This window comes from Oerskovia sp. NPDC057915 (genome assembly GCF_042887685.1).
Lineage (GTDB): Bacteria > Actinomycetota > Actinomycetes > Actinomycetales > Cellulomonadaceae > Oerskovia.
Genome location: NZ_JBHVOS010000007.1, coordinates 56922 through 114592, shown reverse-complemented (window position 1 = coordinate 114592; position 57671 = coordinate 56922). Strand labels below are relative to the sequence as shown.

Here is a 57671-nt window from a genome sequence, read left to right as displayed (position 1 = left end):
CGGCACGAACCCACGGCCCGATCGAGCCGCACCACCCTCAGGCCACGACCTCCGGCCGCTCGGCGAACGCCAGGCGGTAGCGCTGCGGCGTGAGGCTGGTCGCCCTCTTGAAGTGGGTGCGAAAGTTCGCGGGGCTGCCGAGGCCGCTGCGGGCGGCGATCTCGTCGATGCTCAGGTCGCTCGTCTCCAACATCTCGCGCGCGAGCTCGATCCGCTGCGCGTGCAACCAGCGCAACGGCGTCTGGCCAGTCTGGCTGGCGAAGTTGCGCGAGAAGCTGCGCACCGAGCTGCGGGCCGTCGCCGCCATGGCGGTCACGGTGATGGGCTCGGCGAGCGAGCTCAGCATCCACTCGCGCGTGCGGGCGAGGGGGTCGCTGCCGGTGGGCACGACGGGGCGCTCGATGAACTGTGCCTGGCCACCTTCCCGGCGCGGAGCGGCGACGAGGCTCCGCGCCACCCGGTTGGCCACGCTCGCCCCCAGGTCGCGGCGCACGATGTGCAGGCACAGGTCGATTCCTGCGGCCACGCCCGCCGAGGTGAGCACGCTGCCTTCGTCGACGTAGAGCACGTCCGGGTCGACGTCGACCGACGGATGCTGTGTCGCGAGCTGCGCACAGCTCTGCCAGTGCGTCGTCGCCCTGCGCCCGTCGAGCACGCCCGCCTGTGCCAGGGCGAAGGCACCTGAGCAGATCGACACCATGCGTGCCCCGCGCGCGTGCGCCGAGCGCAGTGCGCCGAGCACCTCGCCGGCCAGCGGACTGTCGGCACGAGCGGCGCCGGGCACGATCACCGTGTCTGCGCTATCCAGCGCTTCGAGGCCGGCGCTGGGTGTCACGCTCGTGCCGCCCAGCATCGCGACGGGTCGCCCACCGAGCGATGCCGTGCACACCGAGTAGTGCGGCAGCTCCTCGCGCCCGAACACCTGCAGGGGGATGCCCAGGTCGAGCGGCAGCACCTCGTCGAGCAGCAGGACCACGACGCGGTGAGTACTCATGGCCGAATCCTATCGAAGAGAGGCATTTCAGCCACTGGTCTGTGCGCATGCGGCCCACGAGAGTGAGAAGCACCCGCTCACCACAAGGAGAACCGTGACCGCAACCCCGCTCGCCACCCCCACCGAGAACCGCTCGACAGACCGGCACCACTGGGCCGACCTCGTCCGGCTCGTGAGCATGCAAGCCCTCTTCTACGGCGTGCTCAGCGTGGATCTCACGCTCACCGCACTGGCCGGGCTCTCCCTGGCGCCGACGCCGCTGCTCGCCACCCTCCCCCTCACTCTCATGGTCGCAGCGGGCCTCCTCGCGGCCGTCCTCACCGGGCTTCTCGTGGCCCGCTGGGGCTACCGCCGCGTCATGGCGGCGGGGGCCGGGTTCGCCGTGATCGGCGGGCTGCTCTCGGCGCTGGCCGTCCTGCAGGGCTCGTTCCTGCTGCTGTGCGTGGGAACCGCACTCGTCGGCGCGTACACGGCGACCGGCGGATACGTGCGCTTCCTCGCCGCGGACCTGTCTCCGGACGGCCAGCAGGAGCGCGCCCTCTCGACCGTGATGTACGGCGGGCTCCTCGCCGCCTTCGCCGGGCCCTTCACGGCCCTCGCGGCCTCGCACGCCTTCGAGACCCAGTTCGTGGGCTCGTATCTCCTGGTCGCGGCCATCGGTGCCACCGCGATCCCCCTGGCGCTCAGCGTCTCGCGCGAGCCGACGGCGGCAGCGGCTGGGGCTGCGGCGCCCGACGATCAGCCTGCCTCGCCGGTCCGACCCATCGCCGTCGCGCAAGCCCTCAAGAACCCGGACTTCGTGGCGGCGCTCGTCATCCTGCCCGTCGCGGCCGCACTGATGACGCTCGTCATGGCAATCGGCCCGCTGGCGAGCACCCACGCCGGGCACTCCGAGACGACGTCGGCCGCGATGATCCAGTGGCACCTCGTGGGAATGTTCGCGCCGGCCGTCTTCAGCGGTGAGCTCCTGCGCCGCTGGGGGCCGTCGACCGCCACCCAGGTCGGCGCGACCGTGATGCTCGCGGGCGCCGTCCTCGGTGCGACCAGCGACGCGGCGCTGCCGATGATCCTCACTCTCGCGCTCGTGGGGATCGGCTGGAACCTGCTCTTCCTCGCAGGCTCCGCCTTCCTGCTGCGCTGCTACGAGCGAGGTGCCGGCAGCAGGCTTCAGGCCCTCGCCGAAGGAGTCACCGGCTCGGCATCCGTCCTCGCGTCGCTCGGCGCAGCCGTCGTCTTCCAGACACTGGGCTGGCAGGCGTCCAACCTGCCCGGGATCGTGCTGAGCGCCGCGCTGCTCGTCTGGGCGGCGCTGCGGGCGGCGACGACGGGCAGGCGCCACGGCACCTCGCCGAGCGTGGCAGAGAGGGTGTCGTCGGTGGCGAGCCGCTCCTCGGTGCCGACTCGGAGCGAGCACGAGCCCTCGTACAGCGGCCGTGCGAGGCGCTCGCGGGCGACGTGACCTCCCGGGGGCGCGGCGCCGTCGGGCCGCGCCCTGCCTCCGAGCGCCGTCCGGAGCCGAGGGTCCCCGAGCGCGGCCCGGAACCGGGGCGACCGGGCGAGGGGCTACCTCCTGGGAAGGCCGGTCGGCCCAGCGCGACCCTGGCCCGCGCCGGGAGGCGGCGTCCGCGCCGGGCGGCTCAGAACGCGTGTCCTCCTGCGCCGGCCACCCGCGCGCGGGAGAGTAGGGGCCATGCAGATCCTCTCCTCGATCGGGACGGCGCTGTTCACCGCTGCCGCCACGCTCGTCATGGTCCTCCTGCTCGCGGCGACCGCCCGCAGGGTCCTCGGGGTCCCGGTCGGGTGGATCCGGTCGATCCTCATGACGATCCTCGTGGTGACGCTCGGGTCGTGGGGGCTCACCGAGGGGTTCCAGCAGCTCGGGGTGCAGGAGTCCGACGGGTCGCTCACGGTCCACCCCGGGGTCGTCCTCGTGATCATCGTCCTCGCGTGGGCGTGGTCGTTCGTGATCGGCCTGGGGCTGCTGCTCGTCCTCGAGCTCCTGGTGCCCACGGGCAGCATCCCGACCCCGTGGCGCGCCGTCGTCGAGCTGCGCAGCGGGTCCAAGGACCTGTGGCGATACACCCAGATCATGGGGATCATGATCCGCCACGGCCTGGGCGGGTTCTTCGGTCGCGGCGCACGGCGTCGCAGCCACCAGCGGACCACGGACTCCGAGGAGAGGGCCGTGGCACGCGAGCTGCGGGCCGCGCTGAGCGACGCGGGCGTGACGTTCGTGAAGCTCGGCCAGATGCTCTCGACCCGCGCGGACCTGCTGCCCGCCGTGTACGTCGAGGAGCTGTCACGGCTCCAGAGCCAGGTCCCGCCCGCGCCGTGGGCGCAGATCGAGGTCATGGTCACGCGGTCGATCGGCGCGCCCGTGGACACCGTGTTCGCGCACCTCGACCCCGACCCCATCGCGTCCGCCTCGGTGGGGCAGGTGCACTGCGCGACGCTGCTCGACGGCCGCGAGGTCGTCGTCAAGGTCCAACGGCCCGGGGCGCGCCAGCAGGTCCTGGGCGACCTGCGGATCGTGCTGCGGATCGCGCGCAGGCTCCAGCGCGACACGTCGTGGGGGCCGTCGCTCGGCATCATGGACCTCGCCGAGGGGTTCGCGGCCTCGCTGCGCGAGGAGCTCGACTACACGACCGAGCTCGAGAACACGCTCGACGTGCAGGGCGCGCTCGCGACGATCCGGCGCTCGAAGCGGCACCCGCTGCCCGGGACGCACCAGGTCGACGACCCCGACGCGAACGTGCCCCTCGTCGAGATCCCGCACGCCCACCCCGAGCTGTCGAGCTCGACGCTCCTGGTCATGGACCGCCTCGACGGCACTCCCGTCGGGGACGCGGCCGAGCTCCTCGCGACGTTCGACGACGACGCGCGCCACGACATCGCTGCCCGGCTGCTGCGCGTCACGCTCGACCAGATCGTCGTGACCGGGGTGTTCCACGCAGACCTGCACCCGGGCAACGTCCTGCTGCGCGACGACGGCTCGCTCGGGCTGCTCGACTTCGGCTCGGTGGGCCGGCTCGACGAGGCCGAGCGGGTCGCGCTCGCGGCCGTGCTGCTCGCGGTCGAGGCCGACGACTCGATCGCGGCGACCGACGCGCTCATCGAGCTCCTCGACCAGCCGGACAGCTTCGACGAGCGCCGGTTCGAGCGCTCGGTCGGTCAGCTCATCCTGAGGTTCCGCGGGGGAGGGGCCGCGAGCAGCGGCTCGCTGTTCGCGGCGATGGTCCGCCTCGTGAACGACGCGGGCATGGGGGTGCCGTCGCAGGTCGCCGCGGCGTTCCGCACGATCGCGGCGCTCGACGGGACGCTGCACCTGCTCTCGCCCTCCTTCGAGCTCGTCTCGTCGGCGCGCGACGAGGGCGAGGAGCTGCTGCGCAACATGGTCAGCCTGCGCAAGATCCGGGCCAAGGCCGGGGCCCAGCTCCTGGCGTTCGCCCCGTCGATCGAGCGACTGCCGCGGCGGCTCAACAAGATCACGTCGGACCTCGAGGCGGGGAGGTTCACGGTCAACGTCCGGGCGTTCTCCGATCCCGGTGACCGGAGGTTCGTCACGAGCCTCGTGCAGCAGGTCATCTCGACGATCATCGCGGCCGCGAGCGTCGTCGGCGGGGTGTTCCTGCTCGTCGCGGAGAACGGGCCGCAGCTCACGAACGACCTGAGCTGGTACTCGGTCTTCGGGGCCGTGATGCTGTTCGTCGGCGCGGTGCTCAGCATCCGGGTGCTGATCTACGCGTTCCGCGGGGCACCGGGCGACCGGGGCTGACCGCACGGGCCGACGCGCAGCGCGGGCTGCTCCGCATCGCCGTGCCCGTGCGCCGCGCGGGGGCTAGCGTGCGCTCATGTCCCGTCGCGAGCTCGTCGTCCTCGGCACCGCCAGCCAGGTGCCCACCCGGACGCGCAACCACAACGGCTACGTCCTGTTCTGGGACGACGAGGCCGTCCTGTTCGACCCGGGCGAGGGCACGCAGCGGCAGATGCTGCGGGCGGGGGTGTCCGCGACGGACCTGACGCGGATCGCGATCACGCACCTGCACGGCGACCACAGCCTGGGGCTGGCCGGCGTCGTGCAGCGGATCAGCCTGGACGGCGTGCCGCACACGGTCCCGGTGTCCTTCCCGGCGTCGGGCATGACGTGGGTCGACCACCTGCTCGACGCCACGTCCTACCACCACCGCGCGGACCTCGCGCTGCAGCCGTTTTCCGCCGACGGCGTCGTCCCGCCCGTCCGGGCCGACCCCGGGTTCGTGTTGCGCGCCGAGCGCCTCGACCACGGGGTCGAGGCGTTCGGGTACCGGCTCGACGAGCCCGAAGGTCGGCGCATGGTCCCGGCGATGCTCGCGGAGGCCGGGATCCACGGACCGGCGATCGGGGTTCTCCAGCGCGAGGGCGTCGTGGAGGTGGGCGAGGCACGGACCGTCCGGGTCGAGGACGTGAGCGTCGTGCGCCCGGGGCAGTCGTTCGCGTTCGTCATGGACACGCGCCTGTGCGACGCGGTCCACTCCCTCGCACGTGGTGTCGACCTGCTCGTGATCGAGTCGACCTTCCTCGACCGGGACCGCGACCTCGCCCACGCGTTCGGTCACCTGACCGCGCTCCAGGCGGCGACGGTCGCCGCCGAGTGCGGTGTCCGGTCGCTCGTCCTGACCCACTTCTCGCAGCGCTACCAGGACCCGGCCGAGTTCTGGGCCGAGGCCAGGACCGTGTTCGACGGCGAGCTCACGGTCGCCGAGGACCTCGACCGGGTGCAGGTCCCGCCGCGCGTGCACTGAGCGGGCGTGGGGGTGGGCGCCGAGAACGGGGTACGGGCCGTTCTCGGCGCGGTGGCGGCCTCGTCCCCGTGCTCGACAGCGCGGAACCTCGTGCTCGGCGCCGCTACCCTCGGACCATGCCCGACCAGCCCGACCAGCCCGACCAGCCCGAGGCGCCCGCCGACGCCCCCCGCCGCCTCCGCTGGGGCTGGCTGCTCCTCGCCGCGGTGGTCGCGGTCGTGTCCTTCCTCGCGGTGAGCGTCCAGTCCGGCCAGTGCGTCGACTCCGTCACGCCCGGCGCGTCCTACTGCACGCGCGGGCCCGTGCTCGGCACGGGGGGCTGGCTCGTCGGCCTCGCCGGGGCGGGGTTCGTCATCTACGCGGTGCGTCGGGGGCTCGGCCGGAGGTAGGCCCGTGGGTGCCTCCCGCTACGGTCCACCTCATGGCTGATCGCGCGCACGGCGCCCCCACCCCCGACTCGTCCGTCGACCGCGAGGACTGGTACGGCCGGGACCTCGACGGCGAGACGTTCGAGCGGGTCGCGTTCGGCGACTGCGACTTCTCCGAGATCACGACGACGGGCGCCACGTTCACCGAGTGCACGTTCCGCAACGTCCGCTTCAACGCGTCGACCCACACCGACTCGGCCTTCGCGAACTGCACGTTCTCGCGCTGCTCGTTCTTCGACACCACGTTCACGCGCTGCAAGACCGTGGGGTCGGCGTTCACCGAGTGCAGCTTCGACCTCCTCAAGGTCGTGGGCGGCAACTGGTCGTTCGTGACGATGGCCGGGGCGGACCTGCGCAGCGCCTCGATCACGGGAGCGCGCCTGCGCGAGGCGGACCTGACGGGTGCCCGCTGCCAGGGGGCTGTGCTGCGCGAGGTCGACCTGTCCGGGGCCTGGCTGCACAAGGCCGACTTCACGGGCACCGACCTGCGCGGCAGCGACCTCAGCGCTCTCGACCCGCTGAGCAGCATCGTGCAGGGGGCCATCGTGGACCCGGCGCAGGCGCTCGTGGTCGCCGAGGCGCTGGGCCTGGACGTCCGGACGCACTGACGAGGCACCGACGCGGCCCGAGGCGCGAGGCCCGTGGCGCGCGGCCCACGGCCCGCGACCCACGGCCCGTGGCGTGGCCCGTGGCCCGCAGGCCCGGTGAGACGCGTCACGTTCGCGTCATGATCGCCTCCGGAGCGTGTCTCTTCTTCTGACAGGCGCTTCACGCCCGACCCTCGGGCACGCCGCGGAAGGACCCACCCATGTCGACGACGAGCGAGACCGACCTCCGGGCCTTGGCCGACGAGGAGCTGGTCGACGCCGTCCGCGGGGGCTCGCAGGACGCGTACGCGGTCCTGTGGTCGCGCCACTCGGGCGCCGGGCGCGGTGCGGCCCGTCGCGTCACGTCCTCGTTCGACCCGGACGACCTGGTCCAGGAGTCCTTCCTGCGCATCCTGCGCGCGATCCAGGCGGGCAAGGGGCCGACGGGTCCTTTCCGCCCGTACCTCTACCAGACGATCCGCAGCGTCGCGATCACGTGGTCGCACGCACCGGACCCGATCGCGGTCGACGAGGTCCCCGAGGTCGCGGACCCCGTGGACATGGCCGACGTCGTGGTCGAGGGGTCGGTCACCGTCACGGCCTTCAAGGCCCTGCCCGCACGCTGGCAGGCCGTGCTCTGGTACACCGAGGTCGAGGGCATGGACGCTCGCGAGGTCGCGCCGCTGCTCGGCCTGAGCGCTGGGTCGGTCTCAGCCCTGGCCTACCGGGCGCGCGAGGGGCTGCGCCGGTCCTGGCTCCAGGCCCACGTCAACACGACTGCAGTCTCCGACGAGTGCCGCTGGGCCGCGGAGCAGATGGGCGACTACAACCGGGGCGCCCTGAGCGCGCGGAACAAGGACCGCTTCGAGGAGCACCTCACGGGATGCCTGTCGTGCTCGATCCTGGTCGACGAGGTCGACCAGGTCGCCTCGCGGCTGGGCCTCCTGCTCGTCCCGCTGGTGCTGGGTGTCCCGGCAGTCCTGGGTGGCACCTCGGCGGCCCTCGGCGGAGCCGGCTTCGTCCCTGCCAAGGGCGTCTTCATCGACCCGACGGCGGATCTCACCCTCGGTGCCCCGGGCGCCCAGGGTGGGGGAGCGGCCGGGGGGGCAGGTGGTGGTGCGGGCGGCGAGCCGGCCGGGTCTGCCGGCGGTTCCTCGGGCGGCGGCCCGGCCGCCGCGGCTGGTGCGGGGGCGGCGGCCGGAGCGGCCACGGCCTCCGGGCTCTCCGGCGGGGCGATCCTCGCTCTCGTCACCGCAGGTGTCGCGGTCGCGGTCGGTGCTGTCGCGGTCGCGCAACCGTGGGACACCACCCAGCCGGTCGTGGCGGAGCACGCCGGGCCGAGCCCGCAGACCTCGGCCGACGGGGCGTCCCAGGCTCCGTCGGCCGACGGACCGGCCCTCGTTCCCGGGGCCGACCCGACCGATCCGACGACCGTCCCCGACGAGGTCGTCCCGGAGCGTGCACCGGCGACCGGGCAGGACGAGGGGGAAGCGGCAGAGCAGCCGTCCCGGGGAACGGGGACCGGTCGCGCGACGGCCCCAGCCCGCCCGGCGCAGGACCCGGCAGCGCCTCCGGCGGTGCCTCCGGTCGAGAACGTCGTACCGCCCGTGGACCCCGCACCGGTGGACCCGGCACCACCGACCGACCCGGAGACCCCCGTCGACCCCGAGACCCCCGTCGACCCCGAGATCCCGGTCGACCCCGAGCTCGCCGCCCCGACCCTGGTCGCCCCGCCTGCGGGCGAGCTCGTCTACCTGCCCGAGCTCTCGGGCACGGGCGAGCCCGGCGCAGTGGTCACGGTGTCGGCGACCAGCGGCGGAACCTCCGCCGTCGTGGCCAGCGCGGACGTCGCGCCCGACGGCACGTGGCGAGCGACGCCGTCGGGCAGCGCGACCGTGTGGGAGACGCTCACCGTGACGCAGGAGCGCAACGGCACGACCTCCGAGGCGACGCGCGTCCCGGGACCGTTCACGTTCCTGCTGCCCTCGATCCTCGCTCCGACCGACGGCGGGTCGATCCCCTGGGCGCCGACCGTCACGGTGCGCATCGACGGACGTGCAGGGCTCACGACCGAGGCGTTCCTCGACGGGCGGTCGACGGGCAACCCGCACGTGATGACGGGCAAGCCGCTCGACCTGGTCGCCTCAGGGCTCGCACCGGGCGAGCACACGCTCGGGCTGCGCTACGTCGACCGGGCGACGGGCGCCGTCGGGCCGATCGTGACCTCGACGTTCACGATCGGCCAGCCACCGAGCTAGTCGACGGGACGACGGACCACGGTCACCGGGCACGACGCGTACTCGACGGCCTGGCGGCTCACCGAGCCCAGCAGCAAGCGGTCGAACCCGCCCGTCCCACGGTTGCCGACGACGAGACGCTCGGCACCCTCGGCAGCCTCGATGAGCCCCTTCGCCGGGTGGGCGTGCACGACGCTGCGGCGGACCTGCTCCTCGGGCAGGTCCACGTCCGCGGCCTCGAGCGCGCGGTCGAGCTGCTCACCCGCGAACTTCTCGTAGTCGTCGATCGGTGGGGTCCAGCCCCACGAGTCGGGCAACGGGGCCAGCGTGACGATCTGCCAGCAGAACACCGCGTCCAGGACGGCGCCCGTGCGGCGGGCGACCTCGAGCCCGTGGCGCAGCGCGTGCACCGAGGTGCGGGAACCGTCCACGCCCACGACGACGCGCGGGGGTGCGTCGGCCGCGGCGGGGGCCGCAGCGTCCTCTGCCGCGTCGTCACCGGCCGGCCGCACGACCGTGACCGGGACCTGGGTCGCGCCCTGGACCACGGCCGACGACACCGAACCCAGCACCATCCGGCCCAGGCGCCCCAGCCCGCGGCTGCCCACCACGAGCATCTCCGAGTGCTCCGCGCGGGCCAGCAGCGCGGTGGCCGGCGAGCCCTGGACCTGCTCCGCGTGCGTGACCGCGTCGACCCCCGTACGGTGCCGGGCCTCGTCCAGGAGGGTCAGGACCTGGTCCTGCTTGAGGTCCGCGAGGTGGCTGAAGTCGGCCGGCTCCGAGGGGCGAGGACCGTCCCTCCAGGAGGGTTCCCAGGCGAGGACCGCAGTGAGCGGCACGCCCCGCGAACCTGCCTCGACGAGGGCCCAGTCGAGGGCTTCCTGGGACTGGACCGATCCGTCCACACCGACGACCACGTCACTCATCGACGTCACCTGCTCTCTCGTTCGACGACCGTCCAGTGCTCCGGTGCACCGTCCGCACCTCCATCTTCGCCGTTCGCGCGGGCGACGTCACGCCTGGGCGTGTCTGCTTGATCACGAGGGGCCGTCAGCATCGCCCGGACCGTGCCACGGCCTCAGAAGCGCGGCCCGTCGTCACCGTGCAGGAGGTTGCGGATCGGGGCCGTGGAGATGTCCACGCGGTCCACGAGGTCGGTCGGCCCGGACACGATCACGGCCCGGTCTGCGAGCGGCACGTACACCGCGACCGTCGCCCGGACGGCGACCCGGACGCAGGGGTGCGAGACGTCGTCGACCACGAACGCCGTGTGCTGCAGCGGGGCCTGGTCCACCTCCTCCACGATGGCCCGCATCGCGGAGCGGTAGTCCTGGTAGGCGTCGGCGAAGTCCGCGCCGGTCGGCCCCTCGGTGCCGTCGGGGGCGTCGTTGTGCAGGGGCGCGGCGAGGGCGCCGCTGAGCGCGGCCCGCACGATGTCCTCGACCTGCTGCGGGTCGTCCGTGCCGATGCGGAGCGTCTCGACGTCGACCGCCTCGCCGACGAACGACACGTACGCGCGCAGGAAGCGCTCCTCGGTCGGGTCGCGGTCGTCGCCCCCCGTCCCGGTGACGGTCTCCTCCTCGAGGTCCAGGCCCCACGTGAGCGGGTCCGTGATCTCGCCGACGACACCGCTGAAGCGGGCGAAGCGCGCGACGATCTGCTCCCACGACTCGTGGGCTCCTGCTGGTTCGTCCGGCTTGTGCATCGTCCTCCCTCGGACTGCGCGTGCCCCTGCCTCGAGACTGCCCCTCCGGCGTCCTGGGGTCAACGATGCTGGCGGCGCGTCCGTCGCGCACGTCGGGAGCGGGTGAGTCCGGTCGGCGGAACGTGTGGTCCGCCCGCCGGGACGACGTCCTGGTCTGCGACGACGCGTGCCAGCCTCGGGGAATGACCCAGGGGAGCACGCAGCCTGAGCGGCGTCCCACGAGACGTCGACGACGCCGCGGCCCCGGCTGGGTGCCCGACCAGCACGGCGCGTGGGCGATGCTCGCCGTGCCGCTGCTGGTCGGGGTCTTCCTCGGCAGACCGGCCTGGGTCCACGTGCCCCTCGCCGCGCTGTGGTTCGTCGGGTACTTCGCGTTCTTCGCGACCGGCCTGTGGTTGAAGTCCCGCTTCAAGGCGCGCTGGTGGCCGCCCGTGCGGGCGTACGGGATCGCGACGGTCGTCCCAGCCGTCGCGGTCCTGCTCCTGCGCCCCGACCTCCTGGCGTGGGTGCCGCTCTTCGCCCCGCTCGTCGCGGTGAGCCTGTGGAGCTCCTACCGGCGCAGCGAGCGCTCGCTGCTCAACGACGGCGCCACGGTCCTCGCGGCGTGCCTCATGATGCCGGTCGCGTTCGCGGCGGGCACGGGGCCCGCGCCGGGCGCCTGGCCGGGAGGGACGCTGCCCGACGGCGTCACGGGCGTCGCAGGGATCGGGTGGCCCCAGGTGTGGGCACTGTTCGTGGTCGTGCTGGCCTACTTCGCGGGGACGATCCTGTACGTCAAGACCCTGATCCGTGAGCGCGGCGAGCGGTCCTACCTCGTCGCGTCGATCGTCTACCACCTGGCGGCCGGCGTGGTCGCGTCCGCGGCCCTCGCGGCGGCCGGGCTCGTGTGGTGGCCCGCGGCTGTCCTGTTCGCCGGGCTCACGGTGCGTGCGTCCTGGGTGCCGCGCACCGAGGCGACGCCGATGCAGTTCGGGATGGGCGAGGTCGCGGCGAGCGTCCTCGTGATGGTGGTCGTCCTCGTGCTGCCGACGACGTACGACGGGGCCGGGGCGGGTGAGGCGCTCGGCCACGGGGCTGGGGCTCGGGTCGAGCGCGGGGCGGGGGCTCCGGTGGGCCACGGGGCGGGGGCTCCGGTGGGCCACGGGGCTGGGGCTCCGGTGGGCCACGGGGAGGGCGCTCCGGCCGCCCTCCGGGCGGACGCCACGACGGTCGTGGTGCCCTGACCTCGCGTTTCGGTCATCCTCACCTCGCCTAACGGTCACCGGCGGGCGGAACGGACAGCCTCCGAACACCGGTCGGGGTCCTGCCGAAGGTCACGGAGCGAGCCCCTCGTCACGCCCCTGGCGAACAAGGGCATATCCGTGGGGTCGGCCCCGTTGGTCCCGGATAGAGTCGTTGCGGTCAGGCCTGAGCACCACCGGTGCGGGTGTACGCCGCTCGTGAGGAGCAGCACATGTTCGAGAGATTTACCGACCGAGCCCGTCGGGTCGTCGTCCTTGCCCAAGAAGAGGCACGGATGCTCAACCACAACTACATCGGCACCGAGCACATCCTGCTCGGCCTCATCCACGAGGGAGAGGGAGTCGCAGCCAAGGCGCTGGAGTCCCTCAACATCTCCCTCGACGGTGTGCGCTCGCAGGTCACCGAGATCATCGGCGAGGGCCAGCAGGCCCCCAGCGGGCACATCCCGTTCACGCCGCGCGCCAAGAAGGTCCTGGAGCTCTCGCTCCGCGAGGCCCTTCAGCTCGGCCACAACTACATCGGCACCGAGCACATCCTGCTCGGCCTCATCCGTGAGGGAGAGGGTGTCGCAGCCCAGGTCCTCACGAAGATGGGCGCCGACCTCAACCGCGTGCGCCAGCAGGTCATCCAGCTGCTGTCCGGGTACCAGGGCAAGGAGCCCGTCGCTGCGGGCGGCCCTGCAGAGGGCCAGCCGTCCGGCTCGGCCGTGCTCGACCAGTTCGGCCGCAACCTCACGCAGGCCGCACGCGAGGGCAAGCTCGACCCCGTCATCGGACGCACCTCGGAGATCGAGCGCGTCATGCAGGTCCTGTCGCGCCGCACCAAGAACAACCCGGTGCTGATCGGTGAGCCGGGCGTCGGCAAGACGGCCGTCGTCGAGGGCCTCGCCCAGGACATCGTCCGTGGCGACGTGCCGGAGACGCTCAAGGACAAGCAGCTCTACACGCTGGACCTCGGCGCCCTGGTCGCCGGGTCCCGCTACCGCGGTGACTTCGAGGAGCGCCTGAAGAAGGTCCTCAAGGAGATCCGCACGCGCGGCGACATCATCCTGTTCATCGACGAGATCCACACGCTCGTCGGTGCGGGTGCTGCCGAGGGCGCGATCGACGCGGCGAGCATCCTCAAGCCGATGCTGGCCCGTGGCGAGCTCCAGACCATCGGTGCGACCACGCTCGACGAGTACCGCAAGCACATCGAGAAGGACCCGGCCCTGGAGCGTCGTTTCCAGCCGATCCTCGTCTCGGAGCCGAGCCTGCCGCACGCGATCGAGATCCTCAAGGGTCTGCGCGACCGCTACGAGGCGCACCACCGCGTGTCCATCACGGATGCCGCGCTGGTCGCCGCCGCGACGCTGGCCGACCGGTACATCAACGACCGGTACCTGCCGGACAAGGCGATCGACCTGGTCGACGAGGCGGGTGCGCGCCTGCGCATCCGTCGCATGACCGCCCCGCCGGAGCTCAAGGAGCTCGACGAGCAGATCGGCGAGGCGCGTCGCGACAAGGAGTCCGCGATCGACGAGCAGGACTTCGAGAAGGCCGCGCGCCTGCGCGACACCGAGAAGCAGCTCACGCAGCAGCGCGCCGACAAGGAGAAGGCCTGGAAGGCCGGAGACCTGGACACCGTCGCCGAGGTGGACGAGGACCTGATCGCCGAGGTGCTCGCGATGTCGACCGGCATCCCGGTGCTCAAGCTCACCGAGCAGGAGTCGTCGCGCCTGCTGAAGATGGAGGACGAGCTGCACAAGCGCGTCGTCGGCCAGGAGACGGCCATCAAGGCGCTCTCCCAGGCGATCCGCCGCACGCGTGCAGGCCTCAAGGACCCCAAGCGTCCCGGTGGCTCGTTCATCTTCGCCGGCCCCACGGGTGTCGGTAAGACCGAGCTGGCCAAGGCGCTCGCCGAGTTCCTCTTCGGGGACGAGGAAGCGCTCATCCAGCTCGACATGTCGGAGTTCTCGGAGAAGCACACGGTCTCGCGTCTCTTCGGTTCGCCCCCCGGCTACGTCGGCTACGACGAGGGTGGCCAGCTGACGGAGAAGGTCCGTCGCCGTCCGTTCTCCGTGGTCCTGTTCGACGAGGTGGAGAAGGCGCACGCCGACATCTTCAACTCGCTCCTGCAGATCCTCGAGGACGGTCGCCTGACCGACTCGCAGGGCCGCGTGGTCGACTTCAAGAACACCGTCATCATCATGACGACGAACCTCGGTACGCGGGACATCGCCAAGGGTCTCCAGACCGGCTTCAACGCCGGCGGCGACCTCGTGACGAGCTACGACCGCATGAAGGCCAAGGTGAACGACGAGCTGAAGCAGCACTTCCGCCCCGAGTTCCTCAACCGCGTCGACGACGTGGTGGTCTTCCCGCAGCTCTCGCAGACCGAGATCGTCCAGATCGTCGACCTGATGATCGCCAAGCTCGACAAGCGCCTGCGCGACAAGGACATGGGCATCGAGCTCACGACCGCCGCGAAGGCCCTGCTGGCCGAGAAGGGCTACGACCCGGTCCTCGGTGCTCGTCCGCTGCGCCGCGCGATCCAGCGCGACATCGAGGACGTGCTGTCCGAGAAGATCCTGTTCGGCGAGCTCAAGGCCGGTCAGATCGTCCTGGTCGACGCCGAGGGCGAGGGCCTGCTGGGCGAGTTCACGTTCCGTGGCGTCTCCAAGGACGACCACGAGCGTGGCCCGGTGAGCGTCGCCGCGACGGCAGCGCTCAACGCCCCCGCCGGCATCTCGACGGCCGACCTCCCGCCGACCGGCGAGCTGCAGGCCGGCGCGGAGTGAACCTCCCGGCAGCCACCGGCTGTCGCTCCCCGGTCGTCTGACGCCGACCGGCACGAAGGGCCCCGATCCTCACGGATCGGGGCCCTTCGGCGTGTGCGGAGATCCGTCCGGGACTGTGGGTTGTTCGGTGTGTGCGGGGGACCTGTCTGCTGCTGTTGGGCGGGTGGGGGGGGCGGGCGTGGGCGGGGCTCGTCCGCGACTGCGGCTGTGCGGCGTCGGCGGGGCCGGTCCGCAACTGTGGCTCTTCGGCGTGGGCGTGGGCGGGGCCCGTTCGTGACTGCGGCTGTGCGGCGTGTGCGGGGACCCATCCGGAGCTGCGGCTACTTGGCCGTGGGCGTGGGCGTGGCCGTGGGCGTGCGCGGGGACGTAGGGCCGTGGGCGCGGGACCAACGTCCCTGACGGCGGAGTGCCCCTCGACGAGAAACTGGTACTTCGGTATCAGTTCACGAGAACGGCAGGCACATGGCTCCTCAGTACACCGCGACGGTCACCGGCACCGCGAAGTCCCCGACACGCCTCGACGTCCAGATCCGCGACTTCTCGGTCACGATCGACGAACCCGCCTCCCTCGGCGGCGACGACACCGGCCCCAACCCCGTCGAGCTCGTCCTGTCGGGACTCGCCGGCTGCCTCAACATCACCACGCACATGGTCGCCAGGGAGCGTGGCATCGAGGTGCGCAGCCTGAGCGTCACCGCGACGGGATCGCTCAACCCCCAGCGACTCATGGGGCGCCCGACCCAGGACCGCGCCGGCTTCCAGGGCATCCGGCTCGAGATCGACGTCGACGCCGACGCGACCCCCGAGGAGATCGACGCACTCCTCGTGGCCGCCGAGGAACGCTGCTGCGTCGCCGACAACCTGATGAACGCGACCCCGGTCAGCGTCGTGCGTGCGGGGGCACCGGCCTCGGCTGCCTGAATCTGAGGGGTGGGCCACGCCGTCGGGCACGAGGGCGTGGCCCGCCACCTACGGGGCGTTCCGCCGGGCCGCTCCACCGGGGGCGGGTGGCACCGGTCCGGCGGCGCGAGTCGGACCGGACAGGACCCGGTCGGGACGGGCGTGACGTGCTCGGGACCGGACCTGGCAGGAGCGGGCGGGAAGTGGTCGAACCGGACGGAACCGGAGCGGACCTTGCCGTACAGGACCTGGTCGAGCCGGACCTTGCCAGGCCGCGAGACCGGGCATGGCGTGCCCGGACCCACGGCCAGGCCAAGCCGGGCCTGGCCCGGCCGGGGCGGACCGGCGTCGGCGGCTCCTCAGGGTCAGTCGTGCCCCGCGAGCGAGGCGAGCGCGGTACGCCACAGCTCCTCGGAGTGCTCGACCGCCTCGGGGGTGTCGTTGTTGTCCTGCCGGATCGTCACACGCGTGCCCTTGGGGTCCGGGGCGAGCGTGATCGCGACCTCGTGATGGTTCTCCGGGACGTCGGGCACGCCGCTCGCGGGGGAGTAGTGCGTGAAGCGCAGCGTCCTGGGCCGGTCCACCTCGAGGACCGTGCCGTGGTCCTCGAAGTGCTTGCCCTGGTACTGGCCCTCGAACGTGATCGCGCTGCCCGGCTGGTAGTCCGTCTCCACGTTCGCGCCCAGCATCCAGGTCGCGGAGGGGTGGACGAGCTCGGCCCACACCCTCTCGGGGCGGGCGGCGATGTGGATCGAGGCGGTAGCGACGAGTCCGGTCATGGGACCTCTCCTCTTCGAGCGGTTTTCCCCGACCGTAGCCCTCGGGGCGGGGGTCGGCACGTGCGGGGTGTGCACCGAGTGTGCAGTTCGGGTTGTCCTGAGCGCCCGGTGACCGCCCGAACTGCACACTCGGTGCACGTCGCGCCCGGACGTCACCCGGAGAGCGCCGCCTCCAGGACGTCGCGCACCAGGGCGACGACGTCGTCGGGGCGGAGGAGCTGCGCACGGTCGACGACGAGCACCGTCCACCCGCACCGCCGCAGCGCGTTGAGCCGTGCGCGGTCACGTCGGATGCGGTCGGGAGAGTCGTGGTGCGCCCCGTCGTACTCGACGGCGACCTTGAGCAGCGGCCACGCGAGGTCGACCCGCGCGACGAACCTGCCCGACGAGTCCCGGACCACGTGCTGGGTCACGGGTCGAGGGAGACCCGCGAGGGCGAGGAGCAACCGGAGCGCGCTCTCTCGCGGGGACTCGGCACCGGCGTCGCACAGGGCGATCACCTCGGGCACGCGCCGGACTCCCCGCCCACCCCGGAGCAGCGTCGCTGCGGCGAGGACCTCGTCGACCGGGACCCGGGAGCACGTGAGCAGGGCGTCGATCAGGGGCACCGCCACGTGAACGGGTTCGAGCCGCGCCAGGTCGAGCATGGTGCGCACGGGGGACGTGACCAGCCCGAACCCGCTCAGGCGACACACGTCGTCCGGACCGAACGTCGCGGACCGCACGGACAGCCGGGCACGTGACCTGACCCGGCGTGGTGGTGGGACGGCCATCTCGACCGGGTCGGTCGCGTCGGCCTGGCGGGCACCCCAGCACCAGGCGGCGCTTCGGCCGCAGACCACGGGGTCCGCACCCAGGGCAGCGCGCGCGGCGAGGATCATCGTGCCGTGGTCGAGCGGTTCGGTGGCGCCCAGGTGGACTCCGCGCAGGAGGGCGCGGTACGCCGGTCCACGGAGCCGGGACGCGGTCGTCAGGGACAGGGCGGTGCTTCGCCGGAACGGTTCGCCCCGCAGCGGCCGGGGGACGGAGGTGCGCATGGCGCAGTCTTGCGCGGTGGCCCTCACCTGCGCCTGTACCGGTTCGCCGACTGTGGACGAGCAACCACGGACGTGGCTTGTGGACGGCTCGAGTGTCTTTGCACGCCCCGTCCGGCGGCCCTGCCCTGTCCGGGCGCACAGGGCCGCCGGGTCGCCCGACCACCCGACCGCCGGGTCGCCGTGCCGCTCTGCCGCCCGACCGCCCGACCGCGCCCCCCCCCGATCGTCGGGTCGCCCGCCCGACCGCCGGTCTGCCCGACCGCCCGACCGTGCGCCCGCCCGACCGCCGGTCCGCCGTGCCGGTTGACCCGGCCCGGCCCGTGGACCGGAGGGAGGTCCTCGCCGAGTGTGCAGTTCGGGCTGTCCTGAGCGTCCGGCAGCAGCCCGAAGTGCACACTCGACGAGGCGACCCGCCCCGCCCCGCCCGATCCCCGCCCCGAACCGCCCAACCGCGGCCGCACCGCACGAGCCGAGCGACGCCGTCGGGCAGGAGCAGCAAGCACCAGCAGCAGCAGCAAGCACCAGCACCAAGAACGGCAAGGAATGACCCACCCAGCCCTCAGCCCGCCTCGCCGAACGCTGCCGCGAAGCGCGGCAGGCTCGCCTCGAGCGTCTCCGTGCTCGCGGTGAGCGAGATGCGGAACCGGCCCGGCGTCTCGAAGTACTTCCCGCCGAGGACCAGGACGTCGTGCTCGGCGAGGAGGGTTTCGAAGGCGCGGTCGTCGGGGTCGGGGGACCGGGGGAAGAGGTAGAACGTGCCCTCGGGGCTGTGCAGGTCGTAGCCGATGTCCCGCAGTCCGGTCACCATGAGGTCGCGCTTGCGCTGGTAGAGCGCGACGTCGAACGGGATCCGTTCGAGGAGCGGCAGTGCGTGCTGGAGGACGGCGTTGGGGAACGCGTACCCGATCGCGATCTGGAGCGTCTCGATCGCGGGCCGCAGGTCCTCGTGACCGGGCATCGTGGGTGGGACCGCGAGGTACCCGATGCGCTGGCCCGGCGCGAGCAGCGTCTTGCCGTAGCTGTAGGCCAGCAGGGTCCACGGGTAGACCTCGGCGGGGCTGTGGAAGGCCAGTCCGTCGTAGACGATCCGGTGGTACGGCTCGTCCGACACCACGAAGATGCGGCGTCCGGCGCGGGCTGACGCCTCGTCGAGCAGCGCGGCCAGACGGCGCAGCTCACCCAGGGGGTACACGCGCCCGGTCGGGTTGTTGGGCGTGTTGACGAGCACGACGCGGGTGCGCGGCGTGATCGCGTCTGCGATCGCGTCGAGGTCCAGGTCGAAGGTCTCGGGGGAGACCGGCACCTTGACCGGCACGAGCCCGGCCTCGCGCACGATCACCTCGTACGCGAACCACGGCGGCACGCTGTAGACGACCTCGTCGCCCGGGTCGCACACGAGCTTGAGCGCGAGGGCCAGCGCGGTGAAGCCGCCTGTGGTGAGGTGCACGTCGTCGGGCTCGAAGGGGAGGTCCACCACGTCCCGCAGCGACTCCGCCGCGGCGGTCCGCGCGGCGGGCTCGCTGACCTTGTACCCGAACCAGTGCTCGTCGCGTGGGACGGCGCTCGCGCGCAGCGCCTCGACGTACTCGGTCGGGGCGGGGTCGTGCGGGTTGCCGAACGTGAGGTCGAGGACACCGGGGCGGGCGCGGCGCTCGGGGTACTCGTGCGCGAAGAAGCCCAGCAGGACGTCGAACGGTGTGGACCGTGCGAGGTCGCGCGCGCGTCGGGAGATCGTCTCGTCGGCCATGGGAGCTCCTCGCTCGGGCGACGGCGGTGTGTGGACGGCGGTGTCCGTGAGGTGGTCGCCGGACGGCGACGGGAGTGGCCGGAGGGCCGCGCGGAACAGGCGGTTCCACGCTAGCACCGGGCCTGCGGGCCGGCCGGGGAAGCATCCCTCGATGCCGAGTGTGCAGTTCGGGCTGTCCGTTCGCGCTGATGACAGCCCGAGCTGCACACTCGACGATCGGCCCGACGGCGCCGCTCACCCCGGGCGCGTACCGCCCCGCCGCAGGGACCGGCCGTGGGCGACCTCACACCGCTTCCTGACGGGCCGACACGTTAAGATGGTCTGTCTGTCCGACTTCGTAGTTGGGGCGGTCGAACGGTCTGCGGCATCTCGCGACACGTCTCGATCCGGGCTGGAAACCCCACGATCCCCGCGACGTCCCGAAGGTCGGTCATGCCTGTCTCCACTCCCACCACCTCTGCGCCCTCAGGCCAGGTGGTCCCTCCCTCCGCCGAGCCTCACGGCTCCGTCCCGGTCGAGCCGGACGTCGCGGTCGAGCCGGGCTCGCCCGTCACGACCGGCCCCCGTCGCTGGTGGATCCTCGTCATCCTCGCGCTGACGCAGCTCCTCGTCGTGCTCGACGGCACGATCGTGAACATCGCCCTCCCGCAGGCCCAGGTCGAGCTCGGGCTGACCGACACGCAGCGTCAGTGGGTCGTCACGGCCTACGCGCTCGCGTTCGGCGCGCTGCTGCTCCTCGGCGGTCGCATCGCGGACTACTGGGGTCGAAAGCGCACCTACCTGCTGGGGATGGTGGGCTTCGGGGTCGCGTCGCTGCTCGCGGGCCTGGCGCGCAACGGCACCGAGCTCGTCGCGATGCGCGGTCTCCAGGGCGTCTTCGCGGCGCTGCTCGCGCCCGCCGCGCTCGCGCTGCTCACGGTCTCGTTCCCGCGCGGCCGCGACCGGAACACCGCGTTCGCGGTCTTCGGGTCGGTCGCAGGGGTGGGCGCCGCCGTCGGGCTGGTCCTGGGCGGGGCCCTGACCGAGTTCGCCGACTGGCGCTGGTGCCTGTGGGTCAACGTGCCCGTCGTGGTGGTCGCGCTGGTCGCGGGCCAGGTGCTGATCCGTGAGAGCCGGGCCGAGGGGGACAACCGGTACGACGTCCTGGGGGCCGTCACCGTGGTCTTAGGCCTGGGGTCGCTCGTGTACGGCTTCACGCTCGCCGAGCACAGCTGGGCCGCGCCCGAGACGATCGCGTGCCTCGCGGCGGGCGTCGTCCTCCTGGCGTTGTTCGTGCGGGTCGAGTCGCGCGTCGCGCAGCCCCTGCTCCCGCTGCGCGTCCTGACGAACAGGGTCCGCGCGGGCGCGTTCCTGCTCCAGGCGATCTTCGGTGCGCTCATGATCGGTGCGCTCCTGTACCTGGCCCTGCACCTGCAGATCGTCATGGGGCTCTCGCCCCTGCAGGCCGGGCTCGGCACGTTGCCCATGACGATCATGACCCTCGTCCTGGCGCCCGTGGTCACCCAGCTCCTGGCGCGCGTCGGGCCGCGGCCGCTCATGATCGGCGGGCCGCTCGTCGCCGCGGCCGCGCTCGTCTACCTGAGCCGGATCACGGTCGACGGGTCGTACGCGGTCGAGGTCCTGCCGGCCCTCCTCGTGCTGGGCGCGGGTATGGCCCTGGTGCTGGTGCCGCTGCAGAACGTCGCGCTCGCGGGCGTCGAGCCGCACGACGCGGGTGCGGCGAGCGCGACCGTCAACGCCTCGATGCAGATCGGCGGCTCGATCGGGCTGTCCGTCTTCACGACGCTCTACGCGGGTGTCGTCGCCGGGGCCGTCGTCACGGACGAGGCGTCGCAGCTCGCGGCGTTCGTCGACGGGTACTCGGCGGCGTTCGTCGCGACCGCGGTCACGTTGGTCGTGGGCGCCGTTCTCGCGGCCGTGCTGATCCGCGGCTCCAAGGAGCGCCTCCTGCCGCAGGGCGACCAGGTCGCGGTGCACCTGGGCTGAGTCGCGCCGGTGGGCGCTGCGCCGGCCGCCCGACGGCGTCGCTCGCCCCGGGTACGCCGCCGGCACGTCGTCGAGTGTGCAGTTCGGGCGGTCTCTCGGCCTCGGGGACAGCCCGAACTGCACACTCGAGGGACCGCGCCGGGTGGACGCCGCGCCGTCGGGCCGCCGGGAGCGACGGCCGGGCTCGCGCAGGCAGGACGTCAGCCCGCGAGGAGCGCCCGGATGTCCCGCTCCGCCTGGCCCGGGGACGCCGTCCGGCAGCCCTTGTCCACCCAGCCCTGGATCAGGCGCGGCTCGTCGCGCAGCAGCCCCCAGCCCCGGCGCAGCAGGGTCAACGGCGGCTTGCGCGACTCCCCGAGGTCGCGCAGCAGCCGGAACCAGAACGTCATGAGCCGGGGCCGCCGCAGGCAGATCGCATCCGCCAGGATGCCCTCGGCCCGGCAGGCCGCGACCAGCTCGGCCGCGAAGATGCCCTCCGCGATCACGAGGCGCGACCCGCTCACGTCGAGATGCGTCGTGCCCGTACGGCGCGACGTCGGGATGTCGTACACCGGGACGTCCGAGTGGCCCGTCGTGACGAGCGCGAGCAGCGCCTCCATGGCGCTCGCCGAGTCCCAGCTCCCGGGGGAGTCCCAGTCGACGATCCCGAAGCGCTGCGGCATCCCGGGGTGGTCGACGTCGTGGTAGAAGTCGTCGAGCTCGACGACAGGCAGCCCCAGACGCCGGGTGAGCGACGTCTTGCCCGAGCCCGACGGCCCCGTCAGCAGGACGATCCGACGGGGTGGGACACGCGTGCCCTCGGGCAGGTCGAAGAGGCCGTTCGTCACCCGACCATTCTCCCAGCCCGCGGACGCACCCGGGTGCGCGGCGCCGTCGGGCCGCGGAGGCTCATCGAGCGGAGCCCGGACCTGGGCCGGGGAGGGACCGCGAGCCGAGCCCGGACCTCGACCGGGGGAGGGCCGGCGAGCGGGGCCCGGACCTGGGCCCCGGGTGGGAGCCTGCGGGAACTACCTACGTAGCGAACTGTGCGGGCGCCACTGATGTGGCAGCCGCGACACGCGGCCTAGCGTGACGGCACACGAAGCCGCGGCAACGGTGCCGCAGCCGTGCTGGGGAGGCGGTCGATCATGCAACGCAGCAGACGGTCCGTGAGGCGGTGGCTCGCAGGAGTCGCCGCGACGGCAGTGGTGGCAGTACCGCTCGTCGCGCAGGTACCCGCGGCGTCCGCGGCAGAGGCGTGCGCGCCCGCGTGGTCGGCGTCGTCGGCGTACACGGGCGGGAGCGTCGCGTCGTACAGCGGGTCCAACTACAAGGCGTCGTGGTGGACCCAGGGCGAGACACCCGGGTCGCAGCAGTGGGGCGCGTGGAAGATCGTGGGGCCCTGCGGGACGGACCCGACGGGGACGACCGGCGGGACCACAGGGACGACCGGTGGCACGACGGGGACGACCGGCGGGACCACAGGGACGACCGGTGGGACGACCGGCACGACCGGTGGCACGACCGGGACGACCGGCGGGACCACGGGAACCACCGGTGGCACGACCGGAGGCGACCCGACCGGCGCCGACCCCGGCACCCCCATCTCCACGAACCCGCAGGAGAAGTGCCGCCCCGACGGGCTCGCCGTCAACAAGACCGTCGACGTGCCCTACTGCGACGTGTACGACGAGGCCGGGCGCGAGAAGCTGCCCAACGGGCTCGACCGCCGCGTGATCGGGTACTTCACGTCGTGGCGCACGGGCAAGGAGGGGACGCCGTCGTACCTGGCGAGCGACATCCCGTGGACCAAGCTGTCGCACATCAACTACGCGTTCGCGCACGTCGGGCAGGACTCGAAGATCTCCGTGAACGCCGAGTCGGCCACGAGCGAGGCGACGGGCCTCACGTTCGCCGGTGCCGAGAACGCGCTCGACCCGACCGTCCCCTACAAGGGCCACTTCAACCAGCTCACCAAGTTCAAGAAGCAGCACCCGGGCGTGCGCACGCTCGTGTCGGTCGGTGGCTGGGCCGAGACCGGTGGCTACTTCGGGGCCGACGGGAACCGTGTCGCCTCGGGCGGCTTCTACACCCTGGACACCCAGGCCGAGTACGACGCGTTCGCGGCGTCCGCGGTCGCGATGGTGCGGACCTACGGGTTCGACGGGATCGACATCGACTACGAGTACCCCACCTCGAACGTCAAGGCCGGGAACCCGGACGACTTCCAGATCGCCGACGCGCGGCGCGGGCAGCTCTGGAAGAACTACGAGCAGCTCATGAAGACCACGCGCGAGGCCCTCGACAAGGCCGCGGCCCAGGACGGCGAGTACTACATGCTGACCATCGCCGCCCCCGCGTCGGGGTGGCTGCTGCGCGGCATGGAGGTCTTCCAGATCATGCCGTACCTCGACTACGTCAACGTGATGTCCTACGACCTGCACGGGACGTGGAACGACTTCGTGGGCGGCAACGGCGCCCTGTTCGACGACGGCAAGGACGGTGAGCTCGCCGCGGCCGGCGTGTACGGGGCGTACGACGGGATCGGGTACCTCAACGCCGACTGGGCCGCGCACTACTTCCGCGGAGCCGTGCAGGCCGGGCGCATCAACATCGGCGTCCCGTTCTACACGCGCGGCTGGACCAACGTGCAGGGCGGGACCAACGGGCTGTGGGGCAAGGCGGCGCTGCCCGACCAGACCAAGTGCCCGCCGGGCACCGGTCCCTCGCTGGGCGGCACGTCCAAGTGCGGCAACGGCGCGGGCGGGATCGACAACATCTGGTACGACGTCGACAAGGCCGGGGCGAAGATCCCCGCAGGCGGCAACCCGATCTGGCACATGCTGAACCTGCAGAACGGGAAGGTCGGCTCGTACGCCGCAGCCTACGGCGCACCGACCGGTCCGCTGACCGGGACCTACCAGCACAACTTCGACCCGGTCACCAAGACCGAGTGGTGGTGGAACGCGCAGACGAAGTCGTTCATCTCGGGCGACTCCGACCAGGCGATCCAGGCCAAGGCCGACTACGTGGTCGCGGGCGGCTACGGCGGCCTGATGATCTGGGAGCTGGCCGGGGACTACGGCCTGGACACGGCGAGCGGCGAGTACGGCATGGGCGACAGCCTCGTGACGCGCATGCACTCGACGTTCTCCACCGCGGCGCCCTACGGCGCGGCCAAGTCCAAGACCGCGACGCCCGCGCAGGCCATCGACCTGGGCGTGTCCTTCTCGGAGTTCGCGCTCGGAGACAACAACTACCCGATCAACCCCCGGGTGACGTTCGCGAACAGGTCGACGGTCGCGATCCCCGCAGGATCGACCATCTCGTTCGACTTCGCGACGACCACCTCGGCTGCGCTCGGCGAGCAGAACGGCTGGGGCATCACCACGGTCGCCGGCCACTCGGGCAACAACGTGGGCGGGCTCAAGGGAGACCTGCACTCGGCGACGCTCAAGGTGCCCTCGGGTGGCATCCCGGCGGGTGGCTCGGCGTACACCAAGCTGTCGTGGCGGCTGCCCATGGCGCAGATCTCGAACGTGCGGGTCACGATCGGGACGAACACCTACGCCACGACCTACGACCACCCGCGCGGGGTCAAGGTCGTGAACCCGGTCGTCTCCGGCGGGACGACGGGCGGGACCCCCGGCGGCACCCCAGGTGGGAACACCGGTGGTGCCGGCTGCACGGCGGCACCGTGGGTCGCCGGGACGGCGTACAACGGCGGCGCGCAGGTCACGCACGCGGGCCACAGGTGGTCTGCCCGGTACTGGACGCAGGGCAACGCCCCGGTGGCCAGCGACTGGGGGCCGTGGAAGGACGAGGGGGCGTGCTGACCTGAGGCTCGTGCCGGGGTAGAGGGATCGCGTCGAGGGAGAGGGTTGGAGCCCTCAACCTCGACGGCGGCCCTCTACCCCGCGCACGCCGTCCGGCGCGCTGCCCGGCGCGCCGTCCGGCACGCTGCTGGCTCGGTCGGCCCGGCCCGGCCCGGCCCGGCCCGGCTCGGTCGGCCCCAGCCCGGCGCGCCCGGCCGGGGCCGGTCGTAGGCTTCCCGGGTGACCTCCGCCGAAGACCTCGCCGCCACCGCCCTCGACTCGATCCGTGCCTGGGTGCCGCTGAGCCCCGCGCAGGCCGCGCTGCGCGAGGAGTACGTGGCGTTCGTCGACGAGGGCCGGGGGGACGTGATCTTCCGTGGCGGCCCCGAGCACCTGACGGGCAGCTGCTTCGTGCTGACCCCGGACCTGCTGCACGTGCTGCTGTGCTTCCACCGCAAGGGCCAGTTCTGGGTCCAGGTCGGCGGGCACGTCGAGCCGGGTGACGACAGCCTCGCTGCGGGGGCGTTCCGCGAGGCCCGGGAGGAGAGCGGGATCGTCGGGCTGGCACCCTTCGAGCCCGACGGCGCCCCCGTGGACCTGCACCGGCACGCGCTCGGCTCGCGCTTCGGGACCTGCCTGGTCCACTGGGACGTGGGCTACGTCGCGTTCGCGGACCTGGAGGCCCTGCCCGTTGTCAGCGACGAGAGCGAGGCTGTCGCGTGGTTCCGCGTGGACAGGCTCCCGCCCGACACTCCCGAGGACTTCCCGGTGCGGCTCCGCACCGTCCTGGAGGAGGTGACGCACCGCCGTCGGACGTCCGTCTGAGGGGGGCGACCCCGTGGCCCGGCGGACGGGCGGGCGACCCCGCGGCCAGGCGCACGGACGGGTCGACCCCGCGTCGTGTGTACGCTTGTACACATGATCTTCCCGGACCCTTCCGACCAGCGCACCATGCGCGAGCGCATGCTCGCGGGCGACCTCTACCTCGCCGACGACCCGCAGATCGCGGCCGACTCCGAGCGCGCCATGGCGCTCAGCCACCGCCTCAACACCCTCGACCCGAACGACGGGGCGACCCGTCGCGAGGTGCTGACCGAGCTGCTCGGTGCGTTCGGCGAGGGCAGCGACGTCCGGCCCCCGTTCCGCTGCGACCTCGGCTACCGGACCACGATCGGCGCGCGCGTCTTCGTGAACTTCAACCTCGTGTGCCTCGACGTCGCGCCCGTCACGATCGGCGACGACGTGCTCATCGGCCCGAACGTCCAGCTCCTGACCCCCACTCACCCCGTCGAGCCCGGCCCGCGCCGCGACAAGTGGGAGGCCGCGCAGCCCATCACGATCGGCGACAACGTGTGGCTCGGCGGCGGCGTGACGGTGTGCCCGGGCGTGACGATCGGCGAGAACACGGTCGTGGGCGCCGGGTCCGTGGTGACGCGCGACCTGCCCGCGAACGTCGTGGCCGTGGGCAACCCGGCGCGCGTGCTGCGCCACGTCGACGGATGACCGGTGTGCGCCGCGTCGACCCGGACCGCAAGGACCGGATCGTCGACGCGGCCCTCGACGTCGTCGCGGAGCACGGTGTCGCGGGCACGACCCACCGGGTCGTCGCCGCGGCGGCCGACGTGCCCCTGGGGTCCATGACGTACCACTTCGAGAACCTCGACGAGCTGCTGCGCCTCGCGTTCGAGAGGCACGCGGTCCAGGCCGCGGCGCGCTTCGAGGCGGCGATGGACGCGGTCCCCGAGGGCGGCGACCCGGTCGAGGCGATCGTCCGGCTCGTGTGCGACGAGTCGGGCAGCTATCAGCGCGACCTCCTGGTCGCGCTCGAGCTCTACGTGCTCGCCGCGCGCAAGCCCGTCTTCCGCACGGTCACGCAGCGGTGGATGGCGGCGAGCCGTGCGGCCCTGCGGCGGCACGTGGACACGGACGTCGTGCCCGACCTCGACGCGCTGATCGAGGGGCTCGTGCTGCACGCGGCACTGTCGACCGACCCGCCCGGCGCCCGGCTCGACCCCGAGCGCGTGCGTCGCGCGGTGCGGCGCCAGGTGGGCTGACCGCGCGGCGCCGAGGGCGGACGGAGACGGGCTCAGTCCAGCAGGATCACGTGGAGGGTCCTCGGCCCGTGCACGCCCTCGACCCGCGAGAGCTCGATGTCGCTCGTCGCGCTCGGTCCCGAGATCCACGTCTGCGGGCGCGTGGGGTGGGCGGCGAGGATCGTCACGGCCTCGGGCAGCGTGTGCACGACCTGCTCGGCCCGCACGACGCACACGTGCAGGTCGGGCACCAGGGTGATCGCGCGGCGCCCCTGGTCGTCCTCGCCGTCGAGGACGATCGTCCCGGTGTCCGCGACGGCCAGCCGCGACGCGGTGAGGACCGCGTCGACCTGGTCGAGCTCGGCGGCGGTCCGCCGGTCCTCGCGCGAGTCGTGCACGACGGCGGTCCCGTCCTCGAGCGCGCTCGTCCAGGCTGCGGGCAGCCCCGGGGGCACGACGACGGAGCGCGCGTCGGCGAGCAGCTCGCCCACGGTGCGGGCCAGGTCGGCCTCGGTCGCGGCCCGGTGCACGATCGCGCGGTAGTCCACGAGCCGGTCGACGAGGATCTCGACGGCCTCGGGCGAGCCGGGGGAGTGCTCGCCCGTGGTCCGGTACCCGCGTGAGATCGGCGCTTGTGCGGCCACGGCGTCCCCGAGGTGCGCGCCGTCGGTGATGACGGCTGCACGCACGCGGGCCAGGATGTCGTCGCGTGCGCTCATCGCTCGTCTCCGGTGAGATCGGTCTCGGTCTCGACCCCCGCCGAGGGCGACGCCGGGGCGCCCGAGGGCGACCTTCCGCCGTCGGGCCCGGTGCCGGGCCCGACGGCGTGCTCGTCCGCCCACCACTCGCGGAAGCTCTGCTTCGGCAGGACGGGCAGGTCGCGCGCGTCGGTCCATCTCGACCCCGGGAACGGCAGCGACGAGATGCGGCCGGACCTCCCGCCCAGGACCCGGGTGACGCCGCCGGCCTTCTCGGCGAGCTCGAACCGGCCGGGCGTGGCCATGACGAACGACGCGGCCTTCATGGCGGCTCCCCACGCCGTGGGTCGGCCGCGGTCCTGGTCGACCTCGCGTGCCCGCAGGTGCACGAGCAGCGACGGGATGTCGATCTTGACGGGGCACACGTCGTAGCACGCGCCGCACAGCGTCGAGGCGTACGGCAGCGAGTTGTTGGGGTCGGACCTCCCGGTCGACCCCGTGAGCTGGGGCGTGAGGACCGCGCCGATCGGGCCTGGGTAGACCGAGCCGTACGCGTGCCCGCCCACGCGCTCGTACACGGGGCACACGTTGAGGCACGCCGAGCAGCGGATGCAGTGCAGGGCGGCGCGGCCCACGTCGTCGGCAAGGGCCTTGGTGCGCCCGTTGTCGAGCAGGACCAGGTGGAACTCCTGCGGCCCGTCGCCCGGGGTGACGCCCGTCCACAGGGACGTGTAGGGGTTCATGCGCTCGCCCGTGGAGGAGCGGGGAAGGAGGGCCATGAAGACCTCGAGGTCCTGGTAGGTGGGGATGACCTTCTCGATGCCCATGACGGTGATGAGGGTCTCGGGGAGCGTGAGGCACATGCGTCCGTTGCCCTCGGACTCGACGACCGCGAGCGTGCCCGTGTCCGCGACGGCGAAGTTGGCGCCGCTGATGGCGACCTTCGCCGAGAGGAACTTGCGGCGCAGGTGCGCCCGGGCGGCCATGGCGAGCTCGCGCGGGGCGTCGGTGAGGTCGGGTGGCGCGTCGCCCATGCGTTCGAGGAAGATCTCGCGGATCTCGGAGCGGTTGCGGTGGATCGCGGGGACCAGGATGTGCGAGGGCATGTCGTCGGCGAGCTGCACGATGAGCTCGGCGAGGTCGGTCTCGAAGGCCGCGACGCCCTCCTCGGCGAGCGCCTCGTTGAGCCCGATCTCCTGCGTGACCATCGACTTGACCTTGACGACCTCGGTCTCGCCCGTGGCCTTGACGAGGTCCGTCACGATCCGGTTGGCCTCGGCCGCGTCCCGGGCCCAGTGGACCACGCCGCCGCGCGCGGTCACGTTGCGCTCGAGCTCCTCGAGGAGGTGCGGGAGGTCGCTCATGACGTGGGCCTTGATGGTCGAGCCCGCGTCGCGCAGCTCCTCCCAGTCGGGCACCTCGCCGACGACGGCCGCGCGCTTGGCCCGGATGGTCGAGGTCGCGTGGGCCAGGTTGCGGCGCAGCTGCGTGTTCTGCAGGGCCTGCCTGGCGGCCTCGGGGAAGGTCTCGCCCCAGCGCAGGGGGGCGTCGGGGTGCGGCACGTCGTCGGCCCAGCCGGGGCCCGCGGTGGTGCCGGGCGCGCCGTGGTGCGCGCCGCCGTCGGGCAGGGTCTTGGCGCCGCGGCGGGTGGGCAGGCCCAGGAAGGTGCTCATCGCGCGGCCTCCTCGTCGTCCGGGCGTCCGTGGGCGCCCGCGGGTTCTGCCACGAGCGTCGGTGCGTCCTGCGTCGAGGCCAGGATCTCCGCGAGGTGCATGGTGCGCACGCCCGTGTGCAGCTTCGAGAGGCCGCCGCCGATGTGCATGAGGCACGAGTAGTCGCCCGCCGTGAGGACCTCGGCGCCGGTCGACCTCACGTTCGACATCTTGTCGCCGAGCATCGCGGTCGACGTCTCGGAGTTCTTGAGCGCGAACGTCCCGCCGAACCCGCAGCAGCTCTCGGCGCCGGGGAGCTCGACGAGGTCGATCCCGTCGACGGCCCGCAGGAGCTGGAGGGGCTTGTCGCCCACGCGGATCATGCGCAGCGAGTGGCACGTCGGGTGGTAGGTGACGCGGTGGGGAAAGTGCGCGCCGACGTCGGTCACGCCCAGCACGTCGACGAGCAGCTCGGACAGCTCGTAGGTCTTGGCGGCCAGGGCCTCGGCGGTCGCGCCCAGCTTCTCCTGACCTGCGCGTCGGCACACCATGGCCTGCTGGTGGCGGATCGAGCCGGTGCACGAGCCCGACGGCACGACGATCGCGTCCCACTCGCCGTCGAGCGCGGGTGCGAACGTCTCGACGTGGTTCTGGATGACGGGCACGGCCTCGTCGAAGTAGCCCGTGTTGACGTGCATCTGCCCGCAGCACGTCTGCTGCTCGGGGAAGAACACCTCGTGGCCGAGGCGTTCGAGGAGCTGGACGGTGGCCCGGGGGGCCTGGGGGAACATCGCGTCGGCGATGCAGGTGGCGGCGAGGGCGATACGCACTGGGGACTCCAGCCGGGCAGGGGGCGGTGGGATTCAGTCTGGTCCCGGCGGACGGCGAGTGCCCGTCGGAGTGCTGTGCGGCCTGGCTGGTGCCGGCTCAGCGATGAACCGGCTGTGGTCTGACCACATGTTGTCCGAGCCACTGTAGACCATCGCATCCCTGTGGTCGGACCACATCGGCACGGTGTGTCAGAACGGGACCGACACCCCGACCACGCTCGTTCCGACCGCCCCGCACAGCACTACGCTGACCCCGTGCGCACCCACGAGATCGTCCTCGCCCGGATCGAGGCGGACCTGACCGCCGGCCGCTGGGGCCTCGGCGAACGCCTCCCGGCCGAGCGCGCGCTCGCCGAGGAGCTCGGCGTCTCGCGCCCCTCGGTCCGCGAGGCGCTGCGCGTCCTGGAGGCCATGGGCATCGTCCGCACCGCGGTCGGTTCAGGGCCCGACGCCGGAGCGACCGTCATCGACCGGCCCGCCGCAGGCCTCGGCGCGGCCGTGCGGCTGCACGTCGCGTCCGGGACGCTCGTGGTCCGGGACGTCGTGGAGACCCGGGTGCTGCTCGAGACGTGGGCGGTCGGGCAGGCTGCCACGAAGGCCGCGGGCGCCGGGCTCGTCGAGGCCGTCGCGCTGCTGGACGCCATGGACGACCCCGCGCTCGACGCGGCCGGCTTCCGCGAGCTCGACGCCGCGTTCCACGTGGAGCTCGTCCGGCTCGCGGGCAACGCGCTCGTGGAAGCCGTGATGACCGGGCTCCGAGGGGCGATCGAGTCCTACGTCGCGGCCGGTACGGAACGGCTGGAGGACTGGCCCCGGACCGCGGTGCGGCTGCGCGCCGAGCACCGCGCGATCCTCGACGCGGTCGCTCGCGGCGACGGCGCGGTGGCCGCGAGCGCGGTGCGCGAGCACATCGAGGGCTTCTACCGCGAAGCGGGGTTGTGAGCCGACCCTCTGCCTCGACGGCAACCCTCTGCTTCGGCGTTCGTCCTCCGCGAGGCGCGTCCTCGGGCGGGTGCGTCGTAGTGTTCCTCTGGGCCCGACGGTCCGTCGCCCACCCACGGAGGACCTCATGACCATCGACCACCTGGACGTCCTCGCCGCGGCCCAGCGCATCGCGGGGCAGGTGCGGCCCGTCGCGCTCGCCCCCATGGACCCGGGGGCGCTGGGCGCCGCGACGGGCGTGTTCGCGCTCGAGCTCATGCAGCACACGGGCTCGTTCAAGGCGCGGGGTGCGCTGAACTTCGTGGGCGCCCACCTGGACGCGGGCACGCTGCCCGAGGCCGGGATCGTGATCGCGTCGGGCGGCAACGCCGGCATGGCGAACGCGTGGGCGGCGCGGGCGCACGGGGTGCGGGCGACCGTGTTCGTGCCCGAGACCGCGCCGCCGGTCAAGGTCGCGCGCCTGCGCACGCTCGGAGCCGAGGTCCACCAGGTGGGGTCCGAGTACGCCGAGGCCCTCGACGCCTCCTTGCGCTTCGCGGCCGAGGTGGGCGCCCTGGCGTCGCACGCCTACGACAACCCCCTGATCGCGGCGGGTGCGGGCACGCTCCTGCAGGAGATCGTCGCGGCCAGGCCCGACGTCAGCACGGTCGTGGTCGCGGTCGGCGGCGGAGGGTTGTTCAGCGGGATGGCCGCCGCGGCGCGTCCGCACGGCATCAGGGTCGTGGCGGTCGAGCCGATCGGCGCGCAGGCCCTGCGCGCCGCGCTCGACGCGGGTCGCGTGGTGGACGTCCCCGTCGCGTCGGTCGCGGCCGACTCGCTCGGCGCCCGCCGCACCTCCGAGATGGCGCTGTCGCTCGCGCAGCACGGGGACGTGCGCTCGGTCCTGGTGCTCGACGACGCCATCGTCGCCGCGCGCCGGCACCTGTGGGACGAGCGGCGGCTCGTCGTCGAGCACGGCGCCGCGGCGGCGCTCGCGGCGCTCGAGTCGCGCGCCTACGTCCCGGACGCGGGCGAGAGGGTCGCGGTCGTGCTGTGCGGGGCGAACACGGACCCGGCGGACCTGGCGCACTGAGCGCCCGTCAGAGCGAGCGCCCCTGGTGCGCGCTCGTCCTGACACCTGTGCCCGACGGCGCAGCGCTCCCCGTGAGCGCCGGCCGGCGGGAGGTCAGGCCGCGCCCCCGACGCCCGACGGCAGTGCGTCGTCAGCCCACGTGTCCGGGGTGCCGACGCGCCGGAGCGGTCGGGCCGTCGCGATCGCGGCGACCGTCACGACGAGCAGTCCCGCGAGCACGACCAGCGCGGTCCCGATCCCGAACCGGTCGAGCAGCCCGGCACCGACGAGCGGGATCAGGGGGCCGGCGGTGAGCCCGGTCAGTCCCATGATCGAGGCGAGGCGTCCCTGCATCTCGAGCGGGGTGATCGCGGCGGCGTAGCCCGCGAGCCCCGCGTTGACGGCGGGGACCAGGAGGACCGCGAGCGGGAGCACGGCGACGTAGGCGGGGTACGTCTGCGCGACGGCCATGAGGGTCGCGCCGACGGCGAGGGTCACCAGTGCGGCGACCGTGAGCGCCCCGGCCCGGACGCGCGCGACGAGGCGCGGCGCGAGCACCGCACCGGCGAGGACGCCCGCACCGACGGCCAGGTCGATGACCCCGATGAGCACGGGCGTCACCCCGGTCCGGACGAGCTCCAGGTTGATCCCGACGAGCAGCCCGCCGAACGCGACGTTGATGACGACGAAGAGGCCCAGGAGCGTCCGGAAGAGCGGGACCGACCAGACGAAACGCAGTCCTTGACGCAGCGCCTCGACCGGACGGGTCGCGCGGGCGTCGGCCGTGTCCCCGTTGAGGGGCTCGCGCACGGCCCACGTGCACAGCGCGGTCGCAGCCGACCCGATCGCCGCGGCGACGAGCGGGACGGCGTGCCCGACGGCGAACAGCAGGCCGCCGACGGGTCCGGCGAGCAGGCTCGCGACGGCGTCACGACCCTGGGTCGCGGCGAGAGCGGTCGGGAGCTGCGGGGTCGGGACGACCGAGCGGAAGGCTCCGCTCGTCGCAGGGTCGACGAACGCCCCCATGACCGACGCGCCGAACAGCACGAGGGCGAGGTGCCAGGCCGTGAGCGAGCCCAGCGCGGCCGCGATGCCCACGGTCACCCAGAGCGAGGCACCCACGGCGCTCGCGGCGACGATGAGCCGACGCCGGTCGACGCGGTCCGCGACGACGCCGGCCGGGAGCGTCGCGAGCAGCGCCCCGACCTGGCCGACTGCCGCGACGGCTCCCGCCTGGAGTACCGACCCGGTGAGCGAGTAGGCGACCAGGGGGACGGCGAACAGGGCGAGGCCGGCTCCGAGCGACTCGGTCGTCAGCCCCGACATCAGGAGCATGTACGACCGGTTGCGCAGGAGGGGCGGGGCCGGCGGGGCCAGCGGGCTCGGTGGGTTCGCGGGGCTCGCGGGGCTCGCCGGGGTTGCCGGGTTCGCCGGGCCTGGCGGTGCGGTGCCTGCGGGGTCCGAGGCATCGTCGGCCGTGCGCGTGGGGGAGGGGGCGTTTTCGTGGGTCCACATGCGAGCACACGCTAGTCGCGCAACATCTGATGCGCAATAGTCGTTGCGCAGTAGGTCGTGCGGATGCGTGGCTGGCGTTGCTAGCCTCGGTCCATGCTCGAGACCTTCCGCGTCCAGGACCCCACGGCACTGCGTGCCATCGCCCACCCGACACGGCAGCGGATCCTCACCGAGCTCGTCGCCCTCGGGCATGCCCGGGCCGCAGACCTGGCACAGGTCATCGGGGAGCCCGCGAACTCGGTCAGCTTCCACCTGCGGGTCCTGGCCAAGGCGGGGATGATCGCCGAGGCACCTGAGCACGCGCGCGACCGGCGCGACCGCGTGTGGGCCAGCGTCGCCGAGAGCTACGTCGTCGACCCGGGGTCTCCCGAGGCCGTGCGCGAGATCGTCCGTCCGGCGCTCGTGTGGGCCGAGCGGCTGTTCGTGGACGCGAACGACACGAGGTCCACCGACGACGACCGGATGCTCGCGATCAGCGCCCTCGTCCTCACGCCCGAGCAGGCCGCAGAGATGGCCCAGGAGCTCGGGGACCTGATCGAACGCTGGTCGAACCGGGCGCTCGCCGAGGCCCGGCAGGCGCAGGACCCTGCCCGACGCGCGTACCAGCTGCTCGCGGTGCTGGCCCCCCGTGGCGAGCAGGACGACGAGGTGCCGGACGGCGGCGGGCGCGACGAGGAGGGGCCGGACGGCGCGGGGCAGGAGACGGTCGCCGCGCGCCAGGACGTCTAGGGTCGCCGCGCCGACGGGGCTCGGCGCCTGCCCGGCAGCGGTCGGCCCCGCAGGTGTTGCGGCCGTCGTGCCGCCGGTCGACCCTGGAAGGACGCGCGTCCACGCCAGGTGGCCGGCGTCCGCGACCCGACACGAAGGGCCCTGCGATGAGCCACACCTCGCCTTCCACGCCCCAGGAGCAGGGCGAACCCGAGCTGGTCCTCTCGCAGGGCACGATCTACGTGATCTTCAGCGCGCTGCTGGCTGCGATGTTCCTGTCCGCGCTGGACCAGTCGGTCGTCGGCACGGCGCTGCCGACGATCGTGGGGGACCTGGGCGCGGCCGAGGACGAGGGCTGGATCATCACGGCCTACCTCCTCGCGATCGCGATCGTGATGCCGATCTACGGCAAGGTCGGTGACCTCCGGGGCCGCCGGCTGCCGTTCCTCGTCGCGATCGCGATCTTCGTGGTCGGCTCGACCGGGTCGGCCCTGTCGGGCTCGTTCGTCGAACTCGTGGTGTGGCGTTCGGTCCAGGGCCTGGGCGCCGGTGGGCTGGTGATCCTGAGCCAGGCGATCATCGCCGACATCGTCTCGGCCCGGGACCGCGGCAGGTACATGGGTCCCCTGGGTGCGGTCTTCGGGATCGCCACGGTCGCGGGGCCCCTGCTGGGCGGCTGGTTCACCGAGGGGCCCGGCTGGCGCTGGTGCTTCTGGCTCAACGTGCCGATCGGGCTGGTCGCGCTCGGCATCGCCTGGTTCAAGCTCCGGCTCCCGTCGCGCAGGCCGAGCACGCGGTTCGACGTCGGGGGCGCCGTCCTCATGGCGTTCACGACCGCGGGCATCGTGCTCCTCACGAGCTGGAGCTCGATCGTGAGCGACCGGACGTACGACTGGAGCAGCCCGGTCCTCCTCGGGCTCGTGGCCCTGACGGTGCTCGGGCTGGTCGCGTTCCTCGTCGTGGAGACGAGGGTGGACGACCCCCTCATCCCGTTGCACCTGTTCAGGAGCCGGACCTTCTCCGTGTCGGTCTCGATCGCCCTGGTGCTGGGCATGACGATGTTCGCGGCGCTGTCGTTCCTGCCGACGTTCCTGCAGATGGCGCAGGGCTACAGCGCCACCGGGTCGGGGCTGCTGATGCTGCCCATGACGGTCGGGCTGATGATCACGGCGATCGGGTCGGGCCTGCTGATCGCCCGCACGGGCAGGTACAAGGTCTACCCGATCCTCGGCATGGGCATCGCGACGGTCGGGCTGGTCCTGCTGACACAGCTCACGGCCGACATGTCGATGGTGACGTTCGGCGCCATGATCTTCGTGCTCGGCTTCGGGCTGGGCCTGGTGCTCCAGACCATCGTGATCGCGGTGCAGAACTCGGTCGCCCCCGAGCTGGTGGGGGTCGCGACGTCGACCAACAACTTCCTGCGGGAGATCGGCGCCGCGGTCGGCACGAGCGTGTTCTCGACCGTGTTCACCACGCGGCTCGCATCCAACCTGGCCGACGCGACGAAGGGCCTGCCCGCGAGCGACGTCCCGCAGGACTTCGGTGCGCAGAGCCTCACCCCGGAAGCCGTCAAGGACCTGCCGGCGGCGCTGCACGACCTCGTCGTCACGGCCTACACCGACGCGCTCGCACCCGCCTTCTGGTACCTCGTGCCGCTCGGCGCGCTGGGCTTCGTGATCGCGTTCTTCATGAAGGAGATCCGGCTCTCCGACGAGGCCGGCCTGGTGGCGCGAGGGGTCGCGGCCACGCGGTGACCCGCTCGGGCGCCCGGCCCGGTCGCCCGGTGGTGCACCGACGCCCGACGGCGGAGCGCACCCGGGTACGTGGGTGCGCTCCGCCGTCGGGCATCCGAGGCGGGACGGTCAGCCGAAGATCTCGTCCTCGAGCAGGACCACGTCGTCGAGGCGGTTGCGCACCGACGTCACGCGCCAGCGGTCCGGGAAGAGCGCCAGGTACTCGCCGTCCTCGCGCTGGAGCACCTCGACGCCGGGCTGCTCGTTGAGCGGCGCGACCCAGTCCTTCGTGGTGCGCAGCGCCATCGAGTAGCCCAGGCGGTCGAGCGTCACGGGAGCGTTGAACTCTGTCGCCATGCGGTGCTCGGCGACCTCGAACTGCATGGGGCCGACCACGGCCAGGACCGGCGCCTGGTCACCGCGCAGGTCCGAGCGCAGGACCTGCACGACACCCTCGGCGCCGAGCTGCATGACGCCGCGCTGGAACTGCTTGTAGCGCGAGACGTCCTTGGCGCGCATGACCGCGAAGTGCTCGGGCGCGAACGTCGGCAGCGGCGGGAACTCGACCTTCTTGTCCAGGTACAGCGTGTCGCCCACGCGCAGGCCCGCCGCGTTGACGAGCCCCACGACGTCGCCCGGGTAGGCCGTGTCGACGATCGTGCGCTCACGACCGAAGACCTGCTGCGCGTACTTCGTCGCGAAGGGCTTGCCCGTGCGGGCCGAGCTCACGACCATGCCGCGCTCGAACACGCCCGAGCAGATGCGCGCGAACGCGAGGCGGTCGCGGTGCGCGGTGTCCATGCCGGCCTGCATCTTGAAGACGAACGCGCTGAACGGCGCCTCGACGGGCCGCGTGTCCTCGGTCACGGTGACACGCGGCGAGGGGGAGGGCGCGACGTCGACCAGGACGTCGAGCAGGGCGTGGACGCCGAAGTTCTGCACGGCCGAGCCGAACAGCACCGGGGTCGTCTGACCGGCCAGGAACGACTCCTGGTCGTGGTCGCCGTTGGTGTCGGCGAGCAGCTCGGCCTCCTCGACCGCGGTCGTCCACGCGTCGCCCTCGCGCGTCAGGGCCGCGTCCGGGTCCATGACCTCCTCGGGGGCGATCGTGGTGCCGCCCGCGGTGCGCGTGTAGTGCACGTACTGGCCCGTGCGGCGGTCCAGGACGCCGCGGAAGTCGCCGCCCACGCCCACGGGCCACGTGAGCGGCGTCGGCACCAGGCCCGTGCGCTCCTGGATCTCGTCCATGAGCTCGAGCGCGTCCTTGCCCGGACGGTCCCACTTGTTGATGACCGTGATGAGGGGGATGCCGCGGTGCTTGCAGACCGCGAACAGCTTCATGGTCTGGACCTCGAGGCCCTTGGCGGCGTCGACGAGCATCACGGCGGCGTCGACCGCGGACAGCACGCGGTAGGTGTCCTCGGAGAAGTCGGCGTGGCCGGGGGTGTCGACCAGGTTGATCATCGCGTCGCGGTAGGTGAACTGCAGCGCGGCCGACGTGATCGAGATCCCTCGGTCCTGCTCCATGTCCATCCAGTCGGACACCGTGCGCTTGCCCGCCTTGCCGTCGGCGCGGCCCGCCTCGCGGATCGCGTTGGCGTGCAGGGCGAGCGCCTCGGTGAGGGTCGACTTGCCCGCGTCCGGGTGGCTGATGACCGCGAACGAGCGGCGGCGCGAGGCCTCCGCGAGGACGGTCGCCTGCTCCTTCGCGGGGGTTCCCGGAGAAGCCGCCGCGGGGGCGGTGGGGCTGGAGGTCGTGGTGGGCTGGTCCGCTGAGGGCACTGGAACGTCCTGTGGCTTCCTGCAGTTTCCTGCGCGATCGAGGTCGAGGGGCGGGGCGCATCCGCGCGGGACGCAGCACCCAGCTCTCCATTCTCCCGCGAGATCGGGACCGCGCCGACCACGGTCCGACACGGGCCGTAGGCAGACAGCAAGGAATCCGCCGAGGTAGACCCGTACGGCCGAGGTAGACCTCCAGGAGGTCTACCTCGCGCACAGGGGTCTACCTCGGCGCGAGGGTCAGCTCGACGTCGGGACCGGGTGCCCCTCCGAGGCCTGCACGACGACGATGCCGCGCCCCGTGAGCCCGAGCTGGTACGCCTCGCCGGACCCGCGGCCGATCGCGGCCGAGAGCTTCGCGGTCTTGCGGATCGTGGACGTCAAGGAGGTCGACCACAGGACCGCGGCCTGCATGTCGACGTAGGTCGGCTCGTCGACGTCCAGGACGACGGGCGTCCCGTACGCGGTCACGGCCAGGGCGCCCGTGCCCGTGAAGGTCGTGTTGAACAGCCCGCCGCTGAGCATCGACGCGCCCTCGACGCGGTTGATGTCCCAGGTCAGGGTGCTCTCGAACGCGAGCACGTTGGCACCGTTGACCGTCACGGACTCGCCCTCCAGGTGCAGGACGAAGACCTGGTCGGCGTCCTGCGCGAGGAACACGTCGCCGCTGCCCGAGACCTTCATGAGCGACATGCCCTCGCCCGTGAAGGCCTTCTTGAACATCTTGGCGACGCCGCCCGCGCCCTGGTACGCGAAGTCGACGTCACCCTGGTAGGCGACCATCGAGCCCTGACGTGCGTAGAAGAAGCCGCCCGTGCCCGCGAGGTCGACCTTGAGCATGCGGTCGTTCTGGAGCTGGAAGCTGCCCGGTTCGCCCGGCTGTTCGACGTGGTGCATGAGTGTGCTGCGCATGGCACCGATCATCCGGCACGCTCGCGCACGGTGCACGCGTCACCGCGCAGTGATCGTCGTCACGACGTCCGTCACGACCGGCCGTCGCGGCGTGGAACCGAACCCGAACCGGACGGGCGGGTCGACGTCCCGCAGGTCCCCCAGCCGTTCCCCGGCCCACTCGGTCCGGGCGCCCGTGATCTCGTGCACGTCCGTCGCGCCGTAGTGCTCGACCCGACCGGGTCCTGCGCTCCCGCGCGTCCGGACACCCCGGAGGGCGACGCGTGCGACGGGGTCGGTGAGCAGCGTCGTCCGGTGGGAGGTAGCGACCCGCCGGGGCACCATGCGCAGGACACGGCCGAGCGCCGTGCGCCGCCCGACGTCGACCCACGCCTCGAGCGGTCCGGCGACCACGTGCCAGTCCTCCGGCCCGGCCACCCGGTGCACGGTGACAGGGCACACCTCGACCCGGTCGAAGCGGTACGTCGTCGCGACGAGGTCAGCGACCTGGTGCGACGGGGCGAGAAGGATGCGCTCGCCGTCGGGCCGCTCCACCATGACGTCGGCGAACGCCCCGAACGGGGACACGTCCCACCTGCCGACGACCAGGCGGGTCCCCGACGCCGTGCCCCACCCGGCGATGCGGCCGCGGAACCGCTGGACGCTCGACATCCACCGAAGCCTAGATCGTCGGGACGAACCCGGTCGAGACGACCGGCCGTCGGCGCCCGACCGGCGCGTCGCCACCACCTCGGCCCGTCCGGAGGGACCATGGCGGGATGGGTGCTGACAGCGAGGTCGCCGATCGGGTCCGGGTCGTGACGAGCAAGGGCGCGGTCGAGGGGACCGTCGCGGACGGAGTCGAGAGGTTCCTCGGGGTGCCGTACGCGGCGCCGCCCTTCCGTGGCCGCCGGTTCGCGTCGCCCGAGCCTGCGCAACCGTGGGACGGCGTGCGGGACGCGACCCGGTACGGCGCCACGTCCCCGCAGTCGCCCTATCCGGGTGCGCTGGGCGCGCTGCTGCCGACCGTGACGATCGCGGGCGAGGACGTCCTGCACGTCAACGTGTGGACCCCGGCCGAGCGGGGCGCCGAGCTGCTGCCCGTCCTCGTGTGGGTGCACGGTGGGTCGCTCTCGCACGGGTCGAACGCGCTCGCGGGTTACGACGGGACACGGTTCGCGCAGGACGGCGTCGTGTTCGTCGGGGTCAACTACCGGCTCGGCGCCGAGGGGTTCTCGGTGCTCGACGGTGCCCCGCGCAACCTGGGCCTGGCCGACCAGCTCGCGGCGCTGGCCTGGGTCCGGGACGAGGTCGCGGCGTTCGGCGGCGACCCGCGGCGCGTGACGCTCGCGGGGCAGTCCGCCGGAGGGAGCACGGTCTCGGCGATCCTCGCGCACCCCTCGGCGCCGGGGCTCGTCGCGCGCGCGATCGTGCAGAGCGGCCCGATGTCCGCACAGCCGCCCGCCCGGGCAGGGCGCATCACGCGCGCCATGGGCAAGGACCTGGCCGTCCCGACGACGAGCGCGGGCTTCGCGACCGTCCTGCCCGAGGCGCTGGTCGCCTCGCAGGACCGGGTGACGGCCGGGGCGACACCGCTCACGGGAGGCCCGGGGTTCGCGCTGTGCCTCGACGACGACCTGGTGCCCCGCACCCCCGAGGACGCGCTCGTCGCGGGGGCCGGGAGCACGATCCCGCTGCTCGTCGGTGCCACGACCGAGGAGTACCGCCTCTGGTTCGTCCCCACGGGACAGCTCGGCACGTTCAAGCGGCTGCACCTCGCGGTTGCCCGTCGCAAGGTGGGGATATCGGCCCGGGCCGTGCGGCTGTTCCGGCGCAACCGGCCCGGGGCGTCCGTAGGGGTCGTCCTCGGGGCGCTCGCCACGGACGTCCTGCTGCGGGTCCCGCTCCAGCGGGTCGCCGACGCCCGCCGGGCCGCGGGAGCGCAGACCTACGTGTACGAGTTCGCGTGGCGCAGCCCGGTCGCCGACCTCGGTGCGGCCCACGCCGTCGAGCTGGGCTTCGTGTTCGACGGCCTGGGGACGCCCGACTCGCGGGCGCTCGCCGGGCCGGACGCCCCGCAGTCGCTGGCGACCGCGATGCACTCGGCCTGGGTGGGGTTCGCGACGACCGGGGACCCCGGCTGGCAGCGCTGGGACGAGTCCCGGCCCGTGCGGGTCTTCGACGGCGAGGGCGACCCCGTGGTCCTCGCCCCGCGCGACGACGAACGGGCCGCGCTCGACCGTCGCTAGCGGTGCGACGGCCGGCTACGCGAGGACGAGCTTGTCGCCGTCCGCCGGGTGGTCGGCCAGCGCGACGCTGCGGACCGCCGGGTCGTCGTAGGTGTTCCAGTAGTAGGTCGTGGTCCGGGAGGAGAAGAGTCCCGTGTAGATCGTGATCTCGAACTCGCCCGATCCCATCGCGGCGCAGCCGTCGACCATCGCGACCTGCTGCAGCGTGTGGAAGGCCCGGCTGACGTTCTCCTCCTCGGTCGCCTTGCCCGGGTAGTGGGCGTTGACGTACGCGGCGCGGACGAACCGGGACGGCGAGTAGTAGTCCCCGGGGATCCCGCGCATGTGCGATCCCGACCCGAACGGGGTGAGGTGCGCCCTGCCCAGGGTGGTCTCCGGGGGGAAGTCGGGCGAGGTGTTGAGGTAGTTGCGCAGGTTCTCGTGGTGCCACGCGAACCCGGGCTGGTTCGTCAGGACGTCGACGTCGTCGTCGAAGACGTGCATGCCGTCGCTCGTGTGCTCGACCACGATGGCGCGGTGCGCGTCGGCGATGATCCAGTGGAGCAGCGAGCTCGGGTACTTGTCGTTGATCGGCTTGTCGACGATCACCACGTCGTGGAGCGCCGCTTCCACCTCGTCCACGCTCGCGAACTGCGAGCTCACCCACAGCGGGAACTCGTACGCGGCGACGTTGACCGCTCCGTCGACGGGCCCGGGGGCGTACGCCGCGTACCCCGGGAAGTTGAGCCCGGCGACGGCCAGGCCCGCGTCGTTGCCGCAGTCGAAGTAGAGGGGGGTGTCCTCCTCCACGATGCCCATGCCGATGGTCGCGTGCCTGATGCTGGGCACCGCGCCGAACGGCGACCTCGGGGCGTAGCCCGTGGGCGTCAGCACGACCTGCTCACCGTAACCGCTGGTCCAGTCGAGGTTTCGTGCGAGATAGACGTTGTCCTGGCCGTCCGAGAACCTGATTCCCGTGCACATGGCGATGCCCCTGTCGTCGTCGATGCAGGTTGCGGCCGGCGCGGCTCGTGGTGCCGTGGCTCGTGCCGCCTTCCTCCCATGGTCGTGCCTGGGGGAGGATCTCGCCCAGCGGCGGCGGGCACGGCCCCGGGGCCCGCTCCACGGGCGGGGTCCGCACCGGCGACTTGGTCGATCCGCCCACCCGGGGGAATGATCGACCCATGCTCACCCTCACCGGAGCCGCCGGCTCGCGCATCGTCGGGATCGGTCACCACCAGCCCGAGAAGACGCTCACCAACGACGACATCGCGCAGCTGGTCGAGACCAACGACGAGTGGATCCGGTCCCGCACCGGGATCGTGACGCGACACGTCGCGGCCGAGGACGAGACGGTCGCCGACATGGCCACCGCCGCTGCCCGGCACGCCCTGCAGGACGCCGGTGTCGCGGCGAGCGAGGTCGACATGGTCATCGTCGCGACGGCCACGGCCCGTGACCGCTCGCCCAACACGGCGGGCCGCGTGGCGTACAACCTGCGCACGGGCGTCATGCCCGGCCAGTCCACGCCCGAGGAGGAGGACGCGCCCGACCTGCGCGGCGTCGTCGGGCCCGTGATCCTGGACGTCAACGTCGCGTGCTCGGGCTTCGCGCACGCCCTGGCGCTCGCGGACCAGGCGATCCGCACGGGCTCCGCGACGACGGCCCTCGTGATCGGCGCCGAGAAGCTCACCGACTTCACCGACTGGACCGACCGCGTGACGTGCATCCTCACGGCCGACGGCGCGGGCGCGTTCGTCGTCCAGGGCACCGACACCCCGGGGATCGGGCCGGTCGCGTGGGGCTCGGAGCCCGAGCTCACCCCGGCCGTGCTCATCGAGGCACCGGACGAGAAGTTCGTGCAGGACGGGCGGGCGGTGTTCCGCTGGGCCATCACGCGCGCGGCGGACCGGGCGCGGGCCGCGGTCGAGAAGTCGGGCCTGACGCTCGACGACATCGAGGTGCTCGTCGCGCACCAGGCGAACCTGCGCATCATCGAGCCGCTCGCGAAGGCGCTGGGCCTCGAGGACAAGGTCGTCGTCACGGACATCACCGAGTCGGGCAACACGTCTGCCGCGAGCATCCCGCTGGGCCTGTCGAAGTGGTGGCACTCGGGCAAGGTCCCCGCAGGGGTGCCCGCGCTGCTCATCGGCTTCGGCGGCGGCTTCGCGTGGGCCGGGCAGGTCGTGCAGACGCCCACGCGCTGACCCGCCCCAGGGCCGCCGCGACGCCGGCCCGGCGTCGTGCCACGCTGGGCGCATGGCTGGTGACCAGCGGGTCCGTCGACTGCGCCGCGAGGCGTGGGGGTTCGTCGTCGGGTCGTTGTGCTTCCTGGTGGGCGCGCTGCCGCCCTACGCCGACGCGGTGGGGCCGGTCCTGGTGGGCGTGACGTTCTGCGTGGGGTCGGTGTTCTTCACGTTCGCCGCGACGGTGCAGCTGAGCCTGAGCGGTCGGCGGGTCCCGCGGCGGGGCGCGAACCCGGCCGACCGGTGGGACTGGTGGTCGGCGGCGGTCCAGCTCGTCGGGACGGTGTTCTTCAACATCAGCACGGCGGCGGCCCTGGGTGGGGCGATCGACGACCCGGAGCGGCTGGGGGCGGGATGGCGTCCCGACGCGTACGGGTCGGTCGCGTTCCTCGTCTCGAGCGCGTTCGCGGTCGTCGCGACGAGGGACCGCGGGAACCTGTGGGACACGGACGCGCGCACGTGGCACGGGACGTGGCTCAACCTCGTGGGGTCGGTCCTCTTCGGCGCGTCGGCCGTGGGGGCGTACGTGGTGCCGCAGACGGACTCGTTGGTGAGCGCGTACTGGGCGAACATGGGCACGTTGCTCGGAGCGCTGTGCTTCCTCGTGGCGGCGCTGCTGTCCCGGCGGACGATCCCCGCACCTGCGGTCGCGGGCTAGCGCGGGGCGCGTGCCCGTGTCGAGGACGCGGCGTCCATGCCCTGCACGACGACGGCGCACCGGTCCTCGTCGTGGCTCGCCCCGTCTGCGGCGAGGTCGAGCAGGCGGCGCAGGGTCGCGCGGTCGGCGCGGTCGAGGCCTCCGAGCAGGTCCTCCTCGGCTGCGGCGACGCGAGCGTCGAGGTCCGCGAGGACCTCGCGCCCCTTGGCGGTCGCGACGATGCGCCGGGTCCGGCGGTCGGTCGGGTCGGCCTGGCGTTCGACGAGGTCGCAGCCGACGTACTTGTCGATGAGGTAGGTCATGACGGTCCGGTCGATGCCGAGGCGTGCGGCGAGCGCGGCCTGGCTGGGCGGGGTGTCGTGCACGACGGCGGAGAGCACCTGGTAGCAGCGCGTCCCGTCGGGCAGGTCCTCGGCGAGCGAGTCGACGCGCGCGCTCCACTCGCGCAGGAGCGCGGTGAGCGACCAGCCGAGGGGGCTGGGGGTGCGGGTGGTGTCCGGCGTCGCGAGGGTCACGGGACCAGGATACATCGGAATGATCTCGATGGAAGATGAGTTGCTGGTGATATCGTCTGTAACTCAGACGATCTTTGGAGACGACCGCCGCCCCCGCGGCACACGGAGCGCGCACGCATGACGGACTACGGCCACGACCTCATCCTCGGGACCTTCCTGACCCCGCAGAACAGCGACCCGCAGGCGCCCGTGCGCCTCGCGCAGATCACCGAGAACTCCGGGCTCGACCTCGTGACCTTCCAGGACCACCCCTACCAGCCCTCCTTCCTCGACGCCTGGACGCTCATGACCTGGGTCGCCGCCGCGACCGAGCGTGTGCACGTCGCGGCCAACGTCCACAACCTGCCGCTGCGCCCGCCGGCCGTCCTGGCCCGCGCGGCCGCGAGCCTCGACCTGCTCTCGGGCGGACGCTTCGCCATGGGGCTGGGTGCGGGCGCGTTCTGGGACGCGATCGAGGCCATGGGAGCCCAGCGCCTGACACCGGGCGAGGCCGTCACGGCCCTCGACGAGGCCGTCGACATCATCCGCGGCATCTGGGACACGAGCGACCGCACCCCGCTGCGCGTGCACGGCACGCACCACCAGGTCGATGGCGCCAAGCGGGGCCCGGCCCCCGCGCACGACATCCCGATCTGGATCGGCGCCGTCAAGCCGCGCATGCAGCGGCTCATCGGCCGCAAGGGCGACGGCTGGCTGCCCTCGATGTCCTACCTCCAGCCCGGCGACCTCGCCAAGGGCAACACCGTGATCGACGAGGCCGCCCTCGCGGCCGGTCGCGACCCCAGCGCGGTGCGCCGCATGGTCAACATCAACGGCAGGTTCACGCCGAACCGCCTCGGCTACCTCCAGGGCCCGGCCGAGCAGTGGGTCGAGGAGCTCGGCAACCTCGCGCTCGAGGACGGCGTCTCGGGGTTCGTCCTCGCGACCGACGACCCGCGCGAGATCCAGGTCTTCGGCGAGGAGGTCGCCCCGGCGCTGCGCGAGCTCGTCGCGACCGAGCGCCGGTCGGCGGGCACGGCTCCGGCCGGTCGCCGTCGCGGCACCCTGGCGCTGGCGGCCCGTCGCGACGGGATCGACTACGACGGCCTGCCCGCGTCGCTGGCCGAGCGCGCCGTCGAGCCCGGCGACCGCGCCTACGACTCGGTCCGCCACACCTACATGCGCTCGGGCGCCCCGGGCGTCGTGCTCCGCCCGCGCACCGCGGACGAGGTCGCCGAGGCCGTCGTCTGGGCCGGCGAGCAGGGTGTGCCGCTCGCGGTCCGCTCGGCGGGCCACGGCATCAGCGGCCGGTCGACCAACGACGGTGGCGTGCTCCTCGACGTCGGGGCCCTGGACCAGGTCACCGTGCCCGACGGCGGCTCGCACCGCGTGCGCCTGGGCGCGGGCGGGACGTGGGGCCAGGTCGCCGAGGTGCTCTCCCCGCACGGGCTCGCGATCAGCTCGGGCGACTCGGGCGGCGTGGGCGTCGGCGGCATCGCCACGACCGGAGGCATCGGCCTGATGGGCCGCAAGCACGGCCTGACGATCGACCACGTGGTCGCGGCGCAGGTCGTGACCGCGGATGGTCGGGTGCGTGTCGTCGACGCCGAGAACGACCCCGCGCTCTTCTGGGCCCTGCGCGGGGCGGGCGGCAACATGGGCGTCGTGACCTGGGTCGACGTCGAGGCGACACCCGTGACCGACCTCGTCTACTCGACCATGGTGCTCGACGCGTCGGACACCGCAGGTCTGCTCGAACGCTGGGCCGCGACCGTCGAGTCGGCGCCCCGCGAGCTCACGAGCTTCCTGCACATGAGCGGGGCTCGTGGTGGTCGCGGCCCCATGGCCCAGCTCATGACCGTGTGGGCCGACGACGACACGGGGGCCGCGATCCGTGCGCTCGAGGCCCTTGCCGACTCGGCCCCGCTGCTCGACCACCAGGCCGTGCTGACGCCGTACTCGGGCATCGTGCGCCGCGCCGACGCCCAGCACTCGGGCGGAGGCGAGCCCGCCTCTCGCTCGGGTCTGATCGAGCACGTCGACCGGGCCACGGCCCGCGACCTCGCCCGCTTCCTGGACGGCGGCGGCGCGCAGCTCCTCCAGCTCCGCGCGGTCGGCGGGGCGGTCAACGACGTCGCGCCCGACGCGACGGCGTACGCGCACCGCACGCAGAACTTCTCCGTCGCGGCCTTCGGGTCGCGCCGCGGGCCCGGGGGGATCGACGGCGCGTGGGACGAGCTCGTGCACCCGCACACCGACGGGCTCTACCTCTCGTTCGAGACCGACACCCGTCCCGAGCGCCTGCGCGAGGCGTTCCCCGAGCCGACGCTCTCGCGCCTGCGCCAGGTCAAGCGTCAGGTCGACCCGACGAACCTGTTCTCGGCGAACTTCCCGATCCCGCCGGCCGACGCCTGACCCCTCCGACGGGACGTCGCCCCGACGGACCGCGACCCTCGGCGGGAGCGCCCTGCGTGGGCAGGTCAGCCGACCAGGACGAAGTCCTCGTCGAGGACCGTCCCGCGGTGCGGCTTGTAGAGGTCGTACCCGCGCGGGTTGCACTGGAGACCGCCGTTGATGCACTGCTTCACGAGCGCGGCGAGCACGTCCGGCTCCCAGGCGTTGACGAAGTCGTAGTGCCACGACTGGTCAGAGCCGCTGGCCAGCCGCACGTCCGACATGTCGCCGCTCACGGGCCAGGCGATCTTGAACTCGAGCATGGGCACCGCGACCGGGTGGGTCAGGGGGCACTGGCCCGCGACCGGGTAGGCCATGTGCGTACCGTGCCCCATGTGCGAGGCCGCACCGGGAGTCAGGTGAATGCCGTCCCAGCAGCTCGGCGACTGGTAGCGCAGGTTGAGCTGGCTTCCCGGGGCGCAGTGGTCCGGGATCGACCAGCTCTTGGAGATCTCGCCGCACTCCCAGCCCTCGACCGCGCCCGGGGCCGTGCGGAACGAGTCGACCGTGGCCATCATGTCGCCCGCGACGAACTCCAGGCCCGCGGGGAACGGGACGACCTGGGTGTAGTCGTCGATCCCCGACTTGTAGTAGATCGTCATGGGGATGTCCGGTGCGACCGGGGTGTCCCCGCGGTACAGCGCGGGGAACCAGTACGACGAGTGGTCCTGGGGGACCGTGCACGTCGAGTCGGTGCTCGCGAAGAGCGACTCCGGGGTCGTGAAGGCGTTCGTCGACCGGTTGCCGACGAACGTGTGCAGGTGCGATGCGCCGGGCTGCCCCGGGAAGACGATGGGGTCGTCGTTCGCGAAGTGCGAGAACGAGCAGTTCGCCTGGAACTCGTGGTGCGTGACCTCGTCGTCGAACACCGGGGTCTCGGGGACCTCGACGGGCGTGCCGTCGCCGAAGACCTGGAGCTCGAACAGCGAGTAGCCGTAGCCCGTGGCGCGCTGGGTCCCGACGAGCTGGACGTACCGGCCCGTCGCCTCGACGTCGAGGGACTGGAGCCCGCCCGTGCCGGCCGTCACGGTCGCCGCCGTCGACCAGGTCGTGGCGTCGTCGGACACCTGGATCGTGAACGCCCTGCCGTACGCGGCCTCCCAGTCGAGGACCACGCGGTCGAGCGCGTACGAGCCGCCCAGGTCCACGCGGAACCACTGGTCGTCGCCCGGCGAGCTGGCCCACCGGGTCGACCGGTCGCCGTCGACCGCGAACCGCGGACCGAGCCCGCCGGACTCGGAGCTCGACGCCTCCGTCGCGGCGCCCTGCGAGAGCAGGGTCCCGGGTGCGGCGGTCGCCGGACCGGCCACGCCGAGCGCGACCGCGGACGAGGTGACCAGAGCGGCCACGGCGAGCGACCCGACCAGGGCGCGCGTGCGCCGTCGGGCACGGGGAGCCGGGCGGGACGTGTGCCCGCGCGCGAGGCGGGACGTGGGAACGGTGCGGTGCATGCTTCCTCCTGTGACGTCGTCGTCGGGAGGTCGCGCCGGAGCGCGACGCGCCCACCACCGTGCGGTGGCCCCCGGGCGCGGGTCCGGGTGGGAGCAGGGGCGCTGCTCCCACCCGGGGTCTCGTCAGCGCTGGTAGATGCCGAGCTCGAAGAGCGAGTAGCCCCACTCGGTGCCGCGCTCCGTGAGGTTCAGGCGCACGTAGCGTCCGGACCCCGCGACGTCGAGGTCGTCGACGCCGCCGTTGCCGCCCGTGACGGTCTTGACGGTCGACCACGTCGAGCCGTCGTTCGAGGTCTGGACCTCGTACGACGTCCCGTAGGCCGCCTCCCACACGAGCTGGAGGTGGTCGAAGGACCGGACCGAGCCCAGGTCGACCTGGAACCAGGCCGACGGGCCCCACTGGCTCGCCCAGCGCGTGCCCAGGTGTCCGTCGACCGCGCGGGCTGCCGAGAAGTCGCCGTTCCACGGGTCGAAGCTCGACGCGGTGGCGGCCTTGCCCAGCGCGATGTTCGTGCCCTGGACCGCGGGCGGCACGACGCGCAGCGAGCGCGTCTCGACGCCCACGTTGCCCCGACCGTCCTCGGCGAACACGTAGACCTTCCACACGCCCAGGCGCTCGGGTGCGGTGACGGTGAACCTCCCGGGGGCGGTCTGCGTGAGCGCGGTCCAGGCGAGCCCGCCGGCCCCGTCGATGTACTTGCTGTTGAAGAAGGCGACGTAGTTGATCGGGTCGCCGTCGGGGTCGGTCGCGGTCAGGTTCAGGTTCACCGTCGACCCGGCCACGACGCTCGTCGAGCCGGGCACGTCCATGCTCCGGATGCGGGGCGGGGTGTTCATCGCGGACGTGTCGACGCCCCACGCCTTGGCGATCGCGTAGTAGCCGAGGCGCTTGTTGTCACCCGGGATCACGTTGAACCAGACGCCGCCGAAGTCGCCCTCGGTGCCGTAGTGGAAGAACGTCGCGCCGAGCGCCTTGCCCTCGTGCTCCATGAGGCACTTCCAGGACGAGACGTACGCCGCGCCCTTCTCGATGTCGGTCGGCTCGTCGGGGACGCCGTTGACGTCGTCCGGCACCTCCCACTCCCCGGCCGCGCCGCCCTCGGTCAGCAGGTAGGGCTTGTCGTAGCCGCCGGCCTCCCAGCTCTCACGGATGTTGCACACGTCGCCGTAGGCGTTGATCGAGAGCAGGTCGAGGTCCGGGGCGTTGGCCTTGAGGTACGGCCAGGCACCCGCCCAGGCGTCGGTGTTGGTCGTGGGGTGGTTCGGGTCGACCTGGTGGATCGCGACGCTGACCTCGTTGACGAACGCGGCGTACGCGTTGCGCTCGGCCTCGAGGACCGTGCCCGAGAAGCAGTTCTGCAGGCCCAGGATCGCCTCGTTGCCGATGTTCCACATCAGGACGCCCGGGTGGTTCTTGTACGTCTCGACCCAGTGGAGGATGTCGGCCTTGGTCGTGGCCTTGTAGCTCGTGTCGGTGGTGTAGCTGATGCACCCGCCCGAGCCCGGACCGCCGCCCGGCAGCAGCCAGAAGCCCATGACCACGCGGACGTCGTGCGCAGCCGCGGAGTCGAGGAGCTGCCGGGTGTCGGCCCCCGTGCCCCACGTGCGGACCGTGTTGGCGCCCGTGGCGACGAGCGGACCCATGTAGTGGTCCGCCGAGGCGAACGCCGGGCCCCAGGTGAACCCCTTGACCGTGTACGGCTTGCCGTCGACCTGCAGGTCCCAGTCGCCGGAGCCGCCCACGACCTTGACGGTGCTCGGGCCGGAGTCGGGCACGGGCACGTTCGGGTGACCCGGGTTCACGTGGTCGGGGTCGGTCGGGTCGACGGGGTCGACCGGGCCGGTCCCCGGCGTGCCGAAGACCTTGAGCTCCCACAGGGAGGTCCCGTAGCCCGTGGCGCGCTGCGTCGCGAGGAGCCGGACGTAGCGACCTGCGCCGGAGACGGCGAGGGTCTCGGCGCCTCCCGGGGAGGACTGCGTCGAGTAGACGTCGGTCCAGGTCGTGGCGTCGTCCGAGACCTGGATCGTGTACGCCTTGGCGTGCGCCGACTCCCACCGGAGCTCCACGCGCTCGATCGTCGCGCGCTGCTGGAGGTCGACCTGGATCCACTGGGGGTCGGACCAGGCGCTGGCCCAACGGGTTCCGGCGTCCCCGTCGACGGCTGCCGAGGCGGGCGTGTAGTCCGCGTTCTCGACCGACGACGCCGTGGCGGGCCTGCCCTGGGACAGGAGGGTCGGGGCCGCCTCGGCCGCTCCGACGGGAACGAGGGTTGCCGAGGCGACGAGCAGCGACAGCGCGATCGCGGTGAGGCTGCGACGTCTCCTGTGCTGCGGGCGGGCAGGGGTGTGCGGGGGTCTCATGTTCTACCTCTCGGGGGAGACGGGAGTCCTGGCCGTCGTCGGTCAGGCTCCGGGAGTCAGTTCTTCGTCGAGCTGGATCCATCTGGGAGAGCGCTCTTACCCGATTTCGGAGTATTCCGGCGTTCCGTGAGCCTGTCAAGGGAACGGTTCCCAGATCCGCGGTGATCGGGTGAATCCCGGTCGGGTGTGGCAGCAAGGTATCCTGACCGTAATCGTTGAAAATCCGGGCATCCTGAACCCCGATGTTGGAGCGCCGGGTGGGAAAGCGCTATCCCACAGGTGCTAGCGTCGCACCGTGACTTCTCCCCGTCCCGCCGCCGGTCCGACGCTCGACGACGTCGCGCGCGTCGCAGGCGTCTCGCGCGCGACCGCGTCGCGCGTCATCAACGGCAAGCGCAAGGTCGCGCCCGACCTCCAGGAGCTCGTGCTGAGCGCGGTCGCCGCGACGGGGTACGCCCCGCACCGCGCGGCCCGCACGCTCGTCACGCGCCGGACCGGGAGCGTCGCGCTCGTGATCTCCGGGACGGACCCCGAGACCGATCCCGCGACCGACCCCGGGTCGGGCGGGAGCCGTTACGCGGGGCACGTGTTCGACGACCCGTTCTTCGGGCGCATCGTCGCGGGCATCGTCCGGGCCCTGCGACCGCACGACGTCCACCCGGTCCTCATGCTGGCCGAGGACGACGCCGCGCGGGCCCAGGTGGTCTCGTACGTGCGGCAGGGGAACGCCGACGGCGTCCTGCACGTCTCGACCCGTGCCGACGACCCGCTGCCCGCGCTCCTGGTCGAGGCCGGACGGCCCGCAGTGCTGTTCGCACGTCCCGCGACGTCGCTCCCGCTCAGCTTCGTCGACCTGGCCAACCGCGACGGGGGAGCGCTGGCCGCCGAGCACTTCCTGGCCGACGGCAGGACCGCGCCGGCGGCGGTCTCGGGGCCGCTGGGGGTGCCCGCGGCGAGCGACCGGCTCGCCGGGTTCCGCGACGCGCTCGCACGGCACGGGCACGCCTACGTGCCCTCGGTCGAGGGGAACTTCACGATAGAGAGCGGCGACGCCGCGATGCGGGCGCTGCTCGAGAGGGCTCCGCACGTCGACGCGGTCTTCGCCGGGAACGACCTCATGGCCCAGGGCGCGATCGACGTGCTCCGGGAGAGCGGGCGACGGGTCCCCGAGGACGTCGCGGTCATCGGCTTCGACGACACCGCGCTCGCGCAGCGCGCCCGCCCCGCCCTGACCACCGTGCGCCAGCCGGTCGAGGAGATGGCGGGGGAGATGGTCCGGCTCCTGCTCGAACGCATCGAGGACCCGTCGCTCGCGGTCCGTTCGGTGCTGTTCGAGCCTGCGCTCGTGGTGCGCGACTCGGCCTGACCGCCGCCGCACCGCAGGCCCTCGGCACGGACGCACTCGTCCGGAATGCAGGCCGCACCCCGAACCCGGACGGTTCGAGGTGCGGCGCTGGTCGTGCGGTGGACCGGTCAGCGGCCGCCGTGCCGGCGACGGGTCGTGGTCAGTGCGACCCCGAGCGTCACCGCCCCGGCCGCGATCGCGAGCGCGACGCCCAGGCTCGCGCCCGTGGTGGCCAGCGCACCAGGCTTGGCGGTGTGGGTCGGACCGGCCTTCTTGTGCTGCCCGGAGACGTGGGACGCCGTGGGCGCAGAGGGCTGCGAGGGCTTCTCGCTGCTCGGGGGCGTGGTCGGCTCGTCGGTGGGTGGTGGCGGACACTCCGGGAACTGCGCCTGGACGCTCGCGGTCCGGTCGCCGTCGGTGACCGTGAAGGCGTAGTCGACCGCCGGGCGGACGTGCTCCGCGGAGAACGCGTCGTGCGCGACGAGCGAGCTCGTGGTGGTGGTGCCGTCGCTCATGGTGACGGTGGCACCGTCTGCGGCGTCCGTCGTGGTGCCCGGGACGGTCGAGCTCCCGTCGGCGGCGACGCACTGCTGGACGTCGAGGGCGATGGTGGGAGCGGGGGGCTCGGGAGGAGGCGGCGTGCACGCGGTGAACGTCTGGACGACGGTGGCTTCGTCGTCGGGCGTCGTGAGGGTGAACGTGTACTCGATCCCGGGGCGGACCCCGGTCGTGGTGAACGCGTCGTCGGTCACGGTCGTGGACGACGTCCCCGAGGGGTCGGTGAAGCTGACCGTGCTGCCGTCCGGGGCGTTGGTCGTCGACCCCGTCACAGGGGTGCTGCCGTCGTCGGCCACGCAGCCGGGGACCTCGAGCGCGACGGTGGGCCGTGCGCGCGGCTCGGGCGGGGGGCGGTGGTTGACGGCCGTCACGGTGACGAACGTCGACGGGTGCGTGGAGTGGACCGCCACGGGGCCGATGAGCACGCCGCCCACCTCGAACTGTCCGACGAGGTCGCGCGTGGCCTGCGGGGCGTAGGGGTTGGCGGAGATGGCTGCGATGTCGGCCGCCGTGAGCGTCCGCGAGGGCAGCGGCGCGGTCAAGGAACCGCGACCCCACCCGTACTCGGACGTCAGCGAGACGCCGGTCATCCCGGCAGCCACCTCGGCGGGGGACAGGTACTCCCAGACCTGGGAGAACCAGCCCGTCATCCACCAGCCGCGGACGGTCCCGTCGGCGCCGGTCTCCCAGGCGAAGTGGCGCGAGGAGCCGACCGGGTCGGTGCCGTTGGCCGAGTAGAAGATCCGGCCGGAGGGGTCGCTGCCGTCGTCGAACGTCTTGGCGATGTCGACCGCGTAGTACTTGTCGATCAGGGTGACTCGCTCACCGTCGACCGGGGCGACCCAGGGCGTCGAGCCCGTGTAGCCCCCGGTCCCGCCGACGAAGGCGGTCGGCTGGCCGCCGGGGCCGACCCACCGGCCGGCCGCGTTCCACGACGAGCCCGACGGGAACCCGCCGCCGTGCCAGATGCCTTCGTTGAGCCCGTACGAGGTGGTGAACGCGGTCGGTGCGCCGTTCGCGGCGAACGCGGTGGGGTAGACCTGGGTCGGCATGGTGGAGTCCGAGGGGACCGTGACCGTGGTGTAGTCGCCCCCGGAGATCGTGTAGACCTGGGACGCGTCGACGGGCGTGCCGTCAGGGAGTCGGCCCGAGGCGAAGGTCACGTAGGAGTCGTACCCCGCGGGTTGGGGCTGGGCCTCGCCGGCGTTCTCGGTCGCGCCGCTGTCGAGACGGTAGATCGTGCCGATCTCCAACGTGGCCGTGTCCGGGTCCGCCTGAGCGGGCGACGCGAGCACCATCCCGGACATGACTGTCAGGGCGGCCGCGCTCACCCCCGCGACCCATCGCGTCGTGTGAATCAGGGAGAACATCTGAGCTCCTTTGGCAGAGTCCGTCCCGGCGCTCGGTGGAGCGAGCAGGACACCGGTGCATCCGAAGGGTGTGTGGATGCACCAGGAAAGACCCCTGCCTCATCGGCATCTTGACGCGAGATGTGGGTGTGATCTGCCTCACGCGCCGAGCGGGAGTCGGAGGGGCGTGCGCGCAGGCACCCGGACGCGCCGAGGCCCGGCCGCCCCGACGACGAGGATCGCGGGACGGCCGGGCCGATCGACAGAACGGTCAGGCGGTCAGCACGTCCTCCCGTCGAACGTCGCGGGCACGACCGTCGTGACCGTCTTCCCGGCCACGGTGCCCGTCGCGGTCACCGAGGTGCTGCCCGCCGCGACCGAGGTCGTCCGGGCGTTGAAGGACTGCGCCGCGAGCCGGCCGCCCGCCACCTGGGAGAACGACTTGGTGCCGTAGGGCGTCGCGAGGGCGACGTCGACGGGCGCCCCCTCCTCGTTGGTCGCCGTGACCGCGAGCTGGACCTTGCCGGCCACGCAGCGGGTGACGGCCGAGGCCCGCACGTCGAGCGCCGCCGCGGGTGTCACGTCGACGCCACCGTAGTGGTCGACGTAGCTCGGGATGGTGTCCGGTCCGTCTGCGCGCGGGCCGACCCCGTTGATGACGGCGTCGAAGATGCCCTCGCCGCCGAGCGAGACGACGAGCAGGTGGTGCATCTTGACCCCGGCGACCTGGGGGACCTCGAAGCCGCCGTCGACGACGATCTCGGTCTCCTCGGTGTCGGACGTGAAGTTCGAGTAGGAGCCCAGGCCCCAGGCCTCGTGGTTCTTCACGTCGTCGGCGACCTTGTAGGCGGCCCAGCCGCGCGTGTCACCGTTCTGCCAGGCCGCCTGGTCCGGGACGTCGTAGGGCAGCTCGTTCTGGTAGAACACGGTCCTGCCCCGCTCCCCGTTCCACAGGGTGTTGTACTTCTGGTAGTGCTCGACGAACAGGCCGTACGCCGAGACGTCGTCCCCGTTCACCACGAACCCGTAGTCGGACGTGTTGAGGTCCCAGCCGATGCCCTCGCCGTGGTCGCCGCGCCACGACCACACGTGGTCGACGATCGTGTCGTCGGCATGGATGATCATGGCCGCGTCGACCTTGCCCGCGACGGCGCCGCCCACGCGCATGAACACGTCGTGCAGGACGATCGGGTCGTCCGAGTGGTCGGTGTGCACGCCCTCGTCACCGACGACGAACAGCGCCGGGGACTCGGTGACCGCGGCGTCGAACAGGATGCCCGCGACCGTGATGCCGTCCTCGTCGGCCACGTGCATGCCGACGCCCCCGTGCTCGGGGATGATCGTCGCGTAGCCGAGGCCCAGGACGACCGTGCCGGGGTCGTCCACCTGGATCGTCTGGTCCACGCGGTAGACGCCGGGCGTCAGGAGCAGGTTCTTGCCCGAGGCCAGGGCCGCGTTGATCTCGGCGGCCGTGTCGCCCTCCTTGGCCACGAAGAAGTCGTCGAGCGGGATCGAGGTGCCGGCCGTGTGGCCGTTCTTCCACGTCGTGCCGGTCGTGCCCTCGCGCAGCTCGGGGACGAACACGGCCCACTCGTCGCCGTCGAGGTAGAGGTACGGCTTCTCGCGGACGGTGCCCGTGGTGTCGAGCTTCGTCACCGGGGGAGCGGGCCACGTCGCGGCCGTGGGCAGCGTGCCCTCGACGCCCGAGTAGACCATGTTCCAGACGCCTCCCTTCCACTCGCCGACCGAGCTGTCGCGGGCGTACCACTGCTGCTGGGTCCAGGACTCGACGACACCGGTCACGTTGGAGTCGGCGATGTAGCCGCCCGACGACCAGCCGTAGGCCGACGAGTCGAGCTGGAGCCCGCCGTTGACCTGGATGCGGCGGAACGGAGCCGCCTGGGACGTGGCCCAGCGGGCCATGCCGTCGTCCGGGGTGATGGACAGGTTCTCGGCCGAGCGCCAGAAGTTCTGGGTCGCGTTGCCGCCGAACCACTGCGCGTCGACCCAGTCCCCGCCGTGCAGGGTCACGTCGGTCGGGTCCTGGCCCACGCCGGAGAGCGAGGTGTAGAAGCCGATGCGGGCGTCGACGTCGTACTCACCGGGCGTGAACAGGAACTGGTAGCGACCGGGGCCGAACTGGTCCTGCTCCTGCTGGGCGAAGACGGTGTCGATCTGGTGCTGGATCGCGGAGTCCGGCATCGACGGGTCGAACACGAGGACGTTCGGGCCGAACAGGTCGGTCGTCGGGTCGATCGAGGCGCCGGGGGTGAGCACGCGGAGCTCGTAGATCGAGTAGCCGAACGTCGTGCCGCGGGCGATGCCCTGCCAGCGCACGTACCGGGCCGAGGTCGTGTCGAACGTGACGACGTCGGTCCCGCCGTCCTGGCCGCGCGCCTGGGCGGCCGTCGTCCACGTGGCACCGTCGGCCGAGACCTGGACGTCGTAGTCCTTGCCGTACGCGCCCTCCCACAGGATGCTCACGCCGCAGACGTCGTTCGACTCGCCCAGGTCCACCTGGAGCCACTCGTCGTCCTGGCCGGTCCAGGTGGTCGTGTCCAGCTCGGAGCCCCAGCGGGTGCTCGTGTTCTGGTCGACCGCCTTGGCCGGGGTCGAGTCGCCCTGCTGGGACGAGGCGGTCGCGGTCGCGCCCGCGGTCACGTCGGTCAGGCAGGCCGTGGGTTCGACCGGGTCGACCGGGTCGACAGGTCCGCCGGCCGGCTCGCCGAACACGCGGAACTCCCACAGCGAGTAGCCGTAGCCCGTGCCGCGGACGTCGCCGAGCAGGCGGACGTAGCGCCCGGTGCCGTCGAGGTCGAGCACGTCGGCGCCCCCGTCGCCGTCGGTCACGGTGCGCACGGTGGTCCAGGTCGAGCCGTCGTCCGAGGTCTGGATGCGGTACCCCTTGCCGTAGGCACCCTCCCAGTCGAGCTCGACGCGGTCGATCGAGGACCGCTGGCCCAGGTCCACCTGGATCCACTGCGGGTCGGCGGCCAGGCTCGACCAGCGGCTGCCGCCGTCGCCGTCGAACGCCTCGGCGGCCTGGTACCCGTTGGGCGACTGCGTCGAGGAGGCCGTCGCGGGCTTGCCCTCGGACAGGAGGGCAGGCCCGTCGGCCGCGGAGGCGGGCACGAGCGGGACGGCGAGGCCTGCGGCTGCGACGGCCAGGGCCAGGGCGGCTCCGGCGCCGCGGCGGGCGCGTGGTCTCCCGCGGTGCGGGGCGGGTGCCGGTGGCGGCACGGTGGGAAGGGGCGAGAAGGGCATCGGTTCTCTCCTAGGTCGTCGTCGACCGCGTCCTGGCTCTACGTCGAGCGGGACGCACGTCGTGAGAGAGCGCTCTCTCACGATGTCGGTCAGTATTCAGGTGAGCGGGACCTCCGTCAAGAGAGCGCTCTCCCGGATGTCGCAGCGCTCGTCCGCGGTGTTCCGGCACCTTCGCCCCAGGACCCACGCCCGACGGCGAGGCGCCCACCCCGGGCCGCGCGCCGCCGTCGGGCACCGCGATGCACCAGGACCCGCTCCCGCGCTGCTAGCCTCGCCCCATGCGTGAGGACGGCCGAGTCTCGACGCCCCCGACGCTCGAGGACGTCGCCCGGGTGGCGGGAGTCTCGCGCGCCACGGTGTCCCGGGTGATCAACCAGCAGCGCCGCGTCGCCCCGGACCTGCGGGCCGTCGTCGAGAAGGCCGTCGCCCAGA

Annotated in this window: 44 protein-coding genes (1 of these 44 only partly in view); 24 read left to right on the top strand and 20 right to left on the bottom strand. The window is 72.7% G+C overall.

Going from position 1 to position 57671, the window contains the following annotated elements; translation table 11 throughout:
• Positions 1–37: 37 nt before the first annotated feature.
• The gene (locus ACFVQ3_RS06790) at positions 38–976 is read right to left on the bottom strand and encodes a GlxA family transcriptional regulator (RefSeq protein WP_387636690.1); all 939 of its coding nucleotides are present in this window, start codon (positions 974–976) and stop codon (positions 38–40) included.
• A 112-nt stretch (positions 977–1088) separates the two neighbouring features.
• On the opposite strand from ACFVQ3_RS06790, the gene ACFVQ3_RS06785 reads away from it, so the two are divergent.
• The 6 genes from ACFVQ3_RS06785 (at position 1089) to ACFVQ3_RS06760 (ending at position 9048) form a co-directional block, all read left to right on the top strand.
• Positions 1089–2453, top strand: coding sequence for an MFS transporter (locus tag ACFVQ3_RS06785; RefSeq protein ID WP_387636688.1), 1365 nt, complete (start codon positions 1089–1091; stop codon positions 2451–2453).
• Positions 2454–2684: 231 nt separating this feature from the next.
• Complete coding sequence (locus tag ACFVQ3_RS06780) at positions 2685–4769, top strand: ABC1 kinase family protein (protein WP_387636686.1); 2085 nt, start codon at positions 2685–2687, stop codon at positions 4767–4769.
• Between the two features lie 76 nt (positions 4770–4845).
• Complete coding sequence (locus ACFVQ3_RS06775; protein ID WP_387636683.1) at positions 4846–5775, top strand: ribonuclease Z; 930 nt, start codon at positions 4846–4848, stop codon at positions 5773–5775.
• Between the two features lie 116 nt (positions 5776–5891).
• Complete coding sequence (locus ACFVQ3_RS06770) at positions 5892–6164, top strand: hypothetical protein (protein WP_387636681.1); 273 nt, start codon at positions 5892–5894, stop codon at positions 6162–6164.
• A gap of 32 nt (positions 6165–6196) precedes the next feature.
• A complete protein-coding gene (locus ACFVQ3_RS06765; protein ID WP_387636678.1) occupies positions 6197–6811 on the top strand; it encodes a pentapeptide repeat-containing protein in 615 nt (204 codons plus the stop codon).
• A gap of 200 nt (positions 6812–7011) precedes the next feature.
• Positions 7012–9048 (top strand): sigma-70 family RNA polymerase sigma factor, encoded by a 2037-nt coding sequence (locus tag ACFVQ3_RS06760; protein WP_387636676.1) that lies wholly within the window; start codon positions 7012–7014, stop codon positions 9046–9048.
• On the opposite strand, the gene ACFVQ3_RS06755 is transcribed toward ACFVQ3_RS06760, so the two are convergent.
• On the bottom strand, positions 9045–9953 hold the full coding sequence (locus ACFVQ3_RS06755) for a universal stress protein (protein ID WP_387636673.1): 909 nt from the start codon (positions 9951–9953) through the stop codon (positions 9045–9047). The genes ACFVQ3_RS06760 and ACFVQ3_RS06755 overlap by 4 nt on opposite strands.
• A 152-nt stretch (positions 9954–10105) precedes the next feature.
• Positions 10106–10732, bottom strand: a complete 627-nt coding sequence (locus tag ACFVQ3_RS06750; RefSeq protein ID WP_387636671.1) for a hypothetical protein — start codon at positions 10730–10732, stop codon at positions 10106–10108.
• 182 nt (positions 10733–10914) lie between these two features.
• Here ACFVQ3_RS06750 and ACFVQ3_RS06745 point away from each other — a divergent pair, with 182 nt between their 5' ends.
• The 3 genes from ACFVQ3_RS06745 (at position 10915) to ACFVQ3_RS06735 (ending at position 15674) form a co-directional block, all read left to right on the top strand.
• Positions 10915–11955 (top strand): YwiC-like family protein, encoded by a 1041-nt coding sequence (locus ACFVQ3_RS06745; RefSeq protein WP_387636669.1) that lies wholly within the window; start codon positions 10915–10917, stop codon positions 11953–11955.
• A 230-nt stretch (positions 11956–12185) separates the two neighbouring features.
• Positions 12186–14753, top strand: a complete 2568-nt coding sequence (locus ACFVQ3_RS06740) for an ATP-dependent Clp protease ATP-binding subunit (RefSeq protein WP_387636666.1) — start codon at positions 12186–12188, stop codon at positions 14751–14753.
• 462 nt (positions 14754–15215) lie between these two features.
• Positions 15216–15674, top strand: coding sequence for an OsmC family protein (locus ACFVQ3_RS06735; protein WP_387636663.1), 459 nt, complete (start codon positions 15216–15218; stop codon positions 15672–15674).
• Between the two features lie 344 nt (positions 15675–16018).
• Here the strand turns inward: ACFVQ3_RS06735 and ACFVQ3_RS06730 are convergent, their stop codons facing one another.
• From ACFVQ3_RS06730 to ACFVQ3_RS06720, 3 genes are all read right to left on the bottom strand, one after another.
• The gene (locus ACFVQ3_RS06730; protein ID WP_387636661.1) at positions 16019–16432 is read right to left on the bottom strand and encodes an SRPBCC domain-containing protein; all 414 of its coding nucleotides are present in this window, start codon (positions 16430–16432) and stop codon (positions 16019–16021) included.
• Positions 16433–16584: 152 nt separating this feature from the next.
• Positions 16585–17469 carry a DUF559 domain-containing protein gene (locus ACFVQ3_RS06725; protein ID WP_387636659.1) on the bottom strand — a complete coding sequence of 295 codons (885 nt, stop codon included), beginning with the start codon at positions 17467–17469 and terminating at the stop codon, positions 16585–16587.
• A 559-nt stretch (positions 17470–18028) separates the two neighbouring features.
• A complete protein-coding gene (locus ACFVQ3_RS06720; RefSeq protein WP_387636656.1) occupies positions 18029–19216 on the bottom strand; it encodes an aminotransferase class I/II-fold pyridoxal phosphate-dependent enzyme in 1188 nt (395 codons plus the stop codon).
• Between the two features lie 432 nt (positions 19217–19648).
• On the opposite strand from ACFVQ3_RS06720, the gene ACFVQ3_RS06715 reads away from it, so the two are divergent.
• Positions 19649–21202, top strand: coding sequence for an MFS transporter (locus ACFVQ3_RS06715; RefSeq protein WP_387636653.1), 1554 nt, complete (start codon positions 19649–19651; stop codon positions 21200–21202).
• 200 nt (positions 21203–21402) lie between these two features.
• Here the strand turns inward: ACFVQ3_RS06715 and ACFVQ3_RS06710 are convergent, their stop codons facing one another.
• Positions 21403–22029 carry a uridine kinase gene (locus tag ACFVQ3_RS06710; protein WP_387636650.1) on the bottom strand — a complete coding sequence of 209 codons (627 nt, stop codon included), beginning with the start codon at positions 22027–22029 and terminating at the stop codon, positions 21403–21405.
• A 300-nt stretch (positions 22030–22329) separates the two neighbouring features.
• On the opposite strand from ACFVQ3_RS06710, the gene ACFVQ3_RS06705 reads away from it, so the two are divergent.
• The 4 genes from ACFVQ3_RS06705 (at position 22330) to ACFVQ3_RS06690 (ending at position 27050) form a co-directional block, all read left to right on the top strand.
• Positions 22330–25017, top strand: coding sequence for a glycosyl hydrolase family 18 protein (locus tag ACFVQ3_RS06705; RefSeq protein ID WP_387636648.1), 2688 nt, complete (start codon positions 22330–22332; stop codon positions 25015–25017).
• 219 nt (positions 25018–25236) lie between these two features.
• A complete protein-coding gene (locus ACFVQ3_RS06700) occupies positions 25237–25821 on the top strand; it encodes an NUDIX hydrolase (RefSeq protein WP_387636645.1) in 585 nt (194 codons plus the stop codon).
• A gap of 93 nt (positions 25822–25914) precedes the next feature.
• Positions 25915–26499 carry a sugar O-acetyltransferase gene (locus tag ACFVQ3_RS06695; RefSeq protein WP_387636642.1) on the top strand — a complete coding sequence of 195 codons (585 nt, stop codon included), beginning with the start codon at positions 25915–25917 and terminating at the stop codon, positions 26497–26499.
• Complete coding sequence (locus ACFVQ3_RS06690; RefSeq protein WP_387636639.1) at positions 26496–27050, top strand: TetR/AcrR family transcriptional regulator; 555 nt, start codon at positions 26496–26498, stop codon at positions 27048–27050. The genes ACFVQ3_RS06695 and ACFVQ3_RS06690 overlap by 4 nt, the downstream gene beginning before the upstream one ends.
• Before the next feature lie 32 nt (positions 27051–27082).
• Here the strand turns inward: ACFVQ3_RS06690 and ACFVQ3_RS06685 are convergent, their stop codons facing one another.
• From ACFVQ3_RS06685 to ACFVQ3_RS06675, 3 genes are read right to left on the bottom strand one after another with little or no spacing between them, the layout of a single operon-like run.
• Positions 27083–27748, bottom strand: coding sequence for a lactate utilization protein C (locus ACFVQ3_RS06685; protein ID WP_387636636.1), 666 nt, complete (start codon positions 27746–27748; stop codon positions 27083–27085).
• Positions 27745–29400, bottom strand: a complete 1656-nt coding sequence (locus ACFVQ3_RS06680) for a LutB/LldF family L-lactate oxidation iron-sulfur protein (protein ID WP_387636633.1) — start codon at positions 29398–29400, stop codon at positions 27745–27747. The genes ACFVQ3_RS06685 and ACFVQ3_RS06680 overlap by 4 nt, the downstream gene beginning before the upstream one ends.
• Positions 29397–30209: a (Fe-S)-binding protein gene (locus tag ACFVQ3_RS06675; RefSeq protein WP_387636631.1), complete on the bottom strand. Its 813-nt coding sequence runs from the start codon at positions 30207–30209 to the stop codon at positions 29397–29399. The genes ACFVQ3_RS06680 and ACFVQ3_RS06675 overlap by 4 nt, the downstream gene beginning before the upstream one ends.
• 255 nt (positions 30210–30464) lie before the next feature.
• On the opposite strand from ACFVQ3_RS06675, the gene ACFVQ3_RS06670 reads away from it, so the two are divergent.
• Together ACFVQ3_RS06670 and ACFVQ3_RS06665 are read left to right on the top strand one after the other, a co-directional pair.
• A complete protein-coding gene (locus tag ACFVQ3_RS06670) occupies positions 30465–31151 on the top strand; it encodes a FadR/GntR family transcriptional regulator (RefSeq protein WP_387636629.1) in 687 nt (228 codons plus the stop codon).
• Positions 31152–31278: 127 nt separating this feature from the next.
• Positions 31279–32223 (top strand): serine/threonine dehydratase, encoded by a 945-nt coding sequence (locus ACFVQ3_RS06665; protein WP_387636626.1) that lies wholly within the window; start codon positions 31279–31281, stop codon positions 32221–32223.
• Between the two features lie 93 nt (positions 32224–32316).
• On the opposite strand, the gene ACFVQ3_RS06660 is transcribed toward ACFVQ3_RS06665, so the two are convergent.
• Positions 32317–33717, bottom strand: coding sequence for an MFS transporter (locus ACFVQ3_RS06660; protein WP_387636624.1), 1401 nt, complete (start codon positions 33715–33717; stop codon positions 32317–32319).
• Between the two features lie 93 nt (positions 33718–33810).
• On the opposite strand from ACFVQ3_RS06660, the gene ACFVQ3_RS06655 reads away from it, so the two are divergent.
• On the top strand, positions 33811–34446 hold the full coding sequence (locus ACFVQ3_RS06655; RefSeq protein WP_387636621.1) for a helix-turn-helix domain-containing protein: 636 nt from the start codon (positions 33811–33813) through the stop codon (positions 34444–34446).
• Between the two features lie 146 nt (positions 34447–34592).
• A complete protein-coding gene (locus ACFVQ3_RS06650) occupies positions 34593–36182 on the top strand; it encodes an MDR family MFS transporter (protein ID WP_387636618.1) in 1590 nt (529 codons plus the stop codon).
• A 108-nt stretch (positions 36183–36290) separates the two neighbouring features.
• Here the strand turns inward: ACFVQ3_RS06650 and ACFVQ3_RS06645 are convergent, their stop codons facing one another.
• From ACFVQ3_RS06645 to ACFVQ3_RS06635, 3 genes are all read right to left on the bottom strand, one after another.
• Positions 36291–37943, bottom strand: a complete 1653-nt coding sequence (locus ACFVQ3_RS06645; RefSeq protein ID WP_387636616.1) for a peptide chain release factor 3 — start codon at positions 37941–37943, stop codon at positions 36291–36293.
• Between the two features lie 237 nt (positions 37944–38180).
• On the bottom strand, positions 38181–38852 hold the full coding sequence (locus ACFVQ3_RS06640; protein WP_387636613.1) for an AIM24 family protein: 672 nt from the start codon (positions 38850–38852) through the stop codon (positions 38181–38183).
• 39 nt (positions 38853–38891) lie between these two features.
• The gene (locus tag ACFVQ3_RS06635; protein WP_387636610.1) at positions 38892–39503 is read right to left on the bottom strand and encodes a hypothetical protein; all 612 of its coding nucleotides are present in this window, start codon (positions 39501–39503) and stop codon (positions 38892–38894) included.
• A gap of 107 nt (positions 39504–39610) precedes the next feature.
• Between ACFVQ3_RS06635 and ACFVQ3_RS06630 the strand changes: the two genes are divergently transcribed.
• Positions 39611–41080 carry a carboxylesterase/lipase family protein gene (locus ACFVQ3_RS06630; protein WP_387636608.1) on the top strand — a complete coding sequence of 490 codons (1470 nt, stop codon included), beginning with the start codon at positions 39611–39613 and terminating at the stop codon, positions 41078–41080.
• 15 nt (positions 41081–41095) lie between these two features.
• Here the strand turns inward: ACFVQ3_RS06630 and bsh are convergent, their stop codons facing one another.
• Positions 41096–42043 (bottom strand): choloylglycine hydrolase, encoded by a 948-nt coding sequence (gene bsh, locus ACFVQ3_RS06625; protein ID WP_387636605.1) that lies wholly within the window; start codon positions 42041–42043, stop codon positions 41096–41098.
• A 200-nt stretch (positions 42044–42243) separates the two neighbouring features.
• Here bsh and ACFVQ3_RS06620 point away from each other — a divergent pair, with 200 nt between their 5' ends.
• Both ACFVQ3_RS06620 and ACFVQ3_RS06615 read left to right on the top strand, forming a co-directional pair.
• The gene (locus tag ACFVQ3_RS06620; protein WP_387636602.1) at positions 42244–43266 is read left to right on the top strand and encodes a 3-oxoacyl-[acyl-carrier-protein] synthase III C-terminal domain-containing protein; all 1023 of its coding nucleotides are present in this window, start codon (positions 42244–42246) and stop codon (positions 43264–43266) included.
• A gap of 52 nt (positions 43267–43318) precedes the next feature.
• Positions 43319–43963, top strand: coding sequence for a hypothetical protein (locus tag ACFVQ3_RS06615; protein ID WP_387636600.1), 645 nt, complete (start codon positions 43319–43321; stop codon positions 43961–43963).
• Here the strand turns inward: ACFVQ3_RS06615 and ACFVQ3_RS06610 are convergent.
• Entirely contained in the window at positions 43960–44478 is a 519-nt protein-coding gene (locus tag ACFVQ3_RS06610) for a MarR family winged helix-turn-helix transcriptional regulator (protein WP_387636598.1), read from the bottom strand. The two genes, ACFVQ3_RS06615 and ACFVQ3_RS06610, sit on opposite strands and share 4 nt — an antisense overlap.
• Before the next feature lie 117 nt (positions 44479–44595).
• On the opposite strand from ACFVQ3_RS06610, the gene ACFVQ3_RS06605 reads away from it, so the two are divergent.
• Positions 44596–46872: an LLM class flavin-dependent oxidoreductase gene (locus ACFVQ3_RS06605; RefSeq protein WP_387636596.1), complete on the top strand. Its 2277-nt coding sequence runs from the start codon at positions 44596–44598 to the stop codon at positions 46870–46872.
• 65 nt (positions 46873–46937) lie between these two features.
• On the opposite strand, the gene ACFVQ3_RS06600 is transcribed toward ACFVQ3_RS06605, so the two are convergent.
• Positions 46938–48362, bottom strand: coding sequence for a DUF1996 domain-containing protein (locus ACFVQ3_RS06600; RefSeq protein ID WP_387636593.1), 1425 nt, complete (start codon positions 48360–48362; stop codon positions 46938–46940).
• A 123-nt stretch (positions 48363–48485) separates the two neighbouring features.
• Positions 48486–50723, bottom strand: a complete 2238-nt coding sequence (locus tag ACFVQ3_RS06595; RefSeq protein ID WP_387636590.1) for a discoidin domain-containing protein — start codon at positions 50721–50723, stop codon at positions 48486–48488.
• 295 nt (positions 50724–51018) lie between these two features.
• Here ACFVQ3_RS06595 and ACFVQ3_RS06590 point away from each other — a divergent pair, with 295 nt between their 5' ends.
• Positions 51019–52089: a LacI family DNA-binding transcriptional regulator gene (locus tag ACFVQ3_RS06590; RefSeq protein ID WP_387636588.1), complete on the top strand. Its 1071-nt coding sequence runs from the start codon at positions 51019–51021 to the stop codon at positions 52087–52089.
• 107 nt (positions 52090–52196) lie between these two features.
• Here ACFVQ3_RS06590 and ACFVQ3_RS06585 read toward each other — a convergent pair whose 3' ends face one another.
• Positions 52197–53996 (bottom strand): hypothetical protein, encoded by a 1800-nt coding sequence (locus ACFVQ3_RS06585; RefSeq protein ID WP_387636585.1) that lies wholly within the window; start codon positions 53994–53996, stop codon positions 52197–52199.
• Between the two features lie 258 nt (positions 53997–54254).
• Complete coding sequence (locus ACFVQ3_RS06580) at positions 54255–57239, bottom strand: discoidin domain-containing protein (protein ID WP_387636583.1); 2985 nt, start codon at positions 57237–57239, stop codon at positions 54255–54257.
• A 278-nt stretch (positions 57240–57517) separates the two neighbouring features.
• Between ACFVQ3_RS06580 and ACFVQ3_RS06575 the strand changes: the two genes are divergently transcribed.
• Positions 57518–57671 carry the start of a LacI family DNA-binding transcriptional regulator gene (locus tag ACFVQ3_RS06575; RefSeq protein WP_387636580.1) on the top strand. It continues 893 nt past the right edge of the window, so the window shows 154 of its 1047 coding nt (coding positions 1–154); its start codon is at positions 57518–57520; its stop codon lies off the right edge, out of view.

Coding starts and splice junctions, on each gene's coding strand:
- ACFVQ3_RS06780 (WP_387636686.1), top strand. CDS start 2,685: ATGCAGATCCTCTCCTCGATCGGGACGGCGCTGTTCACCGCTGCCGCC.
- ACFVQ3_RS06775 (WP_387636683.1), top strand. CDS start 4,846: ATGTCCCGTCGCGAGCTCGTCGTCCTCGGCACCGCCAGCCAGGTGCCC.
- ACFVQ3_RS06770 (WP_387636681.1), top strand. CDS start 5,892: ATGCCCGACCAGCCCGACCAGCCCGACCAGCCCGAGGCGCCCGCCGAC.
- ACFVQ3_RS06765 (WP_387636678.1), top strand. CDS start 6,197: ATGGCTGATCGCGCGCACGGCGCCCCCACCCCCGACTCGTCCGTCGAC.
- ACFVQ3_RS06760 (WP_387636676.1), top strand. CDS start 7,012: ATGTCGACGACGAGCGAGACCGACCTCCGGGCCTTGGCCGACGAGGAG.
- ACFVQ3_RS06755 (WP_387636673.1), bottom strand. CDS start 9,953: ATGAGTGACGTGGTCGTCGGTGTGGACGGATCGGTCCAGTCCCAGGAA.
- ACFVQ3_RS06750 (WP_387636671.1), bottom strand. CDS start 10,732: ATGCACAAGCCGGACGAACCAGCAGGAGCCCACGAGTCGTGGGAGCAG.
- ACFVQ3_RS06745 (WP_387636669.1), top strand. CDS start 10,915: ATGACCCAGGGGAGCACGCAGCCTGAGCGGCGTCCCACGAGACGTCGA.
- ACFVQ3_RS06740 (WP_387636666.1), top strand. CDS start 12,186: ATGTTCGAGAGATTTACCGACCGAGCCCGTCGGGTCGTCGTCCTTGCC.
- ACFVQ3_RS06735 (WP_387636663.1), top strand. CDS start 15,216: ATGGCTCCTCAGTACACCGCGACGGTCACCGGCACCGCGAAGTCCCCG.
- ACFVQ3_RS06730 (WP_387636661.1), bottom strand. CDS start 16,432: ATGACCGGACTCGTCGCTACCGCCTCGATCCACATCGCCGCCCGCCCC.
- ACFVQ3_RS06725 (WP_387636659.1), bottom strand. CDS start 17,469: ATGCGCACCTCCGTCCCCCGGCCGCTGCGGGGCGAACCGTTCCGGCGA.
- ACFVQ3_RS06720 (WP_387636656.1), bottom strand. CDS start 19,216: ATGGCCGACGAGACGATCTCCCGACGCGCGCGCGACCTCGCACGGTCC.
- ACFVQ3_RS06715 (WP_387636653.1), top strand. CDS start 19,649: ATGCCTGTCTCCACTCCCACCACCTCTGCGCCCTCAGGCCAGGTGGTC.
- ACFVQ3_RS06705 (WP_387636648.1), top strand. CDS start 22,330: ATGCAACGCAGCAGACGGTCCGTGAGGCGGTGGCTCGCAGGAGTCGCC.
- ACFVQ3_RS06695 (WP_387636642.1), top strand. CDS start 25,915: ATGATCTTCCCGGACCCTTCCGACCAGCGCACCATGCGCGAGCGCATG.
- ACFVQ3_RS06690 (WP_387636639.1), top strand. CDS start 26,496: ATGACCGGTGTGCGCCGCGTCGACCCGGACCGCAAGGACCGGATCGTC.
- ACFVQ3_RS06685 (WP_387636636.1), bottom strand. CDS start 27,748: ATGAGCGCACGCGACGACATCCTGGCCCGCGTGCGTGCAGCCGTCATC.
- ACFVQ3_RS06680 (WP_387636633.1), bottom strand. CDS start 29,400: ATGAGCACCTTCCTGGGCCTGCCCACCCGCCGCGGCGCCAAGACCCTG.
- ACFVQ3_RS06665 (WP_387636626.1), top strand. CDS start 31,279: ATGACCATCGACCACCTGGACGTCCTCGCCGCGGCCCAGCGCATCGCG.
- ACFVQ3_RS06660 (WP_387636624.1), bottom strand. CDS start 33,717: ATGTGGACCCACGAAAACGCCCCCTCCCCCACGCGCACGGCCGACGAT.
- ACFVQ3_RS06655 (WP_387636621.1), top strand. CDS start 33,811: ATGCTCGAGACCTTCCGCGTCCAGGACCCCACGGCACTGCGTGCCATC.
- ACFVQ3_RS06650 (WP_387636618.1), top strand. CDS start 34,593: ATGAGCCACACCTCGCCTTCCACGCCCCAGGAGCAGGGCGAACCCGAG.
- ACFVQ3_RS06640 (WP_387636613.1), bottom strand. CDS start 38,852: ATGCGCAGCACACTCATGCACCACGTCGAACAGCCGGGCGAACCGGGC.
- ACFVQ3_RS06635 (WP_387636610.1), bottom strand. CDS start 39,503: ATGTCGAGCGTCCAGCGGTTCCGCGGCCGCATCGCCGGGTGGGGCACG.
- ACFVQ3_RS06630 (WP_387636608.1), top strand. CDS start 39,611: ATGGGTGCTGACAGCGAGGTCGCCGATCGGGTCCGGGTCGTGACGAGC.
- bsh (WP_387636605.1), bottom strand. CDS start 42,043: ATGTGCACGGGAATCAGGTTCTCGGACGGCCAGGACAACGTCTATCTC.
- ACFVQ3_RS06620 (WP_387636602.1), top strand. CDS start 42,244: ATGCTCACCCTCACCGGAGCCGCCGGCTCGCGCATCGTCGGGATCGGT.
- ACFVQ3_RS06615 (WP_387636600.1), top strand. CDS start 43,319: ATGGCTGGTGACCAGCGGGTCCGTCGACTGCGCCGCGAGGCGTGGGGG.
- ACFVQ3_RS06605 (WP_387636596.1), top strand. CDS start 44,596: ATGACGGACTACGGCCACGACCTCATCCTCGGGACCTTCCTGACCCCG.
- ACFVQ3_RS06600 (WP_387636593.1), bottom strand. CDS start 48,362: ATGCACCGCACCGTTCCCACGTCCCGCCTCGCGCGCGGGCACACGTCC.
- ACFVQ3_RS06595 (WP_387636590.1), bottom strand. CDS start 50,723: ATGAGACCCCCGCACACCCCTGCCCGCCCGCAGCACAGGAGACGTCGC.
- ACFVQ3_RS06585 (WP_387636585.1), bottom strand. CDS start 53,996: ATGTTCTCCCTGATTCACACGACGCGATGGGTCGCGGGGGTGAGCGCG.
- ACFVQ3_RS06580 (WP_387636583.1), bottom strand. CDS start 57,239: ATGCCCTTCTCGCCCCTTCCCACCGTGCCGCCACCGGCACCCGCCCCG.